57 protein-coding genes (2 of these 57 only partly in view) are annotated in these 56,235 nt (G+C 71.6%); 49 read left to right on the top strand and 8 right to left on the bottom strand.

The features are described from left to right. Positions 1-475, top strand: partial view of a 50S ribosomal protein L1 gene (gene rplA, locus FB558_RS11110; RefSeq protein ID WP_142051342.1) — the 3' portion only. Its footprint begins 248 nt before the window's first position; the window shows 475 of its 723 coding nt (coding positions 249-723); the start codon falls outside the window, past its left edge; the stop codon is at positions 473-475. A 144-nt stretch (positions 476-619) separates the two neighbouring features. On the opposite strand, the gene FB558_RS11105 is transcribed toward rplA, so the two are convergent. The 5 genes from FB558_RS11105 to FB558_RS11085 form a co-directional block, all read right to left on the bottom strand. After that, a complete protein-coding gene (locus tag FB558_RS11105; protein WP_246106364.1) occupies positions 620-1,729 on the bottom strand; it encodes a CaiB/BaiF CoA transferase family protein in 1,110 nt (369 codons plus the stop codon). 61 nt (positions 1,730-1,790) lie between these two features. Further along, the gene (gene yczR / locus FB558_RS11100; protein WP_142051333.1) at positions 1,791-3,272 is read right to left on the bottom strand and encodes a MocR-like transcription factor YczR; all 1,482 of its coding nucleotides are present in this window, start codon (positions 3,270-3,272) and stop codon (positions 1,791-1,793) included. Between the two features lie 56 nt (positions 3,273-3,328). Continuing rightward, entirely contained in the window at positions 3,329-3,604 is a 276-nt protein-coding gene (locus FB558_RS11095) for a hypothetical protein (protein WP_142051330.1), read from the bottom strand. Between the two features lie 68 nt (positions 3,605-3,672). Beyond that, on the bottom strand, positions 3,673-4,083 hold the full coding sequence (locus FB558_RS11090) for a sterol carrier protein (RefSeq protein ID WP_142051327.1): 411 nt from the start codon (positions 4,081-4,083) through the stop codon (positions 3,673-3,675). A 280-nt stretch (positions 4,084-4,363) separates the two neighbouring features. Continuing rightward, positions 4,364-5,032, bottom strand: coding sequence for a response regulator (locus FB558_RS11085; protein WP_142051324.1), 669 nt, complete (start codon positions 5,030-5,032; stop codon positions 4,364-4,366). Positions 5,033-5,187: 155 nt separating this feature from the next. Between FB558_RS11085 and FB558_RS11080 the strand changes: the two genes are divergently transcribed. The 3 genes from FB558_RS11080 (at position 5,188) to FB558_RS11070 (ending at position 8,614) form a co-directional block, all read left to right on the top strand. Then, entirely contained in the window at positions 5,188-6,471 is a 1,284-nt protein-coding gene (locus FB558_RS11080; protein ID WP_246106363.1) for a sensor histidine kinase, read from the top strand. Positions 6,472-6,549: 78 nt separating this feature from the next. Then, complete coding sequence (locus tag FB558_RS11075; protein WP_142051318.1) at positions 6,550-7,656, top strand: NDMA-dependent alcohol dehydrogenase; 1,107 nt, start codon at positions 6,550-6,552, stop codon at positions 7,654-7,656. 13 nt (positions 7,657-7,669) lie between these two features. Next, complete coding sequence (locus tag FB558_RS11070) at positions 7,670-8,614, top strand: R2-like ligand-binding oxidase (protein WP_142051315.1); 945 nt, start codon at positions 7,670-7,672, stop codon at positions 8,612-8,614. 15 nt (positions 8,615-8,629) lie between these two features. Here the strand turns inward: FB558_RS11070 and FB558_RS11065 are convergent, their stop codons facing one another. After that, the gene (locus FB558_RS11065) at positions 8,630-9,991 is read right to left on the bottom strand and encodes an FAD-binding oxidoreductase (RefSeq protein ID WP_142051312.1); all 1,362 of its coding nucleotides are present in this window, start codon (positions 9,989-9,991) and stop codon (positions 8,630-8,632) included. Positions 9,992-10,061: 70 nt separating this feature from the next. On the opposite strand from FB558_RS11065, the gene FB558_RS11060 reads away from it, so the two are divergent. From FB558_RS11060 to rplL, 14 genes are all read left to right on the top strand, one after another. Beyond that, entirely contained in the window at positions 10,062-10,904 is an 843-nt protein-coding gene (locus FB558_RS11060) for a LysR family transcriptional regulator (protein ID WP_142051309.1), read from the top strand. 268 nt (positions 10,905-11,172) lie between these two features. After that, complete coding sequence (locus FB558_RS11055) at positions 11,173-12,321, top strand: ABC transporter ATP-binding protein (RefSeq protein ID WP_246106362.1); 1,149 nt, start codon at positions 11,173-11,175, stop codon at positions 12,319-12,321. 8 nt (positions 12,322-12,329) lie between these two features. Further along, positions 12,330-13,109 carry an MlaE family ABC transporter permease gene (locus tag FB558_RS11050; RefSeq protein WP_142051306.1) on the top strand — a complete coding sequence of 260 codons (780 nt, stop codon included), beginning with the start codon at positions 12,330-12,332 and terminating at the stop codon, positions 13,107-13,109. A gap of 1 nt (position 13,110) precedes the next feature. Then, on the top strand, positions 13,111-13,950 hold the full coding sequence (locus FB558_RS11045; protein WP_142051303.1) for an MlaE family ABC transporter permease: 840 nt from the start codon (positions 13,111-13,113) through the stop codon (positions 13,948-13,950). After that, on the top strand, positions 13,947-15,272 hold the full coding sequence (locus tag FB558_RS11040; RefSeq protein WP_142051300.1) for an MCE family protein: 1,326 nt from the start codon (positions 13,947-13,949) through the stop codon (positions 15,270-15,272). The genes FB558_RS11045 and FB558_RS11040 overlap by 4 nt, the downstream gene beginning before the upstream one ends. Further along, positions 15,269-16,432 (top strand): MCE family protein, encoded by a 1,164-nt coding sequence (locus tag FB558_RS11035; protein WP_142051297.1) that lies wholly within the window; start codon positions 15,269-15,271, stop codon positions 16,430-16,432. The genes FB558_RS11040 and FB558_RS11035 overlap by 4 nt, the downstream gene beginning before the upstream one ends. Beyond that, on the top strand, positions 16,432-17,397 hold the full coding sequence (locus FB558_RS11030) for an MCE family protein (RefSeq protein ID WP_142051294.1): 966 nt from the start codon (positions 16,432-16,434) through the stop codon (positions 17,395-17,397). The genes FB558_RS11035 and FB558_RS11030 overlap by 1 nt, the downstream gene beginning before the upstream one ends. A gap of 5 nt (positions 17,398-17,402) precedes the next feature. Further along, the gene (locus FB558_RS11025) at positions 17,403-18,818 is read left to right on the top strand and encodes an MCE family protein (protein WP_142051291.1); all 1,416 of its coding nucleotides are present in this window, start codon (positions 17,403-17,405) and stop codon (positions 18,816-18,818) included. After that, entirely contained in the window at positions 18,815-20,089 is a 1,275-nt protein-coding gene (locus FB558_RS11020) for an MCE family protein (protein WP_142051288.1), read from the top strand. The genes FB558_RS11025 and FB558_RS11020 overlap by 4 nt, the downstream gene beginning before the upstream one ends. Continuing rightward, a complete protein-coding gene (locus tag FB558_RS11015) occupies positions 20,086-21,327 on the top strand; it encodes an MlaD family protein (RefSeq protein ID WP_142051285.1) in 1,242 nt (413 codons plus the stop codon). Before FB558_RS11020 ends, FB558_RS11015 begins: the two co-directional genes overlap by 4 nt. 50 nt (positions 21,328-21,377) lie before the next feature. Beyond that, entirely contained in the window at positions 21,378-21,959 is a 582-nt protein-coding gene (locus FB558_RS11010; protein ID WP_142051282.1) for a hypothetical protein, read from the top strand. A 37-nt stretch (positions 21,960-21,996) separates the two neighbouring features. After that, a complete protein-coding gene (locus FB558_RS43205; RefSeq protein WP_170231272.1) occupies positions 21,997-22,959 on the top strand; it encodes a hypothetical protein in 963 nt (320 codons plus the stop codon). 361 nt (positions 22,960-23,320) lie between these two features. Next, entirely contained in the window at positions 23,321-23,881 is a 561-nt protein-coding gene (gene rplJ, locus FB558_RS11000) for a 50S ribosomal protein L10 (RefSeq protein WP_142051279.1), read from the top strand. Between the two features lie 39 nt (positions 23,882-23,920). After that, positions 23,921-24,313, top strand: coding sequence for a 50S ribosomal protein L7/L12 (rplL, locus tag FB558_RS10995; protein ID WP_142051276.1), 393 nt, complete (start codon positions 23,921-23,923; stop codon positions 24,311-24,313). Between the two features lie 238 nt (positions 24,314-24,551). Here the strand turns inward: rplL and FB558_RS10990 are convergent, their stop codons facing one another. Continuing rightward, positions 24,552-26,216, bottom strand: coding sequence for a class I adenylate-forming enzyme family protein (locus FB558_RS10990; protein ID WP_142051273.1), 1,665 nt, complete (start codon positions 26,214-26,216; stop codon positions 24,552-24,554). 710 nt (positions 26,217-26,926) lie between these two features. On the opposite strand from FB558_RS10990, the gene rpoB reads away from it, so the two are divergent. Both rpoB and FB558_RS10980 read left to right on the top strand, forming a co-directional pair. Next, the gene (gene rpoB, locus FB558_RS10985; RefSeq protein ID WP_142051270.1) at positions 26,927-30,454 is read left to right on the top strand and encodes a DNA-directed RNA polymerase subunit beta; all 3,528 of its coding nucleotides are present in this window, start codon (positions 26,927-26,929) and stop codon (positions 30,452-30,454) included. Between the two features lie 38 nt (positions 30,455-30,492). Continuing rightward, on the top strand, positions 30,493-34,416 hold the full coding sequence (locus tag FB558_RS10980) for a DNA-directed RNA polymerase subunit beta' (RefSeq protein WP_142051267.1): 3,924 nt from the start codon (positions 30,493-30,495) through the stop codon (positions 34,414-34,416). A gap of 627 nt (positions 34,417-35,043) precedes the next feature. On the opposite strand, the gene FB558_RS45480 is transcribed toward FB558_RS10980, so the two are convergent. Next, complete coding sequence (locus tag FB558_RS45480; protein WP_142051264.1) at positions 35,044-37,416, bottom strand: alpha/beta hydrolase fold domain-containing protein; 2,373 nt, start codon at positions 37,414-37,416, stop codon at positions 35,044-35,046. Between the two features lie 472 nt (positions 37,417-37,888). On the opposite strand from FB558_RS45480, the gene rpsL reads away from it, so the two are divergent. The 29 genes from rpsL to FB558_RS10830 all read left to right on the top strand — a co-directional run. Continuing rightward, the gene (gene rpsL, locus FB558_RS10970) at positions 37,889-38,263 is read left to right on the top strand and encodes a 30S ribosomal protein S12 (RefSeq protein WP_142051261.1); all 375 of its coding nucleotides are present in this window, start codon (positions 37,889-37,891) and stop codon (positions 38,261-38,263) included. Next, entirely contained in the window at positions 38,263-38,733 is a 471-nt protein-coding gene (rpsG, locus tag FB558_RS10965; protein ID WP_142051257.1) for a 30S ribosomal protein S7, read from the top strand. The genes rpsL and rpsG overlap by 1 nt, the downstream gene beginning before the upstream one ends. Positions 38,734-38,781: 48 nt before the next feature. Continuing rightward, positions 38,782-40,887: an elongation factor G gene (gene fusA, locus FB558_RS10960; RefSeq protein WP_142051254.1), complete on the top strand. Its 2,106-nt coding sequence runs from the start codon at positions 38,782-38,784 to the stop codon at positions 40,885-40,887. A gap of 99 nt (positions 40,888-40,986) precedes the next feature. Beyond that, positions 40,987-42,180, top strand: coding sequence for an elongation factor Tu (gene tuf, locus FB558_RS10955; protein WP_142051251.1), 1,194 nt, complete (start codon positions 40,987-40,989; stop codon positions 42,178-42,180). Between the two features lie 324 nt (positions 42,181-42,504). Continuing rightward, a complete protein-coding gene (gene rpsJ / locus FB558_RS10950) occupies positions 42,505-42,810 on the top strand; it encodes a 30S ribosomal protein S10 (protein WP_040804197.1) in 306 nt (101 codons plus the stop codon). A gap of 11 nt (positions 42,811-42,821) precedes the next feature. Continuing rightward, entirely contained in the window at positions 42,822-43,475 is a 654-nt protein-coding gene (gene rplC, locus FB558_RS10945) for a 50S ribosomal protein L3 (RefSeq protein ID WP_142051247.1), read from the top strand. Next, on the top strand, positions 43,472-44,398 hold the full coding sequence (gene rplD, locus FB558_RS10940) for a 50S ribosomal protein L4, sunset domain variant (protein WP_142051244.1): 927 nt from the start codon (positions 43,472-43,474) through the stop codon (positions 44,396-44,398). Before rplC ends, rplD begins: the two co-directional genes overlap by 4 nt. After that, on the top strand, positions 44,395-44,694 hold the full coding sequence (gene rplW / locus FB558_RS10935; protein WP_142051241.1) for a 50S ribosomal protein L23: 300 nt from the start codon (positions 44,395-44,397) through the stop codon (positions 44,692-44,694). The genes rplD and rplW overlap by 4 nt, the downstream gene beginning before the upstream one ends. Before the next feature lie 16 nt (positions 44,695-44,710). Next, a complete protein-coding gene (rplB, locus tag FB558_RS10930; protein WP_142051238.1) occupies positions 44,711-45,544 on the top strand; it encodes a 50S ribosomal protein L2 in 834 nt (277 codons plus the stop codon). Between the two features lie 15 nt (positions 45,545-45,559). Beyond that, entirely contained in the window at positions 45,560-45,841 is a 282-nt protein-coding gene (gene rpsS, locus FB558_RS10925) for a 30S ribosomal protein S19 (protein WP_020622935.1), read from the top strand. A gap of 38 nt (positions 45,842-45,879) precedes the next feature. Continuing rightward, positions 45,880-46,305, top strand: coding sequence for a 50S ribosomal protein L22 (rplV, locus tag FB558_RS10920; RefSeq protein ID WP_142051235.1), 426 nt, complete (start codon positions 45,880-45,882; stop codon positions 46,303-46,305). Beyond that, positions 46,305-47,129: a 30S ribosomal protein S3 gene (gene rpsC, locus FB558_RS10915; RefSeq protein WP_142051232.1), complete on the top strand. Its 825-nt coding sequence runs from the start codon at positions 46,305-46,307 to the stop codon at positions 47,127-47,129. Before rplV ends, rpsC begins: the two co-directional genes overlap by 1 nt. Before the next feature lie 3 nt (positions 47,130-47,132). Beyond that, positions 47,133-47,552, top strand: coding sequence for a 50S ribosomal protein L16 (gene rplP / locus FB558_RS10910; protein ID WP_142051230.1), 420 nt, complete (start codon positions 47,133-47,135; stop codon positions 47,550-47,552). Beyond that, on the top strand, positions 47,552-47,791 hold the full coding sequence (gene rpmC / locus FB558_RS10905; protein ID WP_142051227.1) for a 50S ribosomal protein L29: 240 nt from the start codon (positions 47,552-47,554) through the stop codon (positions 47,789-47,791). The genes rplP and rpmC overlap by 1 nt, the downstream gene beginning before the upstream one ends. Beyond that, positions 47,788-48,057: a 30S ribosomal protein S17 gene (rpsQ, locus tag FB558_RS10900; protein ID WP_142051224.1), complete on the top strand. Its 270-nt coding sequence runs from the start codon at positions 47,788-47,790 to the stop codon at positions 48,055-48,057. Before rpmC ends, rpsQ begins: the two co-directional genes overlap by 4 nt. Beyond that, a complete protein-coding gene (rplN, locus tag FB558_RS10895) occupies positions 48,054-48,422 on the top strand; it encodes a 50S ribosomal protein L14 (RefSeq protein ID WP_094926698.1) in 369 nt (122 codons plus the stop codon). The genes rpsQ and rplN overlap by 4 nt, the downstream gene beginning before the upstream one ends. Position 48,423: 1 nt before the next feature. Next, a complete protein-coding gene (gene rplX, locus FB558_RS10890) occupies positions 48,424-48,738 on the top strand; it encodes a 50S ribosomal protein L24 (protein WP_142051221.1) in 315 nt (104 codons plus the stop codon). Position 48,739: 1 nt separating this feature from the next. Beyond that, complete coding sequence (gene rplE / locus FB558_RS10885) at positions 48,740-49,303, top strand: 50S ribosomal protein L5 (protein ID WP_142051218.1); 564 nt, start codon at positions 48,740-48,742, stop codon at positions 49,301-49,303. Between the two features lie 53 nt (positions 49,304-49,356). Next, on the top strand, positions 49,357-49,542 hold the full coding sequence (locus tag FB558_RS10880; RefSeq protein WP_142051216.1) for a type Z 30S ribosomal protein S14: 186 nt from the start codon (positions 49,357-49,359) through the stop codon (positions 49,540-49,542). Positions 49,543-49,608: 66 nt separating this feature from the next. Next, complete coding sequence (rpsH, locus tag FB558_RS10875; protein ID WP_142051213.1) at positions 49,609-50,007, top strand: 30S ribosomal protein S8; 399 nt, start codon at positions 49,609-49,611, stop codon at positions 50,005-50,007. A gap of 13 nt (positions 50,008-50,020) precedes the next feature. Then, positions 50,021-50,560, top strand: a complete 540-nt coding sequence (rplF, locus tag FB558_RS10870) for a 50S ribosomal protein L6 (protein WP_142051210.1) — start codon at positions 50,021-50,023, stop codon at positions 50,558-50,560. A gap of 2 nt (positions 50,561-50,562) precedes the next feature. Then, on the top strand, positions 50,563-50,967 hold the full coding sequence (rplR, locus tag FB558_RS10865; RefSeq protein ID WP_142051207.1) for a 50S ribosomal protein L18: 405 nt from the start codon (positions 50,563-50,565) through the stop codon (positions 50,965-50,967). Positions 50,968-50,995: 28 nt separating this feature from the next. Then, complete coding sequence (rpsE, locus tag FB558_RS10860; protein ID WP_094926712.1) at positions 50,996-51,628, top strand: 30S ribosomal protein S5; 633 nt, start codon at positions 50,996-50,998, stop codon at positions 51,626-51,628. Further along, the gene (rpmD, locus tag FB558_RS10855) at positions 51,628-51,813 is read left to right on the top strand and encodes a 50S ribosomal protein L30 (protein ID WP_142053991.1); all 186 of its coding nucleotides are present in this window, start codon (positions 51,628-51,630) and stop codon (positions 51,811-51,813) included. The genes rpsE and rpmD overlap by 1 nt, the downstream gene beginning before the upstream one ends. Further along, positions 51,813-52,259, top strand: coding sequence for a 50S ribosomal protein L15 (gene rplO / locus FB558_RS10850; RefSeq protein WP_142051204.1), 447 nt, complete (start codon positions 51,813-51,815; stop codon positions 52,257-52,259). The genes rpmD and rplO overlap by 1 nt, the downstream gene beginning before the upstream one ends. A gap of 191 nt (positions 52,260-52,450) precedes the next feature. Next, positions 52,451-53,758, top strand: coding sequence for a preprotein translocase subunit SecY (gene secY, locus FB558_RS10845; RefSeq protein WP_142051201.1), 1,308 nt, complete (start codon positions 52,451-52,453; stop codon positions 53,756-53,758). A gap of 63 nt (positions 53,759-53,821) precedes the next feature. Continuing rightward, positions 53,822-54,376, top strand: a complete 555-nt coding sequence (locus FB558_RS10840; RefSeq protein WP_142051197.1) for an adenylate kinase — start codon at positions 53,822-53,824, stop codon at positions 54,374-54,376. Then, the gene (map, locus tag FB558_RS10835; protein ID WP_142051194.1) at positions 54,373-55,197 is read left to right on the top strand and encodes a type I methionyl aminopeptidase; all 825 of its coding nucleotides are present in this window, start codon (positions 54,373-54,375) and stop codon (positions 55,195-55,197) included. Before FB558_RS10840 ends, map begins: the two co-directional genes overlap by 4 nt. 156 nt (positions 55,198-55,353) lie before the next feature. Beyond that, a protein-coding gene (locus tag FB558_RS10830; protein ID WP_342787298.1) for an NAD(P) transhydrogenase subunit alpha crosses the window boundary here: on the top strand, positions 55,354-56,235 show its 5' portion. The gene runs 183 nt beyond the window's last position; only the first 882 of its 1,065 coding nucleotides appear in the window; its start codon is at positions 55,354-55,356; its stop codon lies beyond the right edge, outside the window.

The raw sequence follows: 56,235 nt of genomic DNA, 5'->3' as shown, positions 1-56,235 counted from the left end.
GGCCGCCGAGGCCGAGGCCGCAGGCGCCGACGTGGTCGGCGCCGAGGACCTGATCGAGCGCATCCAGGGCGGCTGGCTGGACTTCGACGCGGCGATCGCCACGCCGGACCAGATGGCCAAGGTCGGCCGGATCGCGCGCATCCTGGGCCCGCGTGGCCTGATGCCGAACCCGAAGACCGGCACCGTCACCCCGGACGTCACCAAGGCCGTCCAGGACATCAAGGGCGGCAAGATCAACTTCCGGGTCGACAAGCAGGCCAACCTGCACCTCGTCATCGGCAAGGCCTCGTTCGACACCGAGAAGCTGGTGGAGAACTACGGCGCTGCCCTCGACGAGATCCTGCGGGCGAAGCCGTCGGCCGCGAAGGGGCGCTACGTCAAGAAGGTCACGGTCTCCACGACCACGGGCCCGGGCATCCCGGTCGACCCGAACCGCACGCGCAACCTGCTGGTGGACGACACCCCGTCCGCCTGACGCACGACACGCACGAGGCCCCCGGCGCACACCGCGCCGGGGGCCTCGTCGTGTCCGGCGGGTCTCGCGAGGACGGCACCGAGCGCGCGCCTCGCGCAGCCCGGACGGGAGACTCGCGCTGTCGGGACGGGAGACTCGCGGGGCTCAGGCGGGGCGGGTCCAGTCGGCGAGGACCTGCTCGGCCGTCTCCGGCTCCGCGGGGGCGGGGGGCACCGCCGCCGGGGTGCGGGAGAACCGGGGGGCCGGGGCGGCCTGCGGGACGCCGTCGCGCTCGACGACGGTCTCCCGGGCCGCCAGGTGCGGGTGGCCGGGCACCTCGGCGAAGGCCAGCACCGGTGTGACGCAGGCGTCGGTGCCGGCGAACACCTGCGCCCACTCGTCGCGGGTGCGCGAGGCGAAGACCTCGGTGAACCGGGCCCGTAGCGCGGGCCAGCCCGCCCGGTCGTACTGGGCGGGCAGTTCCTCCCCGTCGAGGCCGAGCCCGGAGAGCAGCGCGGCGTAGAACTGCGGCTCGAGCGCTCCGACCGCGACGTGCGCGCCGTCGGAGCAGGTGTAGGTGTCGTAGAAGGGGGCGTGGCCGTCGAGGAGGTTCTCCTCGCGCCCGTCGCTCCACGCGCCCTGCCCGAGCATGCCCCACACCATCTGGACGAGCAGCGACGCGCCGTCGACCATCGCGGCGTCCACGACCTGCCCCTCGCCGGAGCGCTGCGCCTCCCACAACGCCGCGAGCACGCCCGTGACGAGCAGCATCGAGCCACCGCCGAAGTCACCGACGAGGTTCAGCGGCGGTACCGGCCGCTCGCCTGCGCGCCCGATCGCGTGCAGCGCCCCGGTGAGCGAGATGTAGTTGATGTCGTGGCCCGCGCGGGCGGCGAGCGGCCCGTCCTGGCCCCAACCGGTCATCCGCGCGTACACCAGCCGCGGGTTGCGGGCGTGGCACTCGGCGGGACCGACGCCGAGCCGTTCGGTGACGCCGGGCCGGTAGCCCTCCAGCAACACGTCGGCGTGCTCGACGAGGCGCAGGACGGTCTCGCGTCCCGCGGGGTCCTTGAGGTCGGCCGGCACGCGGCGCCGGCCGCGCAGCGTCGGGTCGGGGGCGCCGGGCGTCCCGAGCTGCAGGCCGCCGGACGGGCGGTCGACGCGGACGACGTCGGCGCCGAGGTCGGCGAGGATCATCGCGGCGTGCGGGCCGGGGCCGATCCCGGCCAGTTCCACGACCTTCAGCCCGGCCAGCGGGCCGCTCCGGTGCTCCACACGCCCTCCCATGCTCGTCGTCGCGCGCACCATACAGTCAGAGCTGACCGTCCCGCGCCGATCAGGCCACCGCGCTCGGCTCGGCCTCCGCGCCCGGGTCGAGGCGGTCGAGGTCGGCCCACGCGGCCACCACCCGGTCCAGGGCGTCGTCCATCCGGTCCCGCCGCAGGGTGAACGGCAGCCGCAGGTAGCGCTCGAAGGCGCCGTCGAGCCCGAACCGGGGGCCGGCCGCGAGCAGCACGTCGTGGCGCCGTGCCGTGGCGGTCAACCGGCTGGAGACACCGTGGCCGAGATCGACCCACAGGCTCAGGCCGCCGCCGGGCCGGGAGGGCCTCCAGGCGGGGAAGGCGTCGGCGAGCCGCGCGAGCAGGTGGTCGCGCGCGGCGGCCAGCTCGGGGCGCCGCACCGCCACGACGGCGTCCCCCTCGGCCACCAGGCGCGCGGTCAGGAGCTGCTCGAGCACCGGTCCCCCCAGGTCGACGCTCGCGCGGGTGGCGGCGAGGCGCCGGACCATGGGCGCCGACGTGCGGATCCACCCCACGCGCAGGCCGCCCCAGAACGTCTTGCTCGCCGACCCGACGGTCAGCACGAGCGGGGAGTCGGGGGCGCCGTGTGCCGCGAGGGGCGTGACGACCTGCCCGTCGAGCGCGAGCTCGGCGAGCGTCTCGTCCACCAGCAGGGTGGTGCCGGTCCGCCGGGCCAGGTCGACGAGCCGGGCGCGGTCGGCGTCGGGGAGCAGGGCGCCGGTGGGGTTCTGGAAATCAGGGATGACGTAGGCGAGCCGCGGCGCGGCGTCCCGGACGGCGGCGGTGAGCAGGTCCAGGTCCCAGCGGCTGCTGCCGTCGGGCCCGGGCGCCATCGGCACCGGGACGGCGCGCGCGCCGCGGGTGGCCAGCGCGCCGAGCGCGTTCGGGTAGGTGGGGTGCTCGACGAGCACGCGGTCCCCTGGCCCGGTCAGCAGCGTGAGCGCGAGCGTGATGGCGTGCACCGCGCCGGCCGTGACGAGCACCTGCTCGGGCCGGGTGGGCAGGCCGCGGGCGGTGTACCGGTCGGCGACGGCGGTGCGCAGCGCCCACTGCCCGAGCAGGTCGTAGCCGTGGCCCGCGAGGTGGGCGTCGAGGTCGTGGACGGCGGCGGCCGCCGCCCGCCGCAGCGCGTCCGACGGAGCGGGCAGCGCGGCGTGGGCGAGGTCGTGCAGCGCGCTGTCGCCGTGCGGGGAGAACGGTGAGGTGCTCGCCTCGCGGGACGGGCCCGCGGGCAGCCGGGTCCAGCTGCCTGCGCCGCGCCTGCTGTGCAGCGCGCCGAGCTGCCGGAGCGTGTCGTAGGCGGTGGCCACGGTGGTGCGGCTGACCGCGAGGGCCACCGCGAGCTCGCGCTCGGCCGGCACCCGCGTCTGCAGGGGGAGTCGCCCGTCGAGGACGAGCAGTCGGATCCGTTCGGCCAGGGCCTCGGCGAGGCCCCGCCCGTCCGGGGGGCGCCAGTCGCCGAGCAGCCGTCCGAAGCTGGGAGCCCCGATCCGGCGCTCGATCCCGTTCCGGTCCATGCCACTCCCGCGGATCGGCCTCGCTGCTGCAGGCCGATCCTACGAGGTGGCCTGGTTCAGACCGGTCGGCGCGTGGTCCACTCCCACTGGCCGCGGGTGAGGACCTCGAGGATGTGACCGTCGTCGTCGCGGCGCTCGGCGCTGTAGGCGTACCGGCCGGGCTGCCAGGCCTCCTGCTGCGCGACGGCGCTCAGGTACGAGTCGGCCCACTGCTGCCACTCGCCCGCGATGGAGGGTGCCGGGTCGCCCACCTCGCAGGCCACGTCCTTGAAGGGGTGGAAGTTGCCACGCAGGCCGGTCCACATCTGGACGTCGAGCCACACTGTTTCCACAGTTCGGAGTATCACCACCGTCGAACGGGCGACGCATAGACCACCCGAACGGGTGCCCGCGTTGGGCCCTATGCGTCGAGCAGGTCCGTCCGGCCGGCGGCCTGCAGCTGCTCCCGGTAGGGCCCGAACATGCCCTTCGCCATCGGCAGCACCGTGAGCAGCTTCGCGACCGGCCCCTTGGCGCGGACCTGCCCCTTCGCCAGCGCGACCGGGAGGACGACCTTGCCGAGCCAGAAGCGGTTGCCGGTGTCGGCGGTCATGAACAGCTCGACGTTCGGCTCGGGTCCCGAGCCCGCGCCCTCGTGCAGCTGCGTGTTCGGCATGTCGACGGTCAGCACGGCGTCCGGGTCGGTGTAGGTGATCCGCAGGACGATCCCCGTCGGCCGCAGCTTCTCCACCAGCGCCGGGTCCTGCATCCCCTGCCGGAAGACGCCACCGAGGAACTCGTAGACCTCGGCCTCGTCCCTGAACGCCGTCATGCCGGCCCCTCTCGTCGTCGACGGCGGCAGTCTGGCCGACGACGGACGCGGCGGGCGACCCCTCCGCCGGGCCACAGGCGGCCCGCGCGGGCCATCGCACACCGACTTCGTCGCCGACGCACCGACTGCAGTCGGTGTGCGAGCGCGGCAATCGGTGTGCGAGCGCGAAAATCGGTGTGCGAGGCGCGGCGGGGCCGGCGGCAGCGGTCGCACAACGACTTCTGACGTCAGACACCGACTGCAGTCGGTGTGCGAGCGCGGATGTCGGTGTGCGAGGCCGTCAGCGGCCCCGGTGGGGCTGCTCGTCCAGCAGGCCGTAGCGGCCGGCCAGCGCCGCGGCCTCGACGCGGTTCGCGGCGCCCAGCTTGTGCAGCAGGCTCGCGATCATCCGCTTCGCCGTCCGCTCGGAGACGAGCATCGGCTTGGCGATCTCGCTCGTCTCCAGGCCGCGGGCGAGCAGCGCCCACAGCTGCAGCTCGCGCTCGTCCAGGCGCTCGAGCAGGCCGTCGCCGGCGCGGTCCCCGGCCGCCAGCAGGGCGTCGAGCAGGTCGGGGTGCACCACCCGGACGCCGGCCGCGATCGTGAGCAGCGGCGCGACGAGCACCTCGGGGTCGGCCGACTTGCCCAGGAAACCGGCCGCTCCCGCCCGCAGTGCGGCGGTGGCCAGGCCGAGGTCCTCGGTCCCGGAGAGCGCGAGCACCCGGGTGCGGGGGTAGGCCGCGGTGATGCGCCGGATGGTCTCCACGCCACCGAGCGGGGGGAGGGCGAGATCGACGATCGCGATGTCGGCGGCCTCCCGGCCGACCAGCGCGACCGCGTCCTCGCCGGCGGTGGTCGCGCCCGCCACCACGAACGTGTCGCCCGCCCGCGACTCGAGCAGCAGCGCGAGGCCCTGCGAGAACAGGGCGTGGTCGTCGACGATGACCACGACGTACCGGCCGTCGCGCACGGGTCGGGACTCTAACGGCGGCCGCCCGTGGAACCGCCGCGGAGTCACGCCGACACGCGGGTGGTGCCACCGTCCCCACCCGTCGATCCGGGCGGATCGGCCCCTCGACCGGGGCGTGCGCCGACCGCACGGTTGCGGTGGGAGATGCTGGCGCCGTGCCCACCGACGGCCCGCGACCGGCGCTGCAGGTCCTCGAGGAGCGCACGGCCGTCGTCATCCGGCTGCTCGTCGTCTGCTCGGTGGGTGCGGCGCTGCTCGTCGAGCCGGGCATCGCGCGCGGCCGTGCGGCGGCGCTCGGCGCGCTCGTCGTGGCCACGCTGCTCTACGCGCTGGTGCTCGCCGCAGCCGAGTGGCGCGGGCGGCGGCCGCTCCCGCCGCGCCTCGCGACGTCGATCGACGCGGTGCTCGCCCTGCTGGCCTGCGGGTTCACCGGTGGTGCCGATAGCGTGATGGTGGCGATCCTGCCGCTGGTCGTGATCGCAGGGGCCGTGCGCGGCGGGGTCGTCGTCGGCCGGCTGGGCGCGCTGGCGGTGGGGGCCGGGTTCACGGCCGCGGCGCTCGCCGGCTCCGACCCGCACGTCGCGGTGCGCGACCGGTGGCTGGCCGGCGCGTGGTGGACCGGCTACCTCGTCGCCGCCGCCGTGCTGGTCGGGGTGCTGCTGCGGATGCTGGAGCGCCAGTTCGAGGCGGCCGCCGAGTCGCGGGCGCGGGCACGCGCCGAGCACGAGGCGTTCCTCGAGGAGCGTGACCTGCGCGCCCGCCTGCTCGCGGCCCAGCAGGCGCGCCTGGACGGCGTGCGCGTCGTGCTGCACGAGTTCCGCACGCCCGTCGCGTCGCTCACCGCCCTCACGGCCGACCTGGCCGCGGGCCGGCTCGCGGGCCCGTCCCGCGACGCCGCCACCGCCCTGCTCGCCGAGCACGCCGTGCACCTGCGCGACATGCTCGACGGCCTCGCCGACGTCGCCGTCGGGGAGGGCAGTCCGCTCGGGCGGGTCCGGGAGCGCCCGGTGCGGCTGCGGGAGCTGGCGGACGCCGTGCTCGACGCGGCCGGCGTCGCCCCGCAGCGCCGCGTGCCCCGCGTCGAACCGCAGGACGCCGCGGTGCGCTGCGACCCGCAGCGGCTGCGCCGCGTGCTGACCAACCTGGTGGAGAACGCCGCCCGGCACAGCGGGAGCGCGCCCGTCGAGCTGGACCTGCGCCACGTCGACGGCCGCCTCGTCGCGGAGGTGCGCGACCGCGGCCCCGGTCTGCCGCCGGGGCAGGAGGGCGTGGTCACGGCGAAGGGCGTGGCGCTGGGGGAGCGGCGGGGCACGGCCGGGCTGGGGCTGTGGATCGTCGAGGCCCTGGTGGCGGCGATGGACGGCGAGCTGCGGCTCGTCGCGCGGGAGGGCGGCGGCCTGGTGGCCCACCTGGAGCTCTCGGTCCCCGCCGCCCCGTGACCGGGGCTGGCACCCGCGGGCCAGCGGAGGAACCCGCGGCCCGCTGTGGTCGGGCGTGACCGTCGTCATGCTGGCCCCATGAAGACCACGGCGGCGGTGCTCTGGGAACTCGGCGGCAAGTGGGAGGTCGAGGAGGTCGAGCTCGACGGGCCGCGTGCGGGCGAGGTGCTGGTGGAGCTCGCGGCGAGCGGGCTGTGCCACTCCGACGAGCACCTGGTCACCGGCGACCTGCCGATCGCCTACCCGATGGTCGGCGGCCACGAGGGGGCGGGCCGTGTCGTGGAGGTCGGGCCCGGCGTCACCGAGGTGGAGGTGGGCGACCCGGTCGTCATGACGTTCCTGCCCAGCTGCGGGCGCTGCAGCTGCTGCGTGCGCGGCTACACGGCGCTGTGCGACGACGGCGCGGGCGCGACCCTGGGCCCGCAGCTCGACGGCACCTACCGCTTCCACGCCCGCGGCGAGGACGTGGGGCAGATGTGCCTGCTCGGCACGTTCGCGAAGCACACGGTGGTGCCGGTCAAGTCCGTCGTGAAGATCGACGAGGGGTTCCCGCTGCACCTGGCCGCGCTCGTGGGGTGCGGGGTGACCACGGGGTTCGGCTCGGCCGTGCGCTCGGCCGACCTGCGTGCCGGCGACACGGCCGTCGTCGTCGGGATCGGGGGCATCGGGGCCAACGCGGTGCAGGGCGCGCGCATCGCGGGCTGCCGCTACGTCGTGGCGGTCGACCCCGTCGAGTTCAAGCGGGAGAAGGCGCTGGAGCTGGGCGCCACGCACGTCGCCGCGAGCACGGACGAGGCGTGGAACACCGTCTCGAGCATCACCCGCGGGCAGCTCGCGGACGCGGCGATCCTGACCACCGGCGTCGCCGACGGCGACCAGCTGCAACCCGCGCTGCAGCTCGTCGGCAAGCGCGGGCGCGTGGTCGTCACGGCGCTCGGCCACCCCGGGGAGGAGACCGTGTCGATGTCGCTGCTGGAGCTCACCCTCTACGAGAAGCAGGTGCGCGGGGCGCTGTTCGGGAGCTCCAACGGCCAGCACGACGTGCCACGGCTGCTCGAGATGCACAACCTCGGCCAGCTGAAGCTGCAGGAGCTGATCACCCGCGAGTACTCGCTCGAGGAGATCAACACCGGCTACCAGGACATGCGCGAGGGCCGCAACATCCGGGGCCTCGTCCGTTACTGAAGGGTGGACGACGATGTCCGATCGCACCGGATTCACCAGCCTGCGCCCGCGTGGGCTCAACTTCGACTCGTTCCCGATGCGGCTGTTCACCAAGGGCAACGCCCGGCAGTGGAACCCGGCCGACATCGACCTGAGCCAGGACGCGCGCGACGTCGCGGCCATGACCGACGACGAGCGCTGGTGGACCTGCGCGCTGGCGGCGCAGTTCATGGCGGGCGAGGAGTCGGTGACGCAGGACCTGCAGCCCTTCCTCGGCGCGATGGCCGCCGAGGGCCGCCTGGCCGACGAGATGTACCTGACGCAGTTCGTCTACGAGGAGGCCAAGCACACCGAGGCCTTCCGCCGCTGGTTCGACGCCGTCGGCCTCACCGACGACCTGCACCCCTACATCGCCGGCAACGAGCACTACCTGCAGATCTTCACCGAGGAGCTGCCGGGGAGCCTGCAGGCGCTCGCGCAGGACCCGTCGCCGCGCAACCAGATCCGCGCGTCGGTGACCTACAACCACATCGTCGAGGGCACGCTCGCCCTCACCGGCTACTTCTCGTGGCAGAAGATCTGCGCGAGCCGCGGGATCCTCCCCGGGATGCAGAAGATCATCAAGCACATCGGCGACGACGAGCGCCGGCACATGGCCTGGGGCACCTTCACCTGCCGCCGCCACGTGGCCGCCGACGACGCGCTGTGGGACGCCGTCGACGAGCGGATGCAGGAGCTGCTGGTGCCCGCGATGGGCGTGGTGACCGGCACCTTCGACGCGAGCGACAGCCCGCCGCCCTTCGCCATCGACATGAACGAGATGGCGGAGTACGCGATGGACAAGCTCGGGCGCAGGCTCGGCGCCATCGAGTCGGCCCGGGGCGCGGACCTGCGCGTCATCGACGTCGACGCGAGCCCGGAGGCACTGGAGGAGCGCTTCCACGCGGAGGACTCGGCGGAGCTCGTCGCGGCGGGCTGACCCCTCAGGACCCTCCTAGGGGACGAGGGCGCCGGTCGTCGGACGGGTGCTCGCCGAGGGGCGTCCGTGGTGGGTGCGGAACACGTCGTCGGGGTCGACGGCGCGCTTGACCGCGGCCAGGCGTGCGACGTCCTCGGGCAGGTAGCCGGTGGCCAGCTGCGCGGCCGTCACGTCCGGCCCGGACAGGAAGTTCACGCACACCCCGCCGGTGCTCCACGGGGCCATGGCCGCGAACAGCCGGTCGTACGCCGCGTGCAGCGCGGGCACCTGCTCGGCCTGCGCGGCCGCGCCCGCGTACAGCACGAACTCCCCGTCGCGGCGGGCGAGCGCGCTCGGCACCGCCGCGGGCCGGGCGAGCGCCCCGCCCATGAGCCGCAGCTCGACCAGGTACGGCGCCTCCGCGTCGGGTCCGGCGTGGCGCAGCAGCTCCGCCACGCCGGCCGCGTCGAGGGAGGCCAGCACCGCGTTGCGGGCGTGGAACGGCACCGGGGTGGTCGGCTCGGCGTGGATCGACCCGACGGCCGCGTACGGCATCTCCGCGACGGTGTCGATCATCGGCCCGAGGTCGCGGAACGGCCGCACCAGCTTTCCCCCGTCCTCGGCGCTGCCGGTGAACGCGAACCGGAGGTGGACGACGTACCGGCCGCGCAGCGCGTCGGGCAGCACCGGCAGGTCCGGCATCCGGATGAGCAGGGCCGAGGAGCCCATCGCCTCGGGCGCGGTCCGCGTCCAGCCGGCCCACGTGGTCAGCGCGCGCTCGGCGTCGGCGGCGGCGAAGTGCATGCCGCCCCCGTACAACCGCGTGACCGGGTGCAGGTCGATCTCGATCGCCACCACGACGCCGAGCGTGCCCTTGCCGCCCCCGCGCAGCGCCCAGAACAGCTCGGTCTCCTCGGTGGCGCTCGCCCGGCGCAGCACGCCGTCGGCCGTGACGACCTCCAGCGCGCGGACGTGGTCGGCGGCCCAGCCGAGGCTGCGCCCGAGCATCCCGACGCCGCCGCCGAGGTGGTAGGACACCACCCCGACCTCGGGTGACGAGCCGTTCAGCGGGGCCAGGCCGTGCGCGGCGGCCGCGCGCACCAGCGCTCCGCCGCGGACGCCCGCCTCGACGCGCGCGGTGCGCGCGACCGGGTCGATCGTGATGCCGTCCATCCGGGACGTGGTGATCAGGACGCCGTCGGCGCCGCGGGACGGGCCGTGGCCGGTGGCCTGCACGGCCACCCCGAGGCCGCGGGCGGTGGCGTGGCGGACCGCGGCGACGACGTCGTCGACGGATGCGGCCGCAACGATCACCTCGGGCTCGTGGTCGACGGCGAGGTTGTAGCCGGCGCGCTCGGTGTCGTAGTCGGGGTCGGCCGGGGTGAGGAACTGGGTCATGCCTCGACTATCTGCGCGGTGACCTGCGCGAACAACGACAGGATCAGCATCGACTGATAATGTCAGGGTTATGGAACGGCGGGAGATCGAGATCTTCCTGACCCTCGCCGATGAGCTGCACTTCGGGCGCACGGCGCAGCGGTTGCTCGTCTCCCAGGCCCGGGCCAGCCAGACGATCGCGAAGCTGGAGCGGCGCTTCGGCGTCTCCCTGTTCGAGCGCACCAGCCGCCGGGTGGCCCTCACGCCCGTCGGCGCCGCGCTCCACGCCGACGTCCGGGCCGGCCACGACCGCATCGAGAAGGGCATCGCCATGGCGGTGGCGGCCGGCCGCGGTGTCACCGGCACGCTCGCCGTCGGTCTCGAGGCGCCCGCCGTGGCGGAGCTCGCCGCCGCGGTGTTCACCCGCTTCCGGGAACGGCATCCCGGCGTCGAGGTCGTGTTCCGCGAGACCGGCTTCACCGACCCGCTCGACCTGCTGCGCGACGGCGAGGTGGACGTCGTCGTCACCAACGCCCCGGTCGACGAGGAGGGGTTCGAGGAAGGGCCCGAGGTGCACCGCGAGCCCGTCGTGCTCGCGGTGGCGCGCGACCACGCCCTGGCGGGCCGGGAGGTCGTCACCCTGGCCGACCTCGACGACGAGACCGTGTTCCGGGCCGGGCGCCGTGCCGTGCCCTACCGGCGGGAGCCCGACCGCACCGCCGCCACCCTGCTGGAGCTCATGGCGCTCATCGCCGCGGGTGAGGGGGTCTGCCCGCTCGCCGCGCACGCGGCCGACTACTTCGCCCGGCCGAGCCTGGTCATGGTGCCGTTCGCGCCGGGCTCGCCCCCGGTGCGCTGGGTGCTGTGCTGGCGCCGTGGGCAGCGCACGGCCCGCGTCGCGGCGCTCGCGGCGGCCGTCGCGAGCCGGTCCTGACCGACCCCTGACCGCGATCCCCGATCGAGGTGGGCGTGCGCCCGGAGGCCGACTCTCCCGCCACTCCGCCGGGTGCCGCACCGGACGGAGCGCCACCGGTGTAGTACCCCTGGTGGACGCACTGCGCTCCGTTCGGAGCAACTTGCCGTCCCGGACCTAACTCGCGAGTAACCCACCCCACCGGACGTCGTTGAGCGGTTGTGGGCAGCCGGCCGCCCGAGCGTTGCCAGTGCCGGCGAGCCCCTCGGACCGGTTTCGGGAGGCGTCGGTGACTGGCGTAGAGGTGAAGGTGGAAGGGCTCTCGAAGTCCTTCGGCCGCGCCAACATCTGGTCCGACGTGACCCTGACGCTGCCGCCCGGCGAGGTCTCGGTGCTGCTCGGGCCCTCGGGCACGGGCAAGTCGGTGTTCCTCAAGACCCTGATCGGGCTGCTCAAGCCCGAGCGCGGGTCGATCGTCATCCACGACACCGACCTGGTGCGGTGCTCGGAGGCGCGGCTCTACGAGCTGCGCAAGCTGTTCGGGGTGCTGTTCCAGGACGGCGCGCTGTTCGGGTCCATGACCCTGTTCGACAACATCGCCTTCCCGCTGCGCGAGCACACCTCGAAGTCGGAGTCGGAGATCCGCGACATCGTCGACGAGAAGATGGCGCTGGTGGGGCTCACCGGCGACGAGCGGAAGCTGCCCGGCGAGATCTCCGGTGGCATGCGCAAGCGCGCGGGGCTCGCGCGGGCGCTCGTGCTCGACCCCGAGATCGTCCTGTTCGACGAGCCGGACTCCGGCCTCGACCCGGTGCGCACCGCCTACCTCAACCAGCTGATCATCGATCTGAACGCCCAGACCGACGCGACGTTCCTGATCGTCACCCACGACATCAACACCGCGCAGACCGTGCCGGACAACATCGGGATGCTCTACCGCAAGCACCTGGCGATGTTCGGGCCCCGCGAGGTGCTGTTGACCAGTGAGGAGCCGGTGGTCGCGCAGTTCCTCAACGGCCGCAGGCAGGGGCCGATCGGCATGTCCGAGGAGAAGGACACCGCCCAGGCGGCGCGGGAGATGGAGGAGGCGGGCGAGCTGGAGGGCCTGCCGCCGCTCAAGCCGCAGCTGCAGCCCAGCCCGGGCGTCGGGGAGCGCAGGGCCGTCGCGCGGCGTCGCGACCGCGTGCTGCAGATGCTGCACACCCTGCCGCCCGCGGCGCAGCAGGCGATCCGGGAGAGCTACGAGGACGACCCGCTCCCGTACGAGCCCCCGACCGGCCCGATCCGGCAGCCGGGGCTGCCGCCGAAGCGGACCGCGGGCATGGGCTTCGCCGCTCCCGGTGCCACCGACGTCATCGAGGGGTACGACCCCGGCTACGACGCCACCCCGTCCGTGCGGCCCTCGCCCTCGTCACGCCCCCGCTGGCGCAGGCGCTGAGGTAGTCGATGACCTCCCCCGCTCCGATCACCCGTGCGCTGACTCCGGTCGGCAGGCTGTTCGCGCTCGCCATCGACATCGTGCGCGCGGCGTTCAAGCCGCCGTTCCAGCTGCGTGAGTACATCGAGCAGACCTGGTTCGTCACGAAGGTCTCGGCGCTGCCGACGGCGCTGTTCACGATCCCGTTCGGCGCCACGATCGCGCTGCTGCTCGCCGAGCTCACCCGCCAGTTCGGCGCGCAGAGCCAGACCGGCGCCGGCGCGGTGCTCGCGATCGTGCAGCAGGCCGCCCCGATCGTCACCGCGCTGCTGATCGCCGGGGCCGGCGGCAGCGCGGTCTGCGCCGACCTGGGCGCGCGGACGATCCGCGAGGAGATCGCCGCCATGGAGGTGCTCGGGATCTCGCCGATCCAGCGCCTCGTCGTGCCGCGGGTGCTGGCGATGGCGACGACCGCGGTCGTGCTCAACGGGCTCGCGAGCGTCGTCGGCGTCGGCGGCGGCTACTTCTTCAACGTCATCGTCCAGGGCGGCACACCGGGCGCGTACATCGCGAGCTTCTCGGCCGTGGCCCAGGTGTCCGACATCGTCGTGAGCGAGCTCAAGGCGTTCCTGTTCGGCTTCACCGCGGGCGTCGTGGCCGCCTACCGGGGGCTCAACCCGCCGCCGGGGCCGAAGGGCGTCGGGGACGCGGTGAACCAGTCCGTCGTGATCTCGTTCGTGCTGGTGTTCCTGATCAACCTGGTGCTGACGGGGCTGTACCTCGAGCTCGTCCCGCCGAAGGGGTCGTGAGGTGGCACTGCGCAGCGGTCGCGCGCGGCGGGTGGCGGAGGTGCCGCTGAACGCGCTGGAGGAGCTGGGCGACCAGCTCTCGCTGTACGCGCGCGCCATCGCGTGGACACCGCGCACGGTGCGCCGCTACCGGGGTGAGATCGCCCGGTTGCTCGCCGAGGTCAGCTTCGGGTCCGGCGCGCTGATCGTCATCCTCGGCACGGCGGGCGTGATGCTGTCGCTGTCGCTGTTCGTCGGCAGCCTGGTCGGTCTGCAGGGCTTCCGCGCGCTCGACTCGCTCGGCGTCGAGGCGCTCACCGGCTTCATCACCGCGTACTTCAACACCCGCGACATCGCGCCGCTGGTGGCCGCGGCCGCGCTGACGGCCACGCTCGGCGCCGGGTTCACCGCGCAGCTCGGCGCGATGCGGATCTCCGAGGAGATCGACGCGCTGGAGGTGATGGCGGTGCCCAGCGTGCCGTTCCTCATCACCACGCGCGTGATCGCGGGCGTCATCGCGATCATCCCGATGTACACGATCGGGCTGCTGGCGAGCTTCGTGGCGTCGCGGCTCAACGTCACGCTGATCAACGGCCTGCCCGGCGGCACGTACGACCACTACTTCGACCTGTTCCTGCCGGTCAGCGACGTCCTCTACTCCTACCTCAAGGTGATCGTGTTCGCGATCATGATCATTCTGATCCACTGCCACTACGGCTACACCGCGCGGGGCGGTCCTGCGGGCGTCGGGATCGCGGTGGGCCGCTCGGTGCGGCTGTCGATCGTGAGCACCGCGATCATGGACTTCTTCCTCACGCTGGTCCTGTACGGCACCGAGACGTCGGTGAGGGTCTCCGGATGATGAAGCGCCGTCTGCAGGGGCTGCTGTTCGTGGTCGTGCTGCTCGCCCTCACCGGGCTCGCCGTCGGGGAGTACGCGGGGGCGTTCGACGAGGGCGTCCCGGTCACCCTCCGGGTCGAGCGCGTCGGCAACCAGCTCAGCGAGCGCGCCGACGTGAAGGTGCGCGGCCTGAACGTCGGGGAGGTCGAGTCCGTCAGCACCGACGGCACCGGGGCCACCGTCGAGCTGAGCATCGACCCGGAGAAGGTCGAGCTGATCCCGGCCAACGTCTCGGCGCGGCTGATCCCCAAGACGCTGTTCGGCGAGCGCTACGTCTCATTGGTGCTCCCCGACGGGGCGCAGGCGCCGCCGCTCGCGGCCGGTGACGTGATCCCGATGGACCGCAGCGACGCCGCCCGCGAGGTGGAGCGGGTGCTGGACGGGCTGCTGCCGCTGCTCACCGCCGTGGAGCCGCAGGACCTGGCCACCACGCTCGGGGCGCTGTCGCAGGCGCTCGCGGGGCGGGGCGAGGACCTGGGCGAGACGCTGGTGCGGCTGCAGGAGCTGACCGGCGGGCTCCGGCCGGCGATCCCGGACCTGCAGGAGGACATCACCCAGCTCGCCGACTTCGCCGGCAACCTCGACGAGGCCGCCCCCGACCTGCTCGACGCCCTGGAGGACTTCACCGTCACCAGCCGCACGGTCGTCGAGCAGCGGGCGCAGCTGCGCGAGCTCCTGACCGGCCTCACCGGCGCATCGGACGACCTTCGCGCGTTCCTAGACGCCAACGGCGAGAACATCATCTCGCTCGCCGACTCGGGCCGTCCGACGCTGGAGACCCTCGCCCGGTACTCCCCGGAGTTCCCGTGCCTGCTCGACCAGATCGCGGGCCTGGTCCCGCGCCTGGACGAGGCGTTCGGCGCCGGCACCGACCGGCCAGGGCTGCGCGTCACGCTCGAGATCGTCGCCAACCAGGGCAAGTACGTCCCGAACCAGGACGAACCCCGCTACCTCGACGACCGCGGCCCGCGCTGCTACCCGATCCTGGAGCTGAGCCCCGAGCAGCCGCCGGACGGTCCGTTCGAGGACGGGACGAAGCCGAACGACAACCCGTCGGTCGGCACCCTGTACGGCAGCGCGGAGGAGTTCGGCACCGTCCCGGCCTCCTACGGCGGTGGCCCCGGCGCGGGCACCGACATGGGCGTGGCCAACTCGCCCGCTGAGCGGCAGGTGGTCGCGGAGCTGCTCGCCGTCCAGGACGGCACGTCGCCGGAGGCGGTGCCGGCCTGGAGCACGATGCTCGTCGGCCCGCTGTACCGGGGGACCGAGGTGAAGCTGACATGAACCGCATCCCGGTCGGACCGCTGGTCAAGTTCCTCGCGCTGGCGGTCGTGGTGGCGATGGCCACCACCGTGCTCGCCCTGACCATCGCCAACGCCTCCGGTGGTGAGCGGGCCACCTACACCGCCCGCTTCACCGACGCCAGCGGCCTGCTGCGCGGCGACGACGTGCGCATCGCCGGCGTGGTCGTCGGCAGCGTGGACGACGTGCGGATCGTGGACCGGCGCTTCGCGGAGGTGGAGTTCAGCGTGGCGCGCGACCAGCCGCTGCCCGCGTCGGTGAACGCCTCGATCCTCTACCGCAACCTCATCGGGCAGCGCTACCTCTCGCTCGAGCAGGGCGCGGGGCCGACGGGGGAGCAGCTGCCCGAGGGCGGCGCGATCCCCGTCGACCGCACCCGGCCGCCGCTCAACCTCACGGTGCTGTTCAACGGCTTCAAGCCGCTGTTCACCGCGCTCGACCCGGAGCAGGTCAACCAGCTCTCCTTCGAGATCATCCAGGTCCTGCAGGGGCAGGGCGGCACCGTGAAGAGCCTGCTGGCGAGCACCGCGTCGCTGACCAACACGATCGCCGACCGCGACGAGGTGATCGGCCAGGTGATCGACAACCTGAACGCGGTGCTCGAGACCGTCAACGCCCGTGACGGGCAGCTGTCGGAGCTGATCAGCTCGCTGCAGGCGCTCGTGTCCGGGCTGGCCGATGACCGCGAGCCGATCGGGGAGGCGATCGTGTCGGTCGGCGAGCTCACGGACGTGACGGCGGGCCTGCTCGACGACGCGCGCCCCGCGCTCCGCGACGACATCGGGCTGCTCGGTGACCTGTCGGAGAACCTGAACGCGCAGGACGAGGAGCTGGAGCAGACGATCCAGAACCTCCCCGGCAAGCTCCGGACGGTCACCCGCGCCGGCAGCTACGGGAGCTGGTTCAACTTCTACCTCTGCGGTCTCTCCGGCCAGATCGGGCTCGAGCCCTACGTCCCGAACTTCGAGATCCCGGTCTTCAACGCCGGGTCCCCGCGCTGCGGCCCCGACCCGGACGGCGTGCAGGGTGAGCGGCCCGAGCTGCTCGGCGGCATCCCCCCGCGCCTGCCCGACGGCGGCCCGCTGCCCGAGCTGCCGCTCCCCGAGCTGCGCCTGCCCGACCTCACGGGGAGCGGTGGCTGATGCCGGGCACTCGCAACCCCGTCTCGACCGCGATCATCGGCCTGCTGGCGATCGTGCTGGTCGTGGTGCTGGCCTTCAACGGCCCGGCGATCTTCGGCGGTGGCACGACCTACCAGGCCGAGTTCGCCGAGGCCGCGGGCCTCGCCGACGGCGACATGGTCACCGTGGCCGGGGTCGAAGCCGGGCGCGTCGACTCGGTCGAGCTGGCCGGTGACCGCGTGCTCGTCACGTTCACGGTGGACGAGGCCTGGGTCGGCGACCGCACCTCGGCGTCGATCGACATCCGCACCCTGCTCGGCGCGAAGCGGCTGGCGCTGGACCCGCAGGGCGAGGAGCAGCTCGACCCGGACCGGCCGATCCCGCTGGAGCGCACGGCGTCGCCGTTCGACGTGGTGGAGGCGTTCGACGGGCTGTCCGGCACGCTCGACGCGCTCGACACCGATCAGCTCTCGCGGAGCCTGGACACCCTCGCCGAGACCTTCCGCGACACGCCACCCGAGGTGCGGGGCGCGCTGGACGGCCTGTCGCGGCTGTCCACCACGATCGCGAGCCGCGACGAGGAGATCCGCACGCTGCTGGCGGGCACCCACGAGCTGTCCGCGGTGCTGGCCGACCGCAACGCCGAGGTCGAGAAGCTGCTCCGGGACGGCAACCTGCTGCTCGCCGAGCTCCAGCGCCGCCGTGAGGCGATCAGCAGGCTGCTCGACGGCACGATCGCCCTGTCCGAGCAGCTGCGCGGTCTGGTGGCCGACAACCGCGAGCAGCTGCGGCCCACGCTGGAGCAACTGGACCAGGTGGCCGCGCTGCTGCAGCGCAACAAGGACTCGCTCGGCAAGGGCGTCGACGACCTGGCCGTGTTCCTGCGCTACTTCACCAACGCGACCGGCAACGGCGAGTGGTTCGACAACTACGTCTGCGCGCTGGTCCCGCCCAGCTTCGGCCCGATCAACCCCGGGGGGTGCTGACCGGCATGCCGCTCACCCTGACCGACCGCCGCCAGCTGCAGCTCACCGGCCTCGCCGCCGTGATCGCCGTGCTGGTGGCGAGCGGGCTCTACGTCGTGCTGCAGGGACCGTCGAAGATGGTCACGGCCTACTTCACCTCCGCCACCGGGGTGTTCGAGGACAACTCGGTGCGGGTGCTGGGCGTGCCCGTCGGCGACATCGTGGAGATCGCCCCCGAGGGCACGCGGGTGCGCGTCGAGATGCGCATCGACGACCCGGACCTGAAGCTCCCCGCCGACGCGCAGGCCGTCGTGATCTCCCCGAGCCTGGTGACCGGCCGGTACGTCCAGCTCACCCCCACCTACTCGAGCGGCCCGGAGCTGCAGGACGGCGCCGTGATCCCGCTCGAGCGCACCGCCGTGCCACTGGGCGTCGACGACCTCGCGCGCACCGCGGACGAGCTCGCCGACGCCCTCGGCCCCAGCGGCCTCAACGCCGACGGGACGCTGTCGGACGCGCTCGACGTCGGCGCCGCGAACCTGGGCGGCAACGGCCAGGCGCTGAACGACACGATCCGCAACCTCGGCGAGCTGTCCGGTACGCTCGCCGACTCCCGCGAGGACCTCTTCGGCACGGTCACCGAGCTGCAGTCCTTCGTCTCGACGCTCGCGGCGAACGACGACGAGGTGCGCGAGTTCAACGGGCGGCTGGAGGACGTCGCCGGGTTCCTCGCCGCGGAGCGCGGGGACCTGGCCACGGCCGTGCGCGAGCTGTCGATCGCGCTCGGCGAGGTGGCCGAGTTCGTGCGGGACAACCGCGAGCTCGTCGGGTCGAACGTCGACCGGCTCACCGACGTCACCGCCGTGCTGGTCGACCAGCGCAACGCGCTCGCCGAGATCCTCGACGTCGCGCCCGCCGCGCTCGGCAACCTGGCGCTGGCCTACAACGGCGCGTCCGGCACCCTCGACACCCGGGCGAACATCAACGAGCTGACGCTGCCGGTCCCGGTGCTCGTGTGCGAGCTGGTGCGCCGCGGCACCCCGGACGGGCTCCCCACGGGGCTGGCCAGCGCGTGCGGCAAGCTCGCGCCCGTCCTGGACGGCGCGGTCCCGCTGCCCAGCCCCGCCGAGGTGATCACGGCGCTGCAGAGCGGGAAGCCGCCGCCCGTGCCGGGCCTGGCCCTGCCGACCGAACCCGCCGCGCCGGGGCAGGCCGGCCTCCCCGGTTTCCCGTTGGGTCCGGGGGCGCAGGAGGAGCCGTCCGCGAGCGCCGAGTCCGCCGAGCCCGGCGAGACGTCCCGGCCCGCCGAGCGGAGCGAGCCGAGCGGATCCGCCGAGCCGACGGAGTCCGAGGACGCGGACGAGCGGTCCCGCACCTCCGAGGACGACGAGCCGGAACGCGAGCGCGGTGGCCTGTCCGGCCTGTTCGGGGGTGGCTCGTGAACCGCCGGACGCCGGTCCGGCTGGCCGCCCTCGCCACCGTCACCGCGCTGCTGACCAGCGGGTGCGGCGTGTTGAGCGGCGGCCTGCGCGACGTCGAGCTGCCCGGCGGGGCCGACCTCGGTGACGACCCCTACGAGCTCACGATCGAGTTCACCGACGTGGTCGACCTGGTCCCGCAGTCGCTGGTGAAGGTCGCCGACGTGCCGGTGGGCACGGTCCGCGACATCGCCGTCGGCCCCGACTGGACGGCCGAGGTCACCGTGCTCGTCAACGGTGACGTGGCGCTGCCGCCGGACGCGCGGGCCCGGGTGCGCACCACCAGCCTGCTCGGCGAGAAGTTCGTCGAGCTGCTGGCGCCGGAGAACGCCGCGCCGGGCCGCATCGCCGACGGGGCCACGATCCCGCTGCTGCGCACGGGCCGGGCCGCTGAGGTCGAGGAGGTGCTCGGCGCGCTGTCGCTGCTGCTCAACGGCGGTGGCATCGCGCAGATCCGCACCATCGCCAATGAGCTGAACCAGGCGCTCACGGGGAACGAGACGGAGATCCGCGCCCTTCTCGACGACCTCGACGTGCTGGTCGGGGCGCTCGACGACCGCAAGTCCGAGATCACCCGCGCCCTCGACGAGATCAACCGCCTCAGCGGCACGCTGGAGGACCGGCGGGAGCAGATCAGCACCGTGCTGGCGGACCTGTCCCCCGGCCTGCGCGAGCTGGAGGACCAGCGCGGGAAGCTGGTCGACCTGCTGCAGTCGCTCGACCGGCTCTCCGGGGTGGCCACCGACGTCGTCAACCGCAGCCGCGACGACGTGGTCGCCGACCTCGAGGCGCTGCGACCGATCCTCGCGAAGCTGGTCGAGGCCGGGCCCGACCTGGTCGACTCGCTGCCGCTGCTGCCGACCTTCCCGTTCACCGACGGTTCGGTCGAGGCGTTCGCAGGCGACTACGCCAACCTCTACGTGAAGGCCGACCTCGACCTCTCCCACGTGCTGGAGAACCTGGCGCGGTCCGGCCAGCCGTTCCCCGGCCCGGACGGGCTGCCGGGGCTGCTGCCGCCCACGTCCCAGCTGCTCGGTCCGCTGCTCGGGCCGACCAGCCCGTCGTTGCCGGACTTCCCGCTGCTCGGTGAGGGCGACCTGCTCCCGCTGCCCGGGGAGGTCGAGCCGCAGGAGACCTCCGGCTCGCCCGTCCCGCCGGAGGAGCGGACCTCCGAGGACGAGCCCGAGGACGAGGACGGCGGCCTGCTGGGCGGCCTGTTCGGAGGTGGCCGATGATCACCAGGATCGTGCGGTTGCAGCTGGTGGCGTTCCTGCTGATCACGGTGGCGGGCGTCGGTTACGCCGGGTTCCGGTACGCGGGCTTCGGCGACCTGTTCGGCGCGACGACCTACCCCGTGCGGGTGCAGCTCGCGGCGTCGGGCGGCATCTTCACCGGCGCCGACGTGGCATACCGGGGGGTGAGCGTCGGCCGGGTGGGCCCGCTGACCCTCACGCCCGATGGCGTCGAGGTCCAGCTGGACATCCGCAACGACGCGCCGGCGATCCCCGCCGACGTCGACGCGGCCGTCCGCAACCTCTCCGCGATCGGCGAGCAGTACGTGGACCTGCAACCGACCAGCGACGGTGAGCCGTACCTGGAGGCCGGGACGGTTATCCCGGTGTCGCGGACCACCACCCCGGTGCCGGTCGAGGAGCTCGTGGTGAGCCTGGACGACTTCGTCCGCTCGGTGCCGCTGGACTCCCTGCGCACCGTCGTGGACGAGCTCGGCGTCGGGTTCGCCGACACCGCCCAGCCGCTGCAGAAGCTGCTCGACACCACGGACCTGTTCACCCAGGACGCGGTCGAGGCGCTGCCGCAGACCGTCCGCCTCATCCAGGACGGCCGCACGGTGCTCACCACCCAGAACGAGGTCTCCGGCTCGTTCAAGAGCTTCAGCCGCGACCTCGCCCTGCTCGCCGACCAGCTGGCGGAGTCCGACCCGGACCTGCGCCGCCTGATCGAGACCGGTCCCGAGGTCTCCACCGAGCTGCAGGCCCTGCTGCGCGACAGCGGCAGCGAGATCGGGCAGCTCGTCGCCGACCTGCTCACGATCTCCCGGGTGGCCGAACCGCGCCAGGACGGGTTGCAGCAGATCCTCGTGACCTACCCCGGCGTCGCGGCCAACACCTACACGGTGGCGCCGGCCGACGGCACCGCCCACCTCGGGCTCGCCATCAACCTGTTCGACCCCTACGCCTGCTCCCGCGGCTACGAGAGCACCGACCGTCGCGCCGGTGACGACGTCCGCGACGTGCCGCAGAACCGGAAGGCCTACTGCGCGGAACCCCCCGGCAGCGAGATCACCGTGCGTGGTGCGCAGAATGTGCCACGGGCGGAGACGCCGAAGGCCGCGGTGGGCGCCCCGTCCGGCCCTCCGCGCGAGGGCCTGCCCGCCGGCACCGCTCCCCCCGAGCAGGACCGGGCGGCCGCGACGCCGCCGCTCAGCTCCCTCACCCAGATCCTGCTCGGCTGACCCCCTGCGAAGCGAACGTCCGCGCGACCCGACCCCCGACGGAGAGCCGCATGACCGTTCTCGACGAGAAGACCAGCACCGGCGACGCCGAGGCGGAACCGGCGCGGCGCCGCCCGGCGCTCACCCCGGTCACCGCTCTCGCCGCGCTGGTGGCGCTCGCGGCGCTGGTCGCCCTGTTCTTCGGCGGTCGGTACGCGCTCGCGCTCGGCGACGAGGGCCTCGAGCTGGCCGCCCAGCGCGAGGCCGCGCTCGTGGACGCCCGGCAGGCCGCGATAAACCTCAACAGCCTGGACCACAACAACGTCGTGGCCGGCCTCGACCTGTGGGAGCAGACCTCCACCGGCACCCTCCTCGACGAGTTCCGGGCCCACCGCGCCGAGTACGAGCAGGTCGTCACCCAGGCGCGGCGGGTCACCGTGGCCACCGTGAAGGACGCGGCGGTGGCGGAGCTCGACGTCCGGGCCGGCACCGCGCGCGTGCTCGTCGGGCTCGACGTGGAGGTGCGCCCGGAGGGGCAGGACCCCGTGATGACCCGCCAGCGGCTGGAGCTGGAGATGACCCGCACCGACGAGGGCTGGAAGGCGAGCCGGGTGGCCCCGGTCCGCACCCCGAACAGCGGTACCCCGAACTGAGCGCTCCAGCCGACACAGAAGCCCGGAGGTGACCGCGATGCCGCCCCGTCCCCGTACCCCCCGCCCCCGCGCGACCCCGGCCCGGCGCCCGCGCGTGGCGGGCCTCGCGCCCACCGCCGCCCGCCCCGACGCCCCGGCCCGCCCGGCCGGGCTCGCCGAGGAGCCGGCCGCCGGCGCGTCCGAGACGACGGCCGCGATCCCGACGACCGCGCCGGCGACCGCCCCCGCGTCCGAGCCCCCGCCGGTGCCGCGTCCGAAGGGCCGCCGCCCCCGCCCCGAGGAGGAGACCGGTGGCGCCGAGGCGCCGTCGGCGGGCAGGCCTGCCGGCAAGCGGTCCGGCGCGGGCCGTGCCGCCGCAGGTCCCGTCTCGCTGCGCAAGGCGCCGCGGGCCGCGGAGGCCCGCGACGACGGACGGGACGGCGCGCGGGACGAGGCAGCCGGGCGCGCCGCCGACCCGGTCGCGGAGACCGGGGGGATCACCGCCACGCTGCGCCGGCACGCCGTTCCGCTGCTCGTGGCCGCGCTGGTCGTGCTCGCCGCGGCGGGCGCGGTGTTCGGCGTCCTCGACGCCCGGCTGCGCGGCACCCCCGCGGCCACGAACCTCGCGCTCGTCGACGTCGGCGCCACGGCGGAGGCGTCGGGGCAGCTGGGCGACGCGATCGAGACCGTCTACTCGTTCGACTTCGCCCGCCTGGACGAGAACGAGAACGCGGCCCGCGCCGTGATCACCCCTGAGTTCGCGGCCGAGTTCGACCGGCTCTTCGCCGAGGTCCGCACGCGGGCCCCGGAGCAGCAGGCCGTGGTGTCGGCGACCGTCACGATGTCGGCGGTGAAGGAGCTCAGCGCCGACCGCGCGGTCATGGTGGCGTTCGTCGACCAGCAGGCCACCCGCGCCGCCCCGGACGCCGAGTCGCAGCAGCTCGCGGCGGCCGGCCGCCTGACGGTCACGGGCGAGAAGGTCGACGGCCGCTGGAAGATCGCCGCGGTCACCCCCCTCTGACCGACCGGCCCCTCCGCACCTTGGAGCCGTACTGCTGATTTCGCGGGCCTGAGAACAGCAGTACGGCTCCAAGGTGCTGGTGATGGTGGGGGCGAGCGCGTTCTCCCTGCGCGTCGCGTATCCTTGTTTCCGGTTCCACCGAAGACCGCAGGTCTGCCTCGCGACGAGTGATCGTCGCGGTGCACGAAGGCCCCGCATCCGCGGGCGGCCCGCGCAGGAGGACGAGGTCACCGCGGGGCGCGCACGTGCGTCCCTGCCACGCCCCGTGCGCTCCTGCGTCGGGGCGTTCGTCGTTTCCGAGGTCGTCGGTGGGTGCGAACCGCACGAAGATCCACACCGACCACGACGAGAGGAGGCGAGGATGGCCCGACCCGACAAGGTCGCGGCGGTCGAGGAGATCGCCCAGAACTTCCGGGGTGCGTCCGCCTCGGTGGTCACCGAGTACCGCGGCCTCACGATGTCCCAGCTGACGACGCTGCGTCGCTCGCTCGGCGACGGCGCGACCTACCGCGTCGCGAAGAACACGCTGGTCAAGCGCGCGGCTGAGGACGCGGGCGTCGACGGACTCGAGCAGCTGCTCGTCGGTCCGACGGCGATCACGTTCATCACCGGCGAGCCGGTCGACGCCGCCAAGGCGCTGCGCGACTTCGCCAAGGCCAACCAGGGCCTGGTGATCAAGGGTGGCTACATGGACGGTCGCGCGCTGACCGTCGCAGAGGTCAACCAGCTCGCCGACCTGGAGTCCCGCGAGGTCCTGCTGTCCAAGCTGGCCGGCGCGATGAAGGGCACCATGGCGAAGGCCGCGGGCCTGTTCGCCGCCCCGGCTTCGCAGGTCGCCCGCCTGGCCCAGGCGCTCGCCGACAAGCAGGCCGCCGGCGCCGAGGCCGACACCACCGAGGCTCCGGCCGACGCCGAGAGCTGATCCCACCCCACTGCTCCGCACCACCAGAGAGGCACCACCATGGCGAAGCTGTCCACCGACGAGCTGCTCGAGGCCTTCAAGGACCTCACCCTCATCGAGCTCTCGGAGTTCGTGAAGAAGTTCGAGGAGACCTTCGACGTCACCGCGGCCGCCCCGGTCGCCGTGGCCGCTGCCGGCCCCGCCGCCGGTGGCGACGCCGCCCCGGCCGCCGAGGAGAAGGACGAGTTCAACGTCGTCCTCGACGCCGCGGGTGACAAGAAGATCCAGGTCATCAAGGTCGTCCGCGAGCTCGTCTCGGGCCTGGGCCTGAAGGAGGCCAAGGACCTCGTCGAGAGCGCCCCGAAGCCGATCCTGGAGGGCGTGGCCAAGGACGCGGCCGACGCCGCCAAGGCCAAGCTCGAGGAGGCCGGCGCCAAGGTCAGCCTGAGCTGACACCGCGCCAGCGCGACACGGAGGGCGGCACCCGGACCGGGTGCCGCCCTCCGGCGTTTCCGGGGCCCGCCCCCATCAAGATCCGCAGTTTCGGTTGCCCATTGCTGTCACCACGACGATGGGCAACCGATACTTCGGATCTTGGGCTGCTGCACGCGTCCTGGTGATCATCGGTCCGGTCCGGGGCCGTCCAAAAGGACCCGGACCGCGGAACAGGTCCTCGCAGCACCCGGACGGACTACCGGCGCTCGCGGGCCCGCAGCTCGCGGCGCAGCAGCTTGCCCGTCACCGTCTTCGGGATCTCGTCGAGGAACTCGACCTGCCGCGGGTACTTGTAGGCCGCCATCCGCTCCTTGCAGAACGCGATCAGCTCCGCCTCGTCGGCCGTGCGGCCCGGGCGCAGGCTGACGAACGCCTTGACCGTCTCGCCGCGGTAGGCGTCCGGCACCCCGACGACGGCGGCCTCCCGCACGGCCTCGTGCTCGTAGAGCACGTCCTCGACCTCGCGCGGCCAGACCTTGTAGCCCCCGGCGTTGATCTGGTCCTTCTTGCGGTCGACGATGTAGAACCAGCCGGCCTCGTCCATGTAGCCGACGTCGCCGGTATGCAGGGCGCCGCCGGGGATGGCCCGTTCCGTCTCCTCCGGCTTGTTCCAGTAGCCGGGCACGATCTGCGGCCCCGACGTGACGATCTCGCCGACCTCGCCCGGCGGGAGGTCCTGCCCGTCGTCGCCGACGATGCGCACGACCGTGTTGTAGACGGGCACGCCGACCGACAGCGCGCCCGACGCGTCGTCCACCGGCGCCTGCGCGTGCGCGGGCACCCCGTGCGACGGCGACGTGGTCTCGGTGAGCCCGTAGATGTTGTGGATGTACTGCCCGAACGTCGCGGAGAAGGCCTTCACCGTCGACGGGGGGATGGGGGCGCCGCCCGACCAGATCTTCGTCAGCGTGGCCAGGTCCTGTGCCTGCGCCTGCGGTGCGTTCATGAGCGCGATGAACACGGTGATCGACCCGACCGTGAACGTCGGGCGCTCGTCGCGGATGGTCTCCAGCGCCAGCGACGGCTCGAACCGGTGGAACAGCACCAGCGGCGCGCCCAGCAGCAGAGCCACCCCGACGTGCCCGATCAGCCCGGTGATGTGGAACAGCGGCGCGACGCCGAGCACGACGTCGTCGGGCCCCAGCTCGCACAGCTGCCGGTAGGTCTGGCTGTTGAACACCACGTTGCCGTGCGTGTTCATCGCGCCCTTGGGCGGGCCGGTCGTGCCCGAGGTGTAGGTGAGCACGGCCGTGTCGTCGGGGGAGAACGACACGGGTGGGGGAGCCTGGCCTCGGAAGCGCGCGATCAGGCCCGCCATGTCGGTCGTGCCGGGGACCTCGCCACGCCGTGCCTCCGTGCCGAACGCCCGCGGGTCGTCCCGGGTCTGGTACTCGAGCTCCGACGTCGTCACGACCGTCTGCACGTCCGTGCCCCCGACGACGTGCGCGGCGACGTCGCGGTAGAGGCCTTCCAGGCACACCAGCACGCGTGCGCCGGAGTCGGTCAGCAGCAGCGCCAGCTCGCGCTCGCGGTTCATCGGGTTGACCGCGACGGCGATGCCGCCCGCCTTCCAGGTGCCGACGAGCGCGATGACGAACTGCGGGACGTTCTGCAGGTACAGCGCCACCCGGTCACCGGCGTCCAGGCCGGTGTCGAGCAGCCCCACGGCGAACGCGTCGGTGAGCTCGTCGAGCTCGCGCAGGGTGATCCGGCCGTCGAAGTAGCGGATCGCGTCGCCGTCGGGATTGCGGGCCACCGCGGCGCGGAACATCGCGAGCGCGTCGGTGTGCTCGACCACCAGGTCGTGCGGCTGGCCTTCGTCGTAGCGGGCGAGCCAGGGTCGCTCGTCGTAGACGGACATCGTCGTCCTCCTGTGTTGGATTGCCTCCGCCTGCGCTCCGGCGTGCTCGCCGGCCCTCATGACGCCCGCGAGCGGGGTTGGATTGCCTCCGCCTGCGCTCCGGCGTGCCCGCGGGCCGCGAGCCGGTGGATCTCGCCGCCCCGCCGACCGATCGTCGGGTCGCCCGTGAGACGGTGTCAAGGTGCGCCCGGAGGTCGCGACCAGGACACCGGTCGGTGACGTGCGTGTGATGCGGATGTGAGCTCGCGGCGTGGCTCTCGCCTGATGGGCGGTCATCCGGACGGGTCGGAAGCGGGCGGCGAGCGGACGACCAGCCCCTGGAACAGGAGCTTCGTACCGTTCGTCCCACGAAAAGGACCACTTACCGGCGCGTAGAGTCTTGACGGGATGCGCGCGTCAAGTCACTCTTAGGTCTCGATGGTTGTCTCGGCGACCTGTCTCGACAGCGGCTGCATTTGCAGCTAGACTGCCTCTTTGCGCTGCCCTCGTCCAGCTCGCGCGCGCTCAGAGGAGTCCCTCCCGCAGGGTTTCCCCTCCGCGGCTCGCGTGCCGCCGGCGATGGCTGCGTCACGACAACAGACGGCGTGCGCCGGATCCCTGATCCGTCGGCTCGCTCGGCCCGGACCTCCCGCCCGGGGCGGACGAGCAGACGGTATCGCGCGGAAGCCGGTGCCCGCCAGACGAGAGCGCAGTTCTCGGAAGGACGCATCTTGGCTTCGTCCCGCGCCACCAGCCCCCTCGCCACCCCCGCGCCCGCTGCCGTCTCGGCGAACCCGAGCTTCCCCGGAGCTCCCACCCGGGTCACCTTCGCGAAGATCCGCGAGCCTCTCGAGGTGCCCAACCTCCTCGACCTGCAGATCCATTCCTTCGAGTGGCTGGTCGGGAACGAGGCCTGGTTCCAGCGGCGGATCGACGCCGGCGACGAGAACCCGGTCGGGGGTCTCGAGGAGATCCTCACCGAGATCTCCCCGATCGAGGACTTCTCGGGCTCGATGTCGCTGTCCTTCTCCGACCCCCGCTTCGACGAGGTCAAGGCCTCCGAGGAGGAGTGCCGGGACAAGGACATGACCTACGGCGCCCCGCTGTTCGTCACCGCGGAGTTCACCAACAACACCACCGGCGAGATCAAGAGCCAGACGGTGTTCATGGGTGACTTCCCGGTGATGACGAGCAAGGGCACGTTCATCATCAACGGCACCGAGCGTGTCGTCGTCTCCCAGCTCGTCCGCTCGCCGGGCATCTACTTCGACCACGCGATCGACAAGACGACCGAGAAGGACGTCTACTCGGTCAAGATCATCCCGAGTCGCGGGGCGTGGCTGGAGTTCGACGTCGACAAGCGCGACACCGTGGGCGTGCGCATCGACCGCAAGCGCCGCCAGCCGGTCACCGTGCTGCTCAAGGCGCTGGGCTGGACCAACGAGCAGATCCAGGCGCGTTTCGGGTTCTCCGAGACGATCATGGCCACGCTCGAGAAGGACCACACCGCGGGCCAGGACGAGGCGCTGCTCGACATCTACCGCAAGCTGCGCCCGGGCGAGCCGCCCACCCGCGAGAGCGCCCAGACGCTGCTCGAGAACCTGTTCTTCAAGGACAAGCGCTACGACCTGGCCAAGGTCGGCCGGTACAAGGCCAACAAGAAGCTGGGCCTGAGGATCGACAACTCGGTGGGCACGCTCACCGAGGAGGACATCGCCACCACCATCGAGTACCTCGTCCGGCTGCACGCAGGCGAGACGATGATGAACTCCGGCGCCGACGCCGAGGGCAACGGCGGGGTCGAGATCCCGGTCGAGACCGACGACATCGACCACTTCGGCAACCGGCGCATCCGCACGGTCGGCGAGCTCATCCAGAACCAGGTCCGCGTCGGCCTGTCCCGGATGGAGCGCGTCGTCCGCGAGCGGATGACCACGCAGGACGTCGAGGCGATCACGCCGCAGACCCTGATCAACATCCGCCCGGTCGTGGCGGCGATCAAGGAGTTCTTCGGCACCTCGCAGCTGTCGCAGTTCATGGACCAGCACAACCCGCTGGCCGGGCTCACCCACAAGCGGCGCCTGAACGCGCTCGGCCCGGGTGGTCTGTCCCGCGAGCGGGCCGGCTTCGAGGTCCGCGACGTGCACCCCAGCCACTACGGCCGGATGTGCCCGATCGAGACCCCTGAAGGCCCGAACATCGGCCTGATCGGCTCGCTGTCCACGTTCGCGCAGGTCAACCCGTTCGGCTTCATCCAGACGCCGTACCGCAAGGTCGTCGAGGGCCGGGTCACCGACCAGATCGACTACCTCACCGCCGACGAGGAGGACCGCTTCGTCGTCGCGCAGGCCAACGCGCCGCTGAACGAGGACGGCACCTTCACCGAGGACCGGGTCCTCGTCCGCCGCAAGGGCGGCGAGGTCGACCTCATCCTGCCCACCGGCGTCGACTACATCGACGTCTCGCCGCGGCAGATGGTGTCGGTGGCCACCGCGCTCATCCCGTTCCTCGAGCACGACGACGCCAACCGCGCGCTGATGGGCGCCAACATGCAGCGCCAGTCGGTGCCGCTGCTGCGCAGCGAGTCGCCGCTGGTCGGCACGGGCATGGAGCTGCGCGCCGCGGTCGACGCCGGCGACGTGCTGGTGGCCGACAAGGCCGGTGTGGTCGAGGAGCTGTGCGCCGACTTCATCACGGTGATGGCCGACGACGGCACCCGCACCACGTACCGGCTCAACAAGTTCCGCCGCTCGAACCAGGGCACGTCGAACAACCAGAAGCCGATCGTCGACGAGGGTCAGCGCGTCGAGGCCGGCCAGGTCATCGCGGACGGGCCCTGCACCGAGAACGGCGAGATGGCCCTGGGCAAGAACCTGCTCGTGGCGATCATGCCGTGGGAGGGCCACAACTACGAGGACGCGATCATCCTCTCGCAGCGCCTGGTGCAGGACGACGTGCTCACGTCGATCCACATCGAGGAGCACGAGATCGACGCCCGCGACACCAAGCTGGGCGCCGAGGAGATCACCCGGGACATCCCGAACGTCTCCGAGGAGGTCCTCGCCGACCTCGACGAGCGCGGCATCATCCGCATCGGTGCCGAGGTGCAGCCGGGCGACATCCTGGTCGGCAAGGTCACGCCCAAGGGCGAGACCGAGCTCACCCCCGAGGAGCGCCTGCTCCGCGCGATCTTCGGCGAGAAGGCGCGCGAGGTGCGCGACACCTCGCTGAAGGTGCCGCACGGCGAGAACGGCAAGGTCATCGGCATCCGCGTCTTCTCGCGCGACGACGAGGACGAGCTGGCGCCCGGCGTCAACGAGCTGGTCCGCGTCTACGTGGCGCAGAAGCGCAAGATCCAGGACGGCGACAAGCTCGCCGGCCGCCACGGCAACAAGGGCGTCATCGGCAAGATCCTCCCCGCCGAGGACATGCCGTTCCTCCCGGACGGCACCCCGGTCGACATCATCCTGAACACCCACGGTGTTCCGCGACGGATGAACATCGGCCAGGTGCTGGAGACCCACCTCGGGTGGATCGCCAAGTCCGGCTGGGAGATCGAGGGCACGCCGGAGTGGGCGTCGAAGATGCCCGAGGAGCTCTACTCCGTGCCGCCGAACACGAACACCGCCACCCCGGTGTTCGACGGCGCCAAGGAGCACGAGATCACCGGGCTGCTCTCGTCCACGCTGCCCAACCGCGACGGCGAGCGGATGGTCGGGCCCGACGGCAAGGCCCAGCTGCTCGACGGCCGTTCCGGCGAGCCGTACCCGTTCCCGGTGGCCGTCGGCTACATGTACATCCTGAAGCTGGCGCACCTCGTGGACGACAAGATCCACGCGCGTTCCACCGGCCCGTACTCGATGATCACGCAGCAGCCCCTGGGCGGTAAGGCCCAGTTCGGCGGCCAGCGGTTCGGCGAGATGGAGTGCTGGGCGATGCAGGCGTACGGCGCCGCCTACACCCTGCAGGAGCTGCTCACCATCAAGTCCGACGACGTGGTGGGCCGCGTGAAGGTCTACGAGGCCATCGTCAAGGGCGAGAACATCCCCGAGCCCGGCATCCCGGAGTCGTTCAAGGTGCTCCTGAAGGAGCTCCAGTCGCTGTGCCTGAACGTCGAGGTGCTCTCCAGCGACGGCGCGGCGATCGAGATGCGCGACACCGACGACGAGGACCTCGAGCGGGCCGCGGCGAACCTGGGCATCAACCTGTCCAGCCGCCCCGGATCCGACTCGATGACCGTCGACGACGTCGTCAACTGATCCCGCCCAGAGCCGAGATACGAACGAAGGACACGAATTTGCTCGACGTCAACTTCTTCGACGAGCTGCGCATCGGCCTGGCCACCGCCGAGGACATCCGCCAGTGGTCGCACGGCGAGGTCAAGAAGCCGGAGACCATCAACTACCGCACCCTGAAGCCGGAGAAGGACGGGCTCTTCTGCGAGAAGATCTTCGGTCCCACCCGTGACTGGGAGTGCTACTGCGGCAAGTACAAGCGCGTCCGGTTCAAGGGCATCATCTGCGAGCGCTGCGGCGTGGAGGTCACGCGCGCCAAGGTGCGTCGTGAGCGGATGGGCCACATCGAGCTGGCCGCTCCCGTCACGCACATCTGGTACTTCAAGGGCGTCCCGAGCCGGTTGGGCTACCTGCTCGACCTGGCTCCCAAGGACCTCGAGAAGATCATCTACTTCGCGGCCTACGTGATCACCTCGGTGAACACCGAGCTGCGCCACAACGACATGTCCACGCTCGAGAACGAGATGAGCGTGGAGCGCAAGCGGGTGGAGCAGCGCCGCGACGCCGATCTCGAGGCCCGGGCCCAGAAGCTCGAGTCCGACATCGCCGAGCTGGAGGCGGAGGGCGCCAAGAGCGACGTCCGCCGCAAGGTCAAGGAGGGTGGCGAGCGCGAGATGCGCCAGCTCCGCGACCGCGCCCAGCGCGAGCTGGACCGGCTCGACGAGATCTGGACCACCTTCACCAAGCTCGACGTGCAGCAGCTGATCGCCGACGAGGGCCTCTACCGCGAGCTCTACGACCGCTACGGCGACTACTTCACCGGGGCGATGGGCGCCGAGGCGATCCAGACCCTGCTGCAGAACTTCGACATCGCGGCCGAGGCCGAGAACCTGCGGGAGACCATCCGCAGCGGCAAGGGGCAGAAGAAGCTCCGCGCCCTCAAGCGCCTCAAGGTCGTCGCGGCGTTCCAGGCCACCGGCAACTCGCCGATGGGCATGGTGCTCGACTGCGTGCCGGTCATCCCGCCGGACCTGCGCCCCATGGTGCAGCTCGACGGTGGCCGCTTCGCCACGTCCGACCTGAACGACCTGTACCGCCGGGTCATCAACCGCAACAACCGCCTCAAGAGGCTGATCGACCTCGGCGCGCCCGAGATCATCGTCAACAACGAGAAGCGGATGCTGCAGGAGGCCGTCGACGCGCTGTTCGACAACGGCCGCCGCGGCCGGCCGGTCACGGGTCCGGGCAACCGCCCGCTCAAGTCGCTGTCCGACCTGCTCAAGGGCAAGCAGGGCCGGTTCCGCCAGAACCTGCTCGGCAAGCGCGTCGACTACTCGGGCCGCTCGGTCATCGTGGTCGGCCCGCAGCTCAAGCTGCACCAGTGCGGCCTGCCCAAGGGCATGGCGCTGGAGCTGTTCAAGCCGTTCGTGATGAAGCGGCTGGTCGACCTCAACCACGCGCAGAACATCAAGTCCGCGAAGCGCATGGTGGAGCGCGGCCGCTCGCAGGTGTGGGACGTGCTCGAGGAGGTCATCTCCGAGCACCCGGTGCTGCTCAACCGCGCGCCCACGCTGCACCGCCTCGGCATCCAGGCCTTCGAGCCGCAGCTGGTGGAGGGCAAGGCCATCCAGCTGCACCCGCTGGTCTGCGAGGCGTTCAACGCCGACTTCGACGGTGACCAGATGGCGGTGCACCTGCCGCTGTCGGCCGAGGCGCAGTCCGAGGCCCGGGTGCTGATGCTCTCGAGCAACAACATCCTGTCGCCGGCATCGGGCCGTCCGCTGGCCATGCCCCGCCTGGACATGGTCACCGGTCTGTACCACCTGAGCCGGCTGCGCGAGGGCGCCCCGGGCTCGGGCCACGTGTACTCCTCGCAGTCCGAGGCGATCATGGCCTACGACCGCAAGGTGCTGCACCTGCAGGCGCCGATCAAGATCCGGCTCACTGAAGGGGCCCCGCCCGTCGACGTGGCCGCTCAGCTGGCCGCCGACGGCTGGCAGCCCGGTTCGCCGTGGCTGGCGGAGACCACCCTGGGCCGGGTTCTGTTCAACGACCTGCTGCCCGTCGACTACCCGTTCGTCAACGAGCCGCTCCCGAAGAAGCGCCAGGCCGCGATCATCAACGACCTGGCCGAGCGGTACTCGATGACCGAGGTGGCGCAGGTCCTCGACCGGCTCAAGGAGGCGGGCTTCTACTGGGCCACGCGCTCCGGCGTCACGATGGCGATCTCCGACGTGGTCGTGCCTCCGAACAAGCAGGAGATCCTCGACGGCTACGAGGCCAAGGCCGACCAGATCAACAAGCGCTACCAGCGGGGCGCCCTGTCCCACCAGGAGCGCAACGACGAGATGGTCAAGATCTGGACCCAGGCGTCCGAAGAGGTCGCCAAGGCCATGGAGGACAACTTCCCCGAGGACAACCCGATCCCGACGATCGTGAAGTCGGGCGCGGCGGGCAACATGACCCAGGTCCGGCAGCTGGCCGGTATGCGTGGTCTGGTGGCCAACCCGAAGGGCGAGTACATCCCCCGTCCGATCAAGGCCAACTTCCGCGAGGGCCTGTCGGTGGTCGAGTACTTCATCTCGACCCACGGCACCCGCAAGGGTCTGGCGGACACCGCGCTGCGCACGGCCGACTCGGGCTACCTGACCCGGCGCCTGGTCGACGTGTCGCAGGACGTCATCGTCCGCGAGGTCGACTGTGGCACCGAGCGCAGCATCACGATGCCGGTCACCGAGGAGGGCACCGGCGGCAGCCGGATCGCCCACCGCTACCTGCGCACCTCGGTGTACGCGCGGACGTCCGGCGAGGATGTCACCGGCCCTGACGGCGAGCTCATCGTCCGGCGTGGCGACGACCTCGGCGACCCGGCGCTCGACGCGCTCGTCGCCGCGGGCGTCAAGCAGATCAAGGTGCGCAGCGCGCTCACCTGCGCGTCGGCCACCGGCATCTGCGGCATGTGCTACGGCCGCTCGATGGCCACCGGCAAGCTGGTGGACGTCGGCGAGGCCGTCGGCATCGTCGCGGCGCAGTCGATCGGTGAGCCCGGCACGCAGCTGACGATGCGCACGTTCCACCAGGGCGGCGTCGCCGGTGACGACATCACCACCGGTCTGCCCCGCGTCACGGAGCTGTTCGAGGCTCGCGTGCCGAAGGGCAAGGCGCCCATCGCCGACGTCGACGGTCGCATCGCGATCGAGGACGGCGACCGCTTCTGGAAGATCACCCTCACGCCGGACGACGGCGGCGAGGAGATCCTCTACGAGAAGCTGTCGAAGCGGCAGTGGCTCGCGATGACCGTCGCCGACGGCCAGGAGCGGCCCCTGCAGGACGGCGACCACGTGCACGTCGGGCAGCTGCTCCTGGAGGGCACGGCCGACCCGCACGAGGTGCTGCGCGTCATGGGCCCGCGCGAGGTGCAGCTGCACCTGGTGCGTGAGGTGCAGAAGGTGTACCGCACGCAGAGCGTGGACATCCACGACAAGCACATCGAGGTGATCGTCCGGCAGATGCTGCGCCGGGTCACGATCATCGACTCCGGTGCCACCGAGTTCCTGCCCGGTGCGCTCGCGGAGCGGGCCGAGTTCGAGGCCGCCAACCGCCAGGTGGTGGCCGAGGGCGGCGAGCCGGCCTCCGGCCGTCCGGTGCTCATGGGGATCACGAAGGCCTCGCTGGCCACGGAGTCGTGGCTGTCCGCGGCCTCGTTCCAGGAGACCACCCGGATCCTCACCGATGCCGCGATCAACGGGAAGCGCGACAAGCTCGTCGGGCTCAAGGAGAACGTGATCATCGGCAAGCTGATCCCGGCCGGCACCGGCATCAACCGGTACCGCAACATCCAGGTCCAGCCCACGGAGGAGGCCCGCGCGGCCGCCTACGCGCTGCCGAGCTACGACGACGGCTACTACAGCCCCGACGTGTTCGGCACCGGCACCGGTGCCGCGGTGCCGCTGGACGACTACGACTTCGGGCGCGACTACCGCTAGGTAGCCGCGACCTGCGGCCCGGGCGACGGCCCGGCCGCAGGTGGCCCGATGCCCTGAACGGGGCCGGTCACCTCTCTCCCGTGGAGGTGGCCGGCCCCATTCTGCGTGTCCGGGGCGCCGAGCCGGTCCGCGTCCTGATCGTCGGGTGTGGTGCCTGGGCCGCGGCGGTGCGGTTCTGCGACCACACCTGGCGATCAACGGATCGGCGCGGGCGGGAGATCGCTGCTTGCGGTTCTGGAGCCGCAGGCGCGCGGGTCTCCGACCGCAGACGCTGATCATCCCTCGGGCGGCGGCCTCGGAATGTCGCCGTGACCGCCTTCGTGGGGGAGCCCGTCGGTTGGGGCGGGTTGCGTGGGGGCGCCGTTCCCGGCTCGGGGCGAGTTGCCCCACCCCTCGCCCTGGTCTTCCGCGCGATCACTCCGATGCCGCGCCGACCCACCGTGCGGTAGTGGCGCCCACCCGGCCACCTCGCCGACGGAAGAGGGCGAGGGAAGGTGGGTGATCGCGCCGCGGACGAGAGGCGGGCGGGGGGCCGTGGTCGCGAGCCGGGTACGGCGCGCCCACAGGAGTTCTCACGACGAGCGAGACGTGAGCGGGGTTCGATCTCGCCCGAACCCCGCTGGTGTCTCATTGATCATGCACGGGCGTCGCGACCGCCGTCCGGGTCGCGGGGAGCGGCACCTCGTAGTCCGAGACGTCCAGCGTCCGCGTGCGCTTCGCGTACTCGCGCATCGTGCCGGGCCAGTTGTTGACCACCCGCCCACTCGCCGTGCGGTACCAGCTGCGGCAGCCGGTCCACACCGAGTGGGCCAGTCGCTGCTGCAGCTCGGCGTCGGAGCGTTCGGCCACCTCCGGGCGTACCGCGAGGGGACCGGCGCCGGCGCGCAGCAGCTCGAGGGCCTGCCGGACGTAGCCGATCTGGCACTCCAGCATGTGCACGATCGAGCCCGAGCCGAGGTTGGTGTTCGGGCCGTAGAGCAGGAAGAGGTTCGGGAAGCCGGGCACGGTGATGCCGAGGTGGGCGCTCGCGCCGTCGCGCCACTCCTCGGAGAGCTCCCGCCCGCCGGGGCCGAACACCCTCATCGGGGCGAGGAACTCCGTCGAGGCGAAGCCCGTGCCGAGCACGATCACGTCGGCCGGGTGCTCCCCGCCGTCCGCGGTCCGCACGCCCGTCGCCGTGACCTGCGTGATCGGCGCGGTGACGACGTCGACGTGCGGTCGGGTGAGCGCCGGGAACCAGTCCGAGGAGATGAGGATGCGCTTGCAGCCGACCGGGTGGTCGGGCGCGAGGCGGGCGCGCAGGGCCGGGTCGGCCACCTGGGCGCGTCGCAGCCGGTCGGACGCGAGGCGGAACGGGAGCGCCGCGGCGCGCACCGAGGTGAGGCCGAGAGCGCCCGTCTCGAAGAACGCGCGCCAGCACGCGCGGGCCGCCGCCCGTCCGGCCCGCGACCTGCGGCGTCCGCGGTACCCCCGGTCCGGCTTCGGGATCACGTGCGGCGCGGAGCGCTGGAACACCGTCAGGCCCGCCACCCGGTCCACGATGGCCGGGACGAACTGGATCGCGCTCGCGCCCGTGCCGATGACGGCGACCCGCCGGCCGGTCAGGTCGACCCGGTGGTCCCACTCGGCGGAGTGGAAGACCGGTCCGGGGAACCGGTCGAGCCCGGGGATCGCGGGGCGGACAGGGCGGGAGAGCTGACCGCACGCGGGGACGAGCACGTCGGCCTCCAGCGCGTCGCCGTCGGCGAGCGAGAGCCGCCAGACGCCGGCCGCGTCGTCCCAGCGGGCCTCGGTGACCTCGGTGCCGAGCCTCAGGTGCCCGGTGAGCCCGTGTTCGCGGACGAGCCGCTGCAGGTAGCGCAGGATGTCGGCCTGCGGTGCGAACCGGCGGCTCCACTCGCTGCCGGGCGCGCAGGCGAACGAGTAGAGGTGCGAGGGGACGTCGCAGGCGGCGCCGGGGTAGGTGTTGGCGCGCCAGACCCCGCCGACGCCCTCGGCGCGGTCGAGGATCGTCAGCTCCGCCGCGCCGGTCCACCCGGCGGCGCGCAGCGCCATGCCCATCCCGATCCCGCCGAACCCGGCCCCCACGACGGCGACGCGCGGCAGGCGGTCCCCGCAGTCGCGGCGGATCGCCGCTCCCAGGTCCGCGACGGCCTCGTCGGCCTCGCGCAGCATCCCGGCGAACACGGGGAAGGCGTGCCACATGCGCTCCACCCGCCGGTACGTGACCGGCCCGCCTGCGGCCCGGATCCGTTCGACGAGCGCGTCGGAGTCGCCGACGAGGATCTCCTCGGCCCCGGCGACGACGTGCACCGGCGGCAGCCCGCCCGCGTCGGCCTGCAGGGGACGCAGCTCCTCGTCGTCGGCCGCGCGCCGGTAGGAGGCCGCGGCGTCGGCGAGCCAGCCGGGATCCAGCATCGCGTCGGTCGCCGCGTTGGCCCGCAACAGCGGGGAGGAGAGGTCGAGGTCGAGCCACGGGGAGATCAGCCCGACCGAGCCGGGCGGCTCCTCGCCCGCGGCGCGCAGGCGGAGCAGGAGCGCCATGACCAGACCACCACCGGCGGAATCACCGGCCACCGCGATGCGTTGTGCAGGGTGGCCTGCTCGCCGCAGGGCGCGGTACGCCGCTGCCACGTCGTCCACGGGGGCGGGGTACGGGTGCTCCGGGGCCCGCCGGTAGTCCGGCAGGTGCACGGGGGCTCCCGCGGCCCGGCTCAGGTGCGCGGCGAGCGCGCGGTGCGAGGCCGGCGAGCCGACCTGGTACCCGCCACCGTGCACGTAGAGCACCTGGTGCGGCCCGTGGGCGCCGCGCACGACCACCCGCTCGGTGGGCACCCCGCCGAGGTCGGCCCGGCTGCGGCGGGTGCCGCGCGGGTCGGGACCGATGTAGCCGGTGGCGTCCAGCAGCGGACGCCGCGCGCCGAGCGGGAGACGAGGAGAGAGCAGTGGCCGCACGACGACTCGGGTGAGCCCGCGGACGACGGCACGGGGCAACCGCATTACCGGACGGTAACGTGTACGAGGCGCGCGAGGAACACTCGTGGGGGTGGCGCCCACGGCTGCGACGAGCGGATGGTGGGACGCGGCGAACGGGCGCGTCCTCTTGCGAGCGCGGCGGGCTTCGGGCACTCTGCCGGTACCGACAGCCGCTGACCAGGACCCGTTTTGACCCCCCTTCGGCGGGGCGGGTACCCTGTTGTCTTGCGCTCGGCCACGGTCGGGCCGATCTGTGTGCCCAGTGGTCGCTGATCACGCACTCCGGTGCGGGAACGGTCCGCGGGGCGCGCGGGCCCAGGCTCCCGTGAGGTCCGGAGATCTCATCGCTCGGTGCCCGGGAGCAATACGCCCGACCTCGGGACACGCCCGACCTCGGGGGTGGGCCAGGGGCGTCCCCACCAGCACCGGAAGCACGACGAGCACCAGTACGACGCACCAGATACGAAGCACATCGACGGGAAGAAGCAGACGGTTCATGCCCACGATCCAGCAGCTGGTCCGCAAGGGCCGTCAGGACAAGGTCGGCAAGACCAAGACCGCAGCGCTCAAGGGGAGCCCGCAGCGGCGCGGCGTGTGCACCCGCGTGTACACGACCACCCCCAAGAAGCCGAACTCGGCGCTGCGGAAGGTCGCGCGCGTCCGCCTGTCGAGCGACATCGAGGTCACGGCCTACATCCCGGGTGAGGGCCACAACCTCCAGGAGCACTCGATCGTGCTGGTGCGCGGCGGCCGCGTGAAGGACCTGCCCGGCGTTCGCTACAAGATCATCCGCGGTTCGCTGGACACCCAGGGCGTCCGCAACCGCAAGCAGTCCCGCAGCCGCTACGGCGCGAAGAAGGAGAAGAGCTGATGCCCCGCAAGGGAGCGGCGCCGAAGCGCCCACTGGTCTCCGACCCGGTCTACAGCTCGCCGCTGGTCACCCAGCTGGTGAACAAGGTCCTCAAGGACGGCAAGCGCTCGCTGGCCGAGCGCATCGTGTACGCCGCCCTCGAGGGCACCCGGGAGAAGACCGGCACCGACCCGGTCGTCACGCTCAAGCGCGCCATGGACAACGTGAAGCCGGCTCTGGAGGTCAAGAGCCGCCGCGTCGGTGGCGCCACCTACCAGGTCCCCGTCGAGGTGCGTGCCGTCCGGCAGACCACCCTCGCCCTGCGCTGGCTCGTGTCCTACGCCGGCCAGCGCCGCGAGAAGACGATGGTCGACCGGCTGATGAACGAGCTGCTCGACGCGAGCAACGGTCTGGGCGCCAGCGTCAAGCGCCGCGAGGACATGCACAAGATGGCGGAGTCCAACAAGGCCTTCGCCCACTACCGCTGGTGACGGGCCGAGGTGTCCGCGCCAACCTGCTGAGGGAAGAGAGCTGAGACCGTGGCACGGGACGTGCTGACGGACCTGGGCAAGGTCCGCAACATCGGCATCATGGCGCACATCGACGCCGGCAAGACCACCACCACCGAGCGGATCCTGTTCTACACCGGGATCAACTACAAGATCGGTGAGGTCCACGACGGCGCGGCCACGATGGACTGGATGGAGGAGGAGCAGAAGCGCGGCATCACGATCACCTCTGCCGCCACCACCTGCTTCTGGAAAGACCACCAGATCAACCTGATCGACACCCCCGGGCACGTCGACTTCACCGTCGAGGTGGAGCGCAACCTGCGGGTGCTCGACGGTGCCGTGGCCGTCTTCGACGGCAAGGAGGGCGTGGAGCCCCAGTCCGAGCAGGTCTGGCGGCAGGCCACCAAGTACGACGTCCCCCGCATCTGCTTCGTCAACAAGATGGACAAGCTGGGCGCGGACTTCTACTTCACCGTCGGCACCATCCAGGACCGCCTCGGCGCCAAGCCGTTGCCGATCCAGCTGCCCATCGGCGCGGAGAGCGAGTTCGCCGGCGTCGTCGACCTGATCGAGATGCGCGCGCTCACCTGGCGCGGCGAGGTCAAGATCGGTGAGGACTACACGGTCGAGGAGATCCCGGCCGACCTGCGCGAGCGGGCCGAGGAGTACCGCACGGCGCTCGTCGAGGCCGTCGCCGAGACCGACGACGACCTGATGGAGCTCTACCTCGGCGGCGAGGAGCTCTCGGTCGAGCAGATCAAGCACGGCATCCGGCGGATCGTGAACAACCGCAGCGCCTACCCGGTGCTGTGCGGCTCGGCGTTCAAGAACAAGGGCGTGCAGCCCCTGCTCGACGCCGTCATCGACTACCTGCCGTCGCCGATCGACCTGCCGCCCGTCGAGGGCGTCCTGCAGGACGGCGAGACGCCGGCCAGCCGCAAGCCGGAGAAGGACGAGCCGTTCTCGGCCCTGGCCTTCAAGATCTCGACGCACCCGTTCTTCGGCAAGCTGACCTACATCCGGGTCTACTCGGGTCGGGTCGCCGCGGGTTCCCAGGTCATCAACTCGACCAAGGACCGCAAGGAGCGCATCGGGAAGATCTTCCAGATGCACGCCAACAAGGAGAACCCGGTCGACGAGGCCATGGTCGGCCACATCTACGCGGTCATCGGGCTGAAGGACACCACCACCGGCGACACCCTGTCCGACGGGCAGGCGCCGATCGTGCTGGAGTCGATGACCTTCCCGGAGCCGGTCATCCAGGTCGCGGTCGAGCCCAAGACCAAGGCCGACCAGGAGAAGCTCTCCACGGCGATCCAGAAGCTGGCCGAGGAGGACCCGACGTTCCAGGTCAGCCTGGACGACGACACCGGCCAGACCATCCTCGCCGGCATGGGTGAGCTGCACCTCGAGGTGCTGGTCAACCGCATGAAGAGCGACTTCAAGGTCGAGGCCAACATCGGCAAGCCGCAGGTGGCCTACCGCGAGACGATCCGCAGGACGGTCGACAAGTACGAGTACACGCACAAGAAGCAGACCGGTGGTTCGGGCCAGTTCGCCCGGGTCATCATCAAGCTGGAGCCGCTCGACACCTCGTCGAGCGACGGCGCGCTGTACGAGTTCGAGAACAAGGTCACGGGTGGTCGCGTGCCGCGGGAGTACATCCCGTCGGTCGACGCCGGCGCCCAGGACGCCATGCAGTACGGCGTCGTGGCGGGGTACCCGCTGGTCGGCATCAAGCTGACGCTGCTCGACGGGCAGTACCACGAGGTCGACTCCTCCGAGATGGCGTTCAAGGTCGCCGGCTCGATGGCGCTCAAGGAGGCCGCACGCCAGGCCTCTCCCGCGCTGCTCGAGCCGATGATGGCGGTCGAGGTCACCACGCCCGAGGACTACATGGGCGACGTGATCGGCGACCTCAACTCCCGCCGTGGCCAGATCCAGGCCATGGAGGAGCGGGCGGGCGCCCGTGTCGTCAAGGCACTGGTTCCGCTCTCGGAGATGTTCGGCTACGTCGGCGACCTGCGGTCGCGGACGCAGGGCCGGGCGAACTACACGATGGTCTTCGACTCCTACGCGGAAGTCCCGACCAACGTGGCCAAGGAAATCATCGCCAAGGCCACGGGCGAGTAAGAGGCCCGAGCCGCGGACCGGTAGCGTCCGCGGCCCGTACCACCCACCGACCTGCCGTCAGCACGGCGGACAAGAACACCAGTCCAGGAGGATCCCCCAGTGGCGAAGGCGAAGTTCGAGCGGACCAAGCCGCACGTCAACATCGGCACGATCGGTCACATCGACCACGGCAAGACCACGCTGACGGCGGCCATCACCAAGGTTCTGCACGACAAGTACCCGACCCTCAACGAGGCGTCGGCGTTCGACATGATCGACAAGGCGCCCGAGGAGCGCCAGCGCGGTATCACGATCTCGATCGCGCACGTCGAGTACCAGACCGAGAAGCGGCACTACGCGCACGTCGACTGCCCCGGTCACGCCGACTACATCAAGAACATGATCACCGGCGCCGCCCAGATGGACGGCGCGATCCTGGTGGTCGCCGCGACCGACGGCCCCATGCCGCAGACGCGTGAGCACGTGCTGCTCGCCCGCCAGGTCGGTGTGCCCTACATCGTCGTGGCGCTGAACAAGGCCGACATGGTCGACGACGAGGAGATCCTCGAGCTCGTCGAGCTGGAGGTCCGTGAGCTCCTGTCCTCGCAGGAGTACCCGGGCGACGACCTGCCCATCGTCCGCGTCTCGGCGCTCAAGGCGCTCGAGGGCGACAAGGAGTGGGGCGACAAGCTGCTCGAGCTCATGGACGCCGTCGACGAGGCGATCCCGGAGCCGGAGCGCGACACCGAGAAGCCGTTCCTCATGCCCGTCGAGGACGTCTTCACGATCACCGGCCGCGGCACGGTGGTCACGGGTCGCGTCGAGCGCGGCATCGTCAAGGTCAACGAGACCGTCGAGATCGTGGGCATCCGCGAGAAGTCGACCTCGACCACCGTCACCGGTGTCGAGATGTTCCGCAAGATCCTCGACGAGGGTCGTGCGGGCGAGAACGTCGGCCTCCTGCTCCGCGGTATCAAGCGCGAGGACGTCGAGCGCGGCCAGGTCGTCGTGAAGCCGGGCTCGATCACCCCGCACACCGAGTTCGAGGGCCAGGTCTACATCCTGTCCAAGGACGAGGGCGGCCGGCACACGCCGTTCTTCAACAACTACCGCCCGCAGTTCTACTTCCGCACCACGGACGTGACGGGCGTCGTGACCCTGCCGAGCGGCACCGAGATGGTCATGCCCGGCGACAACACCACCATGAGCGTTCAGCTGATCCAGCCGATCGCCATGGAGGAGGGCCTGCAGTTCGCCATCCGCGAGGGTGGTCGGACGGTCGGTGCCGGCCAGGTCACGAAGATCACCAAGTAGGAACCCCCGGTTGAGGGTGCCGCACCCCGGTGTGGCATCCTTGACGGGTTGCGCGTAGGGCTGCGGCGCGCCCGGACCTCTGTCCCCGGGACCGAGGGTTCGAGTGCGCCGCGCCCGCGCGGAGCCCTTGAAGCACAGCCCCTGAGCACAGCTACCCCCCTGGGGGACGCAAGTGGCCCGGGGACCGGTATGGGGTCAGGACGCGACACACCCGACCTCGTGGACCGGAGCCACCACGGGTGAGACCGGAACCGGGCTCCTCGTGCGTGCACCACCCCGGACTCGCGTACATGAGCGGCAGGAAGAAGAGGACGACCGACGACCATGGCGGGACAAAAGATCCGCATCAGGCTGAAGGCCTATGACCACGAGGCCATCGACGCCTCCGCGCGCAAGATCGTCGAGACGGTCACGCGCACGGGTGCTCGGGTCGTCGGGCCGGTGCCACTGCCGACGGAGAAGAACATCTACTGCGTCATCCGCTCGCCGCACAAGTACAAGGACTCGCGCGAGCACTTCGAGATGCGCACGCACAAGCGGCTGATCGACATCCTCGACCCGACGCCCAAGACGGTCGACGCGCTCATGCGCATCGACCTGCCGGCCAGCGTCGACGTCAACATCCAGTAGGGCTTGGACCGATGACCGAACGAAAGATCACCGGGATCCTGGGCACCAAGCTCGGGATGACCCAGGTCTTCGACGAGAACAACCGGGTGGTCCCGGTCACCGTGGTCCAGGTGGGCCCGAACGTGGTGACCCAGGTCCGCACGCCGGAGACCGACGGCTACACGGCCGTGCAGCTCGCCTACGGCGCGATCGACCCGCGCAAGGTGAACAAGCCGCGCACCGGCCACTTCGCGAAGGCCGGCGCCACGCCGCGCCGCCACCTGGTCGAGCTGCGCACCTCCGACGCCGGCGAGTACACGGTCGGCCAGGAGATCACCGCCGAGGTGTTCGACTCGGGCGCGCTCGTCGACGTCGTGGGCACGAGCAAGGGCAAGGGCACTGCGGGTGTCATGAAGCGCCACGGCTTCAAGGGCCTCGGCGCCAGCCACGGCACCCAGCGCAAGCACCGCTCGCCGGGTTCGATCGGCGGCTGTGCCACCCCGGGTCGTGTCTTCAAGGGTCTGCGGATGGCCGGTCGCATGGGCAACGTGCGCACCACCACGCAGAGCCTGAAGGTGCACCGCGTCGACACCGACAACGGCCTGCTGCTGATCAAGGGCGCCGTCCCCGGTCCCCGCGGTGGGCTCCTGCTGGTCAAGACGGCCGCGAAGGGTGGTGCGCAGTGAGCAAGGTCGACGTCCTGTCCCCCGAGGGCAAGAAGGGCGGCTCCGTCGAGCTGCCCGCGCACGTCTTCGACGTCACGGCGAACGTGCCGCTGATGCACCAGGTCGTCGTGGCCCAGCAGGCCGCGGCGCGCCAGGGCACGCACGACACGAAGACCCGCGGCGAGGTCCGCGGCGGTGGCAAGAAGCCGTACCGCCAGAAGGGCACCGGCCGCGCCCGCCAGGGCTCGACGCGCGCCCCGCAGTTCGCGGGTGGCGGTGTCGTCCACGGCCCCACGCCGCGCGACTACTCGCAGAAGACCCCGAAGAAGATGAAGGCCGCCGCGCTGCGCGGTGCCCTGTCGGACCGCGCCCGTGCCGGGCTGGTCCACGTCGTCTCCGGGCTCGTCACCGGCGACGCGCCGTCCACGAAGGCCGCCCGCAAGGCGATCGAGGCCATCACCGGCGACGTCGCGCTGCGCGTGCTCGTCGTGGTCGGCCGCGACGACGAGACGAGCTGGCTGTCGCTGCGGAACCTGCCGACGGTGCACCTGATCACGCCGGACCAGCTGAACACCTACGACGTGCTGGTCAACGACGCCGTGGTCTTCACGCGCGAGGCGCTGGACGCGTTCCTCGCCGGCCCGATCGCCACGCCGAAGGCGGCGGTCGCCAAGGCCATCGCCCGCGAGAGCGAGACGGTGGCCGAGGGTGACTCGGGCGAGGCGCCCTACGGGGCGCAGAGCCACGCGCCGCTCGCGGACGGGTCGCAGCCCGAGGGCTACCCGGTGAAGGGCAACGCCGACTCGATGCTCTACCACGTGCCGGGCAGCTCGTTCTACGCCCGCACCGAGGCCGAGGTGTGGTTCGCCTCCGCCGAGGCGGCCGAGGCGGCGGGTTTCCAGGCACCGCCGTCGCAGCGCAAGGCTGAGGAGGAGGGCAAGTGATCCCCGACCCGCGCGACGTCCTGCTCGCGCCGGTGGTGTCGGAGAAGAGCTACGGGCTGCTCGAGGAGCGCCAGTACACCTTCGTCGTGGCACCGCACGCGAACAAGACCGAGATCAAGATCGCCGTGGAGAAGGTGTTCGGGGTCAAGGTGCTCAGCGTCAACACGCTGAACCGCCCGGGCAAGCGCAAGCGCACGCGCACCGGCTACGGCAAGCGCAAGGACACCAAGCGCGCCATCGTCACGCTCTCCGAGGAGAGCCGGACGATCGACGTGTTCGGCGGCCGGGCGAGCTGAGGGGCTGACGACACATATGGGCATCCGTAAGTACAAGCCGACGACCCCGGGTCGCCGCGGTTCGAGCGTCTCGGACTTCGCCGAGATCACGCGCTCGACGCCCGAGAAGTCGCTGATCCGTCCCCTGCACAGCAAGGGCGGCCGGAACGTGCACGGGCGGGTCACCACCCGGCACCAGGGCGGCGGGCACAAGCGCGCCTACCGGCTGATCGACTTCCGGCGCAACGACAAGGACGGCGTTCCGGCCACCGTCGCGCACATCGAGTACGACCCGAACCGCACCAGCCGCATCGCGCTGCTGCACTACGCCGACGGCGAGAAGCGCTACATCCTCGCGCCTGCCCGGCTGAAGCAGGGCGACAAGGTGGAGGCCGGTCCGCGGGCCGACATCAAGGTCGGCAACAACCTGCCGCTGCGCAACATCCCCACCGGCACCGTGATCCACGCGATCGAGCTCCGCCCCGGCGGCGGCGCGAAGATCGCGCGCTCGGCCGGCTCGGGTGTGCAGCTGGTGGCGAAGGACGGCCCCTACGCGCAGCTGCGCATGCCGTCGGGCGAGATCCGCAACGTCGACGTGCGCTGCCGCGCCACCGTCGGCGAGGTGGGCAACGCCGAGCACTCCAACATCAACTGGGGCAAGGCGGGCCGCATGCGGTGGAAGGGCAAGCGCCCGACCGTCCGCGGTGTCGCGATGAACCCGGTCGACCACCCGCACGGTGGTGGTGAGGGCAAGACCTCCGGTGGTCGCCACCCGGTCAACCCCGCGGGCAAGCCCGAGGGCCGCACCCGCCGCACCAAGCCGTCCGACAAGTTGATCGTCCGCCGGCGTCGCACCGGCAAGAAGCGCTGAGCAGGGAGGTAAAAGATGCCGCGCAGCCTGAAGAAGGGCCCGTTCGTGGACGACCACCTGCTCAAGAAGGTGGACGCCCTCAACGAGTCGGGCAAGAAGACCGTCATCAGGACCTGGTCCCGCCGGTCCACCATCATCCCCGACATGATCGGCCACACGATCGCGGTGCACGACGGCCGCAAGCACGTGCCGGTCTTCGTGTCGGACTCGATGGTGGGGCACAAGCTCGGGGAGTTCGCGCCCACGCGGACCTTCCGGGGCCACATCAAGGACGACCGCAAGGCGCGCAGGCGCTGAGCTGGCAACCGAGTAGCGACTAGGAAGGGTGGAAAGACATGGCTGAAGCAACCAGCCAGAGCCCTGCCGCGCTCGAGCCCGCTCGAGCGCGCGCGGTGGCGCGGTACGTGCACATGTCGCCGACGAAGGTCCGGCGCGTCGTCGCGCTGATCAAGGACCGGTCGGTGCAGGAGGCGCTGGACATCCTGCGGTTCTCGCCGCAGGCCGCGGCGGAGCCGCTGTTCAAGGTCGTGGCCAGCGCCGCGGCCAACGCCGAGAACAACCTCGACCTGGACCGCGACACCCTCGTGGTGGCCGCGGCCTACGCCGACGAGGGCCCGACGCTCAAGCGCATCCGGCCGCGCGCCCAGGGCCGCGCCTACCGGATCCGCAAGCGGACGAGCCACATCACCGTCGAGGTCGAGTCCCAGCCGGCTGCGAAGACCGGCCGGGGCGCCCGCGGTGCGAAGGGGAGGGCCCGCTAATGGGTCAGAAGATCAACCCGCACGGGTTCCGGCTCGGGATCACCACCGACTGGAAGTCGCGCTGGTACGCCGACAAGCAGTACTCGGAGTACGTCAAGGAGGACGTCGAGATCCGCCGCATGCTCTCCAAGGGTATGGAGCGGGCCGGCATCTCCAAGGTCGAGATCGAGCGCACGCGCGACCGCGTGCGGGTGGACATCCACACCGCCCGTCCGGGCATCGTCATCGGCCGCCGCGGCGCCGAGGCCGACCGCATCCGCGGCCAGCTCGAGAAGCTGACCAAGAAGCAGGTCCAGCTCAACATCCTCGAGGTCAAGAACTCCGAGTCGGACGCGCAGCTCGTCGCGCAGGGCGTGGCGGAGCAGCTGTCCAACCGCGTGGCCTTCCGCCGCGCGATGCGCAAGGCGATGCAGTCAGCCATGCGCTCGCCGCAGGTCAAGGGCATCCGGGTGCAGTGCTCGGGCCGCCTCGGTGGCGCCGAGATGTCGCGCTCGGAGTTCTACCGCGACGGCCGGGTGCCGCTGCACACGCTGCGCGCCGACATCGACTACGGCCTGTTCGAGGCCCGCACCACGTTCGGCCGCATCGGCGTGAAGGTGTGGATCTACAAGGGTGACGTCGTCGGTGGCCGCCGCGAGGGTGCCACCGCCGCGGCCTCCGCGCCGGAGCGCCCGCGCCGGGAGCGCCCGCAGCGGCGCCGCTCGGGTGCGTCGGGCACCACGGGCTCGGGTGGCACCGAGGCCGGTCGCGCGGCTGCCGAGCAGTCGGCCGGCGGGGGCACCGCCACCGCCACGGCCGAGCCCGAGCAGGGTGGGGGGAGCTGAGCCATGCTGATCCCCCGCAAGGTCAAGCACCGCAAGCAGCACCGCCCGCACCGCACCGGTATGGCCACCGGCGGTACCCGCGTGTCGTTCGGTGACTTCGGGATCCAGGCCATGGAGCCGGCCTACGTCACCAACCGGCAGATCGAGTCCGCTCGTATCGCCATCAACCGGCACATCCGCCGTGGCGGCAAGGTCTGGATCAACGTGTTCCCGGACCGCCCGCTGACGAAGAAGCCGGCCGAGACCCGCATGGGTTCCGGCAAGGGCTCGCCCGAGAAGTGGGTGGCCAACGTCAAGCCCGGCCGGGTGCTGTTCGAGATGAGCTACCCGAACGAGCAGACGGCTCGCGAGGCCCTGCGTCGCGCGATCCACAAGCTGCCCATGAAGTGCCGGATCGTGACCCGTGAGGGTGGTGACATCTGATGGCCGCGACGACCACCGCTGCGGAGCTGCGCGAGCTCAGCGACGAGGAGCTGGTGCTGCGCGTGCGGGAGGCCAAGGAGGAGCTGTTCAACCTCCGCTTCCAGATGGCCACCGGGCAGCTGGACAACAACCGGCGGCTGCGTACCGTCCGGCACGACATCGCGCGGATCTACACGATCATGCGTGAGCGCGAGCTGGGCCTCTCGGCCGCCCCGACCGAGGACGAGGGCGCGGCATGAGCGAGACGCAGAGCACGCGCGGGGAGCGGAAGGTCCGCGAGGGCCTCGTCGTGTCCGACAAGATGGACAAGACGATCGTGGTCACGCTCGAGGACCGCGTGAAGCACCCGCTGTACGGCAAGGTCATCCGCCGGACGAGCAAGGTCAAGGCGCACGACGAGGCCAACACGGCCGGCGTCGGCGACCGCGTCCGGCTGATGGAGACCCGCCCGCTGTCGGCCACCAAGAGGTGGCGGCTGGTGGAGATCCTGGAGAAGGCGAAGTGATCCAGCAGGAGTCGCGACTGCGGGTCGCCGACAACACCGGTGCCAAGGAGATCCTGTGCATCCGGGTGCTGGGCGGCTCGGGGCGCCGGTACGCAGGCATCGGCGACATCATCGTCGCCACCGTGAAGGACGCCATCCCGGCTGCCGGGGTGAAGCGCGGTGACGTGGTCAAGGCCGTCATCGTGCGCACCGTCAAGGAGCGGCGTCGCCCGGACGGCAGCTACATCCGCTTCGACGAGAACGCGGCTGTGCTGATCCGGGACAACAACGAGCCGCGAGGGACCCGCATCTTCGGCCCGGTCGGGCGCGAGCTGCGTGACAAGCGGTTCATGCGGATCATCTCCCTCGCCCCGGAGGTGCTCTGACATGAAGATCAAGAAGGGCGACACCGTCCAGGTGATCGCCGGCAAGGACAAGGGCGCCAAGGGCAAGGTCATCCAGGCCTACCCGGACAAGGACCGCGTCCTGGTCGAGGGCGTGAACCGGATCAAGAAGCACACCCGGATCACCCAGAACCAGCGCGGCGCGCAGTCCGGCGGGATCGTCACCACCGAGGCCGCCATCCACGTCTCGAACGTGATGCTGGTCGACGGCGACGGCAAGCCCACGCGCGTCGGCAAGAAGGTCACGGACGAGGGCAAGCGCGTCCGGATCTCCCGGCGTTCCGGGAAGGAGATCTGAGATGACCACCGCAGAGCGGGTCGCGCCGCGCCTCAAGCAGCGCTACCGCGACGAGATCGCGGGCGAGCTGCGCGAGCAGTTCTCCTACGCCAACGTCATGCAGATCCCCGGCGTCGTGAAGGTCGTCGTCAACATGGGTGTCGGTGACGCCGCCCGCGACGGCAAGCTGATCGACGGCGCGGTGCGCGACCTGGCCACCATCACCGGCCAGAAGCCGCAGGTCCGCCGGGCCACCAAGTCCATCGCGCAGTTCAAGCTGCGTGAGGGCATGCCGATCGGCGCCAAGGTCACCCTGCGCGGCGACCGGATGTGGGAGTTCCTCGACCGTCTGCTGACGATCGCGCTGCCCCGCATCCGCGACTTCCGCGGGCTCTCGGCCACGCAGTTCGACGGCCGGGGCAACTACACGTTCGGCCTGACCGAGCAGTCGATGTTCCACGAGATCGACCCGGACACGATCGACCGTCCGCGCGGCATGGACATCACGGTCGTCACCACGGCCACGACCGACGAGGAAGGCCGGGCGCTCCTGCGCAAGCTCGGCTTCCCTTTCAAGGAGGCGTGAGATGGCCCAGACGCTAGCTCGGCTTCCCCTACTGCCTGTCTGGGAGGCGTGAGATGGCCAAGAAGGCTCTCATCATCAAGGCCGAGCGCAAGCCGAAGTTCAAGGTCCGGGGCTACACCCGCTGCCAGAAGTGCGGCCGGCCTCGTGCCGTCCTGCGCAAGTTCGGCCTCTGCCGGGTCTGCGTGCGCGAAATGGCGCACGCGGGCCAGCTGCCCGGCGTCAGCAAGAGCAGCTGGTAAACCCACCCCCTGAAGATCACCGCAGGCCCTGCGAGGGGAACCACGGTGGGAAAGCAGTGACGTCACATGACGATGACCGATCCGATCGCAGACATGCTCACGCGTCTGCGCAATGCCAACTCGGCCTACCACGACCGGGTGGTCATGCCGCATTCCAAGCTCAAGGTGGCGATCGCGGAGATCCTCCAGAAGGAGGGCTACATCGCCGCGCACCACGTCGAGGACGCTGCGGTCGGCCAGTCCCTGGTCGTCGAGCTGAAGTACGGGCGCAACCGGGAGCGCAGCATCGCCGGTCTGCGGCGCGTGTCGAAGCCCGGGCTGCGGGTCTACGCGAAGCACACCAACCTGCCCCGGGTCCTCGGAGGCCTCGGCGTCGCGATCATCTCGACGTCGAGCGGTCTGCAGACCGACCAGCAGGCCAAGAAGAACGGCGTGGGCGGGGAAGTCCTCGCCTACGTCTGGTGAGGGGGTAGGAGACATGTCCCGTATCGGGAAGCTTCCCGTCACCGTGCCGTCCGGGGTGGACGTTGCCATCGACGGTCGCACGGTGACCGTCAAGGGTCCGAAGGGCACCCTGTCGCACACCGTGATCGAGCCGATCACGGTGGAGCGCGGGGACGACGGCAGCATCGTCGTGAACCGTCCGGACGACGAGCGCAAGAGCAAGGCCTACCACGGCCTGTCGCGCACGCTCGTCAACAACCTGGTCGTCGGTGTGACCTCCGGCTACGAGAAGCGGCTGGAGATCCACGGCGTCGGCTACCGCGTCGCGCTGAAGGGCTCGAACCTCGAGTTCGCGCTGGGGTTCAGCCACCCCGTCGTCGTCGAGCCGCCGGAGGGCATCACCTTCGCGGTCGAGTCGCCCACCCGGTTCTCGGTGAGCGGCATCGACAAGCAGCTGGTCGGCGAGACCGCGGCCAACATCAGCAAGATCCGCAAGCCGGAGCCGTACAAGGGCAAGGGCGTGCGGTACGCGGGCGAGAACGTCCGTCGCAAGGTCGGAAAGACGGGTAAGTGACCATGGCCGAGACGATTTCCGCCAACGCCCGGAAGCGCACTGCTTCCCAGGTGTCGGCCAAGCGCCGTGCCGCACGCTCCCGTCGGCACACCCGCCTGCGCAAGAAGGTCATCGGCAGTGCCGAGCGGCCGCGCCTCGCGGTCCACCGCAGCGCCCGCAACATCGTGGTGCAGCTGGTCGACGACGTCACGGGTCGCACGCTGGCCGCTGCCTCGTCGCTCGAGGCCGACGTCCGCGCCGTGGACGGCGACAAGAAGGCCCGCGCGGCCAAGGTCGGCGAGCTCGTGGCCGCCCGCGGTCGCGAGGCCGGCGTCACCGCCGTGGTCTTCGACCGGGGCGGGTACGACTACCACGGTCGCGTCGCCGCGCTGGCCGACGCCGCCCGCGAGGGTGGTCTGGAGTTCTGATGGTTATCGAGATGGAAGGGAACGTCTGATGCCGGGACGCGCACGGCGTGACGGCGGAGGCCCCGGGGGCAGCGGCGACAACCGCGACCGCCGGGACCGCCGGGACGGAGGCCGTGGCGGGGCGGCCCAGGACAAGACCCCGTACATCGAGCGCCTGGTCACGATCAACCGCGTGGCCAAGGTCGTCAAGGGCGGCCGGCGCTTCAGCTTCACCGCGCTGATGATCGTCGGCGACGGCGACGGCATGGTCGGTGTCGGCTACGGCAAGGCCAAGGAGGTGCCGGCCGCGATCGCCAAGGGCGTGGAGGAGGCGAAGAAGAACTTCTTCCGCATCCCCCGCATCGGCGGCACGATCGTGCACCGCGTGCAGGGCGAGGCCGCTGCCGGCGTCGTGCTGCTGCGCCCGGCGAGCCCCGGTACCGGTGTCATCGCCGGTGGCCCGGTGCGCGCCGTGCTGGAGTGCGCCGGCATCCACGACATCCTCTCGAAGTCGCTGGGCAGCGACAACGCGATCAACATCGTGCACGCCACGGTGGACGCGCTGAAGCAGATCCAGCGCCCCGAGGAGGTGGCGGCCCGTCGCGGCCTGCCGCTCGAGGACGTCGCTCCGGCCCACATGCTGCGTGCCCGTGCGGCCGCGGCGCAGGGTGCGAGGTCGTGATGGCCAAGCTCGTGATCACGCAGGTCCGCAGCACCATCGGGTGCAAGCAGAACCAGCGCGCCACCCTGCTCTCGCTCGGGCTGCGCAAGATCCGCCAGCAGGTCGAGCGGGACGACAACCCGCAGATCCGCGGGATGATCAAGACCGTCCGGCATCTCGTGACGGTCGAGGAGGTCGGTTCCTGATGAGCACCATCAAGATCCACCACCTTCGCCCCGCCCCGGGATCGAAGACCGAGAAGACCCGGGTCGGGCGCGGCGAGGGCAGCAAGGGCAAGACCGCCGGTCGCGGCACCAAGGGCACCAAGGCCCGCAAGACGGTCTCGCCCGCCTTCGAGGGTGGCCAGATGCCGCTGCACATGCGGCTGCCGAAGCTCAAGGGCTTCAAGAACCGGTTCCGCGTCGAGTACCAGGTGGTGAACGTGGGCGACCTCGCCCAGCTGTTCCCGCAGGGCGGCACCGTGGGCCCGGACGAGCTCGTCGCGGCCGGCGCGGTCCGGCGCAACCAGCTCGTCAAGGTGCTCGGCACGGGCGACCTGGACGGCGTCACGTTGACCGTCAGCGCGCACGCGTTCTCCGGCAGCGCCCGTGACAAGATCACGGCGGCCGGCGGCACGGTCACGGAGCTCTAGTCGGCCCCGTCCGTTCGGTGCGGACCGGCGTGCATCCACGCCGGTCCGTGCCGTGCGGGTCGAAGGGCCGCTGTTAGAGTCGGTTCCGCCCGGGCCCGTCGCCGTCAGGCGGCCGCCCGGCGGGCGTCGCATCCGCTCGCGACGAACGGGTCCCGGAGTGGAGCGGGCCACCAGTACAGGAGGATCACCGAGTGCTCAGCGCTTTGCGATCGGCACTGACCACGCCGGACCTGCGGAAGAAGATCCTCTTCACGCTCGGCATCGTGGCGGTCTACCGGCTCGGGGCGATGATCCCGTCGCCCGGTGTTTCCTACCCGAACATCCAGCAGTGCCTGGACCAGGTCGAGCAGAGCGACAACTCGAGCGTCTACTCGCTGATCAACCTGTTCTCGGGTGGCGCGCTCCTGCAGCTCTCGATCTTCGCATTGGGCATCATGCCCTACATCACGGCGAGCATCATCATCCAGCTGCTCACCGTCGTCATCCCGCGTTTCGAGCAGCTGAAGAAGGAAGGGCAGTCGGGTCAGAACAAGCTGACCCAGTACACCCGGTACCTCACCATCGCGCTCGCCATCCTGCAGGCCACAGGCATCGTGGCGCTGGCCGACCGCGGCCAGCTGTTCGCCAACTGCGCCCTGCCCATCATCCCCGACTCCACGATCTGGCAGCTGTCGGTCATCGTGATCGTGATGACGGCCGGCACCGCGGTCATCATGTGGTTGGGCGAGCAGGTCACCGAGCGGGGCATCGGCAACGGCATGTCGCTGCTGATCTTCGCGTCGATCGCGGCGCGGATCCCCGCCGAGGGCGCCAACATCCTCCAGCAGGGTGGGCTCGTCTTCACCGGTGTCTGCTTCTTCGGCCTGGCCATCATCGCGAGCGTCGTGTTCGTGGAACAGGGGCAGCGCCGCATCCCCGTGCAGTACGCCAAGCGGATGGTCGGGCGCCGGATGTACGGCGGCACCTCCACGTACCTGCCGTTGAAGGTCAACCAGGCCGGCGTCATCCCGGTGATCTTCGGTTCGTCGCTGCTGTACCTCCCGGACCTCGTATCGCGGTTGGCCGGGACCACCGGTGGCGGCTTCCAGCAGTTCGTCCAGACCTACCTGGTCGACCAGTCGAGCTGGGTCCACATCCTCCTGTACATCGCGCTGATCATCTTCTTCACCTACTTCTACGTCGGCATCACGTTCAACCCCGAGGAACGCGCCGACGAGATGAAGAAGTTCGGGGGCTTCATCCCGGGCATCCGGCCGGGGCGGCCCACCGCCGAGTACCTGCAGTTCGTCCTCTCGCGCATCACGCTCCCCGGGTCGCTGTACCTCGGCATCGTCGCGGTGCTGCCGAACTTCTTCCTCGGCATCACCGGCTCCGGGCAGAACCAGAACTTCCCCTTCGGCGGCACGGCCGTGCTGATCATGGTCGGAGTGGGCCTCGACACCGTCAAACAGATCGAGAGCCAGCTCATGCAGCGCAAGTACGACGGTTTCCTGCGTTAGCGTTCTGGGTCTGTCCGTCGGTCGTGTCGGTTCGGGTGTCGAGTTTCAGGAGGTCGGTGTCGCGTGCGTCTCGTTCTGGTCGGTCCACCAGGCGCGGGCAAGGGCACCCAGGCGGTGCGTCTCGCGGAGCGTCTGGGCATTCCCCACATCTCCACGGGTGACCTGTTCCGCGCCAACCTCCAGCCGGGAGCGGAGACCCCGCTCGGGCTCGAGGCGAAGCGGTACATGGACGCCGGCGACCTCGTTCCCGACGAGGTCACGGTCGCCATGGTGCGCGAGCGCCTCGCCGAGGACGACGCCGGCAAGGGCTTCATCCTCGACGGCTTCCCGCGCAACCTGAGCCAGGCCTCGTCCCTCGAGCAGCTGCTCACCGAGCGCGGCGAGGACGTCGACGCGGTCGTCGAGTTCCAGGTCCCGGAGGAGGAGCTCGTGCAGCGGCTGCTCGGCCGCGGCCGCACCGACGACACCGAGGACGTCATCCGGCGCCGTCAGCAGGTCTACCGCGACGAGACCGCCCCGCTGCTCGCGCACTACAGCGACCGGTTGATCACCATCGACGCCGTCGGGTCCGTCGAGCAGATCACCGACCGCGTGGCCGACGCGCTGCGATCGCGATGACCGGCGGGCGCGGGGGCGTCCGGGGGCTCATCGCCCGGTGGCGCGGGCGGGACATCGAGCTGAAGACGCCCGGTGAGCTCGAGGCGATGCGCGCCGCGGGCGGGCTGGTCGCCCGCACGCTTGCGGCCGTCGTCAAGGAGACCCGGCCGGGTGTCAGCACCGCCGACCTGGACGCGGTGGCCGAGCAGACGATCCGGGAGGCCGGGGCGGTGCCCTCGTTCCTCGGCTACCACGGCTACCCGGCGTCGATCTGCGCCTCGGTGAACGAGCAGATCGTGCACGGGATCCCGAACCCGGCCCGCGTCCTCGCCGACGGTGACCTGATCTCGGTGGACTGCGGCGCGATCCTCGAGGGATGGCACGGTGACGCCGCGGTCACCATCCCGGTCGGTTCCGTCCGGGCCGCGGACCTCGCGCTGTCGGCGGCGTGCGAGGCAGCGCTGCACGCCGGGATCGCCGCGGTGCAGCCCGGGGGACGGCTCTCCGACATCTCCCACGCCGTGCAGCGGGCCGCGGAGGCGGCCGGCGAGCAGGACGGTGTGCAGTACGGGATCGTGGCCGAGTACGGCGGGCACGGCATCGGCACCTCGATGCACATGGACCCGTTCCTGCCCAACTTCGGCGAGCCGGGCCAGGGGCCGCGGCTGGTCCCGGGGATGGCGCTGGCGGTGGAGCCGATGCTCACCGCGGGCGACCCGGAGACCCGCGAGCTCGAGGACGGCTGGACCGTGGTGACGGCCGACGGCAGCCGCGCGGTGCACTGGGAGCACAGCGTCGCGATCACCGACGACGGCCCGCGGGTCCTGACGCTCCCGCTCTGACCCGCCTCCGCCCGCCGACCTGCGCGTTCGGCGGGTGTCCTGGATCGGTCCCGATCCCGGCCCGTGTCACACTCGTCGCCTCGATGGGCGCTTGCTGGGCTAGAGTCCGGTCTTGTGAATACAGAATCCACAGTACCGCGGCGAACGGCCGTCGGGGTGCCGCGCGAGTCTGCCGCCGGGGAGCGCCGTGTCGCCCTGGTGCCGAAGGTCGTCGAGAAGCTCCGGTCGCGGGGTGTGGAGGTCGTGGTCGAGGCCGGGGCCGGGCTCGGCGCCCTGATCCCGGACGAGCTGTTCACGAAGGCGGGAGCCACGGTCGGGGACCCGTGGGCCTGCGACGTGGTCGTGACGGTGACGCCCCCCACCCGTGAGCAGATCGGCCGGTTGCGCCCCGGCGCCACCGTGATCGGCTTCCTCGCCCCGCTCACGTCCCCCGAGACGGTCGCGGCGCTGCGGGAGGCGGGCGTGCAGGGCTTCGCGATGGAGGCCGTGCCGCGGATCTCCCGCGCGCAGTCGATGGACGCGCTGTCCTCGCAGGCCAACGTCGCCGGGTACAAGGCGGTGCTGCTGGCCGCGGAGCGGTCCACCCGCTTCTTCCCCATGCTCACCACGGCGGCCGGCACCGTGAAGCCGGCCACCGCCCTCGTGCTGGGCGTCGGGGTGGCCGGGCTGCAGGCGCTCGCCACGGCGAAGCGGCTCGGTGCCCGCACCACCGGCTACGACGTGCGTCCCGAGGTGGCCGACCAGGTGCGGTCGCTCGGTGCGCAGTGGCTCGACCTCGGCATCGAGGCCGTCGGCGAGGGCGGCTACGCGCGCGAGCTGACGGCCGACGAGCGCGCCGAGCAGCAGAAGCGCCTCGAGGACGCGATCACCGGCTTCGACGTCGTCATCACCACCGCGAACGTGCCGGGTCGCACCGCGCCGACGCTGGTCACGGCGGCGGCGGTGGAGGGCATGCGCGCCGGCAGCGTGGTCGTCGACATGGCGGGGGAGAGCGGCGGCAACTGCGAGCTCACCGAGCCGGGCGAGGTGGTCGTCAAG

This window comes from Pseudonocardia kunmingensis (assembly GCF_006716445.1).
Lineage (GTDB): Bacteria > Actinomycetota > Actinomycetes > Mycobacteriales > Pseudonocardiaceae > Pseudonocardia > Pseudonocardia kunmingensis.
The sequence above is the reverse complement of the archived record's forward strand: the minus strand, read 5'-3'. Positions and strand labels throughout refer to the sequence as shown.

Coding starts and splice junctions, on each gene's coding strand:
- rplJ (WP_142051279.1), top strand. CDS start 23,321: ATGGCCCGACCCGACAAGGTCGCGGCGGTCGAGGAGATCGCCCAGAAC.
- rpmD (WP_142053991.1), top strand. CDS start 51,628: ATGGCCAAGCTCGTGATCACGCAGGTCCGCAGCACCATCGGGTGCAAG.
- FB558_RS11030 (WP_142051294.1), top strand. CDS start 16,432: ATGCCGGGCACTCGCAACCCCGTCTCGACCGCGATCATCGGCCTGCTG.
- FB558_RS11065 (WP_142051312.1), bottom strand. CDS start 9,991: ATGACCCAGTTCCTCACCCCGGCCGACCCCGACTACGACACCGAGCGC.
- FB558_RS10990 (WP_142051273.1), bottom strand. CDS start 26,216: ATGTCCGTCTACGACGAGCGACCCTGGCTCGCCCGCTACGACGAAGGC.
- rpsC (WP_142051232.1), top strand. CDS start 46,305: ATGGGTCAGAAGATCAACCCGCACGGGTTCCGGCTCGGGATCACCACC.
- FB558_RS11090 (WP_142051327.1), bottom strand. CDS start 4,083: ATGACGGCGTTCAGGGACGAGGCCGAGGTCTACGAGTTCCTCGGTGGC.
- FB558_RS11060 (WP_142051309.1), top strand. CDS start 10,062: ATGGAACGGCGGGAGATCGAGATCTTCCTGACCCTCGCCGATGAGCTG.
- rpmC (WP_142051227.1), top strand. CDS start 47,552: ATGGCCGCGACGACCACCGCTGCGGAGCTGCGCGAGCTCAGCGACGAG.
- FB558_RS45480 (WP_142051264.1), bottom strand. CDS start 37,416: ATGCGGTTGCCCCGTGCCGTCGTCCGCGGGCTCACCCGAGTCGTCGTG.
- yczR (WP_142051333.1), bottom strand. CDS start 3,272: ATGGACCGGAACGGGATCGAGCGCCGGATCGGGGCTCCCAGCTTCGGA.
- FB558_RS11075 (WP_142051318.1), top strand. CDS start 6,550: ATGAAGACCACGGCGGCGGTGCTCTGGGAACTCGGCGGCAAGTGGGAG.
- rplF (WP_142051210.1), top strand. CDS start 50,021: ATGTCCCGTATCGGGAAGCTTCCCGTCACCGTGCCGTCCGGGGTGGAC.
- rpsJ (WP_040804197.1), top strand. CDS start 42,505: ATGGCGGGACAAAAGATCCGCATCAGGCTGAAGGCCTATGACCACGAG.
- FB558_RS11040 (WP_142051300.1), top strand. CDS start 13,947: ATGATGAAGCGCCGTCTGCAGGGGCTGCTGTTCGTGGTCGTGCTGCTC.
- rplE (WP_142051218.1), top strand. CDS start 48,740: ATGACCACCGCAGAGCGGGTCGCGCCGCGCCTCAAGCAGCGCTACCGC.
- rplR (WP_142051207.1), top strand. CDS start 50,563: ATGGCCGAGACGATTTCCGCCAACGCCCGGAAGCGCACTGCTTCCCAG.
- FB558_RS11050 (WP_142051306.1), top strand. CDS start 12,330: ATGACCTCCCCCGCTCCGATCACCCGTGCGCTGACTCCGGTCGGCAGG.
- rplX (WP_142051221.1), top strand. CDS start 48,424: ATGAAGATCAAGAAGGGCGACACCGTCCAGGTGATCGCCGGCAAGGAC.
- rpsH (WP_142051213.1), top strand. CDS start 49,609: ATGACGATGACCGATCCGATCGCAGACATGCTCACGCGTCTGCGCAAT.
- FB558_RS11070 (WP_142051315.1), top strand. CDS start 7,670: ATGTCCGATCGCACCGGATTCACCAGCCTGCGCCCGCGTGGGCTCAAC.
- FB558_RS43205 (WP_170231272.1), top strand. CDS start 21,997: ATGCCGCCCCGTCCCCGTACCCCCCGCCCCCGCGCGACCCCGGCCCGG.
- rpsG (WP_142051257.1), top strand. CDS start 38,263: ATGCCCCGCAAGGGAGCGGCGCCGAAGCGCCCACTGGTCTCCGACCCG.
- rplV (WP_142051235.1), top strand. CDS start 45,880: ATGGCTGAAGCAACCAGCCAGAGCCCTGCCGCGCTCGAGCCCGCTCGA.
- rplP (WP_142051230.1), top strand. CDS start 47,133: ATGCTGATCCCCCGCAAGGTCAAGCACCGCAAGCAGCACCGCCCGCAC.
- FB558_RS10880 (WP_142051216.1), top strand. CDS start 49,357: ATGGCCAAGAAGGCTCTCATCATCAAGGCCGAGCGCAAGCCGAAGTTC.
- rpsL (WP_142051261.1), top strand. CDS start 37,889: ATGCCCACGATCCAGCAGCTGGTCCGCAAGGGCCGTCAGGACAAGGTC.
- rpsS (WP_020622935.1), top strand. CDS start 45,560: ATGCCGCGCAGCCTGAAGAAGGGCCCGTTCGTGGACGACCACCTGCTC.
- FB558_RS11035 (WP_142051297.1), top strand. CDS start 15,269: ATGAACCGCATCCCGGTCGGACCGCTGGTCAAGTTCCTCGCGCTGGCG.
- rpsE (WP_094926712.1), top strand. CDS start 50,996: ATGCCGGGACGCGCACGGCGTGACGGCGGAGGCCCCGGGGGCAGCGGC.
- rplB (WP_142051238.1), top strand. CDS start 44,711: ATGGGCATCCGTAAGTACAAGCCGACGACCCCGGGTCGCCGCGGTTCG.
- rplC (WP_142051247.1), top strand. CDS start 42,822: ATGACCGAACGAAAGATCACCGGGATCCTGGGCACCAAGCTCGGGATG.
- FB558_RS11025 (WP_142051291.1), top strand. CDS start 17,403: ATGCCGCTCACCCTGACCGACCGCCGCCAGCTGCAGCTCACCGGCCTC.
- FB558_RS11015 (WP_142051285.1), top strand. CDS start 20,086: ATGATCACCAGGATCGTGCGGTTGCAGCTGGTGGCGTTCCTGCTGATC.
- map (WP_142051194.1), top strand. CDS start 54,373: ATGACCGGCGGGCGCGGGGGCGTCCGGGGGCTCATCGCCCGGTGGCGC.
- FB558_RS11010 (WP_142051282.1), top strand. CDS start 21,378: ATGACCGTTCTCGACGAGAAGACCAGCACCGGCGACGCCGAGGCGGAA.
- rplL (WP_142051276.1), top strand. CDS start 23,921: ATGGCGAAGCTGTCCACCGACGAGCTGCTCGAGGCCTTCAAGGACCTC.
- rplO (WP_142051204.1), top strand. CDS start 51,813: ATGAGCACCATCAAGATCCACCACCTTCGCCCCGCCCCGGGATCGAAG.
- rpsQ (WP_142051224.1), top strand. CDS start 47,788: ATGAGCGAGACGCAGAGCACGCGCGGGGAGCGGAAGGTCCGCGAGGGC.